At 66.4% G+C, this 56,151-nt stretch carries 55 protein-coding genes and 3 pseudogenes; 27 read left to right on the top strand and 31 right to left on the bottom strand.

Features of this window, described 5'->3' with window-relative positions:
• Positions 1-11 precede the first annotated feature (11 nt).
• From J3367_RS10515 to J3367_RS10500, 4 genes are read right to left on the bottom strand one after another with little or no spacing between them, the layout of a single operon-like run.
• Complete coding sequence (locus tag J3367_RS10515) at positions 12-2,093, bottom strand: hypothetical protein (RefSeq protein WP_187390491.1); 2,082 nt, start codon at positions 2,091-2,093, stop codon at positions 12-14.
• On the bottom strand, positions 2,090-4,957 hold the full coding sequence (locus J3367_RS10510; RefSeq protein WP_421460887.1) for a DUF4159 domain-containing protein: 2,868 nt from the start codon (positions 4,955-4,957) through the stop codon (positions 2,090-2,092). Before J3367_RS10510 ends, J3367_RS10515 begins: the two co-directional genes overlap by 4 nt.
• Positions 4,954-5,880, bottom strand: coding sequence for a DUF58 domain-containing protein (locus J3367_RS10505; protein WP_024350405.1), 927 nt, complete (start codon positions 5,878-5,880; stop codon positions 4,954-4,956). Before J3367_RS10505 ends, J3367_RS10510 begins: the two co-directional genes overlap by 4 nt.
• Positions 5,881-5,894: 14 nt before the next feature.
• Complete coding sequence (locus tag J3367_RS10500) at positions 5,895-6,905, bottom strand: AAA family ATPase (RefSeq protein WP_024350406.1); 1,011 nt, start codon at positions 6,903-6,905, stop codon at positions 5,895-5,897.
• A gap of 184 nt (positions 6,906-7,089) precedes the next feature.
• Here J3367_RS10500 and J3367_RS10495 point away from each other — a divergent pair, with 184 nt between their 5' ends.
• Genes J3367_RS10495 through J3367_RS10485 form a run of 3 tightly spaced genes read left to right on the top strand, consistent with a single transcriptional unit; the run spans position 7,090 to position 9,625 of the window.
• On the top strand, positions 7,090-7,701 hold the full coding sequence (locus J3367_RS10495; protein WP_024350407.1) for a DUF1285 domain-containing protein: 612 nt from the start codon (positions 7,090-7,092) through the stop codon (positions 7,699-7,701).
• Positions 7,702-7,703: 2 nt separating this feature from the next.
• On the top strand, positions 7,704-8,387 hold the full coding sequence (locus J3367_RS10490; RefSeq protein ID WP_024350408.1) for a CoA pyrophosphatase: 684 nt from the start codon (positions 7,704-7,706) through the stop codon (positions 8,385-8,387).
• Positions 8,384-9,625, top strand: a complete 1,242-nt coding sequence (locus J3367_RS10485; protein WP_024350409.1) for a CCA tRNA nucleotidyltransferase — start codon at positions 8,384-8,386, stop codon at positions 9,623-9,625. The genes J3367_RS10490 and J3367_RS10485 overlap by 4 nt, the downstream gene beginning before the upstream one ends.
• 54 nt (positions 9,626-9,679) lie before the next feature.
• Here the strand turns inward: J3367_RS10485 and J3367_RS10480 are convergent, their stop codons facing one another.
• Together J3367_RS10480 and hemF are read right to left on the bottom strand one after the other, a co-directional pair.
• Positions 9,680-9,880 (bottom strand): DUF1059 domain-containing protein, encoded by a 201-nt coding sequence (locus J3367_RS10480; RefSeq protein ID WP_024350410.1) that lies wholly within the window; start codon positions 9,878-9,880, stop codon positions 9,680-9,682.
• 88 nt (positions 9,881-9,968) lie between these two features.
• Positions 9,969-10,877 (bottom strand): oxygen-dependent coproporphyrinogen oxidase, encoded by a 909-nt coding sequence (gene hemF, locus J3367_RS10475; protein ID WP_421460884.1) that lies wholly within the window; start codon positions 10,875-10,877, stop codon positions 9,969-9,971.
• 241 nt (positions 10,878-11,118) lie between these two features.
• On the opposite strand from hemF, the gene J3367_RS10470 reads away from it, so the two are divergent.
• The gene (locus tag J3367_RS10470) at positions 11,119-11,403 is read left to right on the top strand and encodes a hypothetical protein (RefSeq protein ID WP_024350412.1); all 285 of its coding nucleotides are present in this window, start codon (positions 11,119-11,121) and stop codon (positions 11,401-11,403) included.
• A gap of 45 nt (positions 11,404-11,448) precedes the next feature.
• Here the strand turns inward: J3367_RS10470 and J3367_RS10465 are convergent, their stop codons facing one another.
• The 3 genes from J3367_RS10465 to J3367_RS10455 all read right to left on the bottom strand — a co-directional run bounded on the left by J3367_RS10465 (position 11,449) and on the right by J3367_RS10455 (position 13,540).
• Positions 11,449-12,414: a calcium/sodium antiporter gene (locus tag J3367_RS10465; protein ID WP_421460881.1), complete on the bottom strand. Its 966-nt coding sequence runs from the start codon at positions 12,412-12,414 to the stop codon at positions 11,449-11,451.
• 315 nt (positions 12,415-12,729) lie between these two features.
• On the bottom strand, positions 12,730-12,909 hold the full coding sequence (locus J3367_RS10460; protein ID WP_024350414.1) for a hypothetical protein: 180 nt from the start codon (positions 12,907-12,909) through the stop codon (positions 12,730-12,732).
• Positions 12,910-13,039: 130 nt separating this feature from the next.
• Positions 13,040-13,540 (bottom strand): tRNA (cytidine(34)-2'-O)-methyltransferase, encoded by a 501-nt coding sequence (locus tag J3367_RS10455; protein ID WP_421460879.1) that lies wholly within the window; start codon positions 13,538-13,540, stop codon positions 13,040-13,042.
• Positions 13,541-13,781: 241 nt separating this feature from the next.
• On the opposite strand from J3367_RS10455, the gene J3367_RS10450 reads away from it, so the two are divergent.
• From J3367_RS10450 to J3367_RS10420, 7 genes are all read left to right on the top strand, one after another.
• Entirely contained in the window at positions 13,782-15,653 is a 1,872-nt protein-coding gene (locus J3367_RS10450) for an ABC transporter ATP-binding protein (RefSeq protein ID WP_421460877.1), read from the top strand.
• Positions 15,650-17,581, top strand: a complete 1,932-nt coding sequence (locus tag J3367_RS10445) for an ABC transporter ATP-binding protein (protein WP_421460875.1) — start codon at positions 15,650-15,652, stop codon at positions 17,579-17,581. The genes J3367_RS10450 and J3367_RS10445 overlap by 4 nt, the downstream gene beginning before the upstream one ends.
• A 242-nt stretch (positions 17,582-17,823) precedes the next feature.
• On the top strand, positions 17,824-18,384 hold the full coding sequence (gene petA, locus J3367_RS10440; RefSeq protein WP_024350418.1) for a ubiquinol-cytochrome c reductase iron-sulfur subunit: 561 nt from the start codon (positions 17,824-17,826) through the stop codon (positions 18,382-18,384).
• A gap of 18 nt (positions 18,385-18,402) precedes the next feature.
• Positions 18,403-19,701 carry a cytochrome b gene (locus tag J3367_RS10435; RefSeq protein ID WP_155898452.1) on the top strand — a complete coding sequence of 433 codons (1,299 nt, stop codon included), beginning with the start codon at positions 18,403-18,405 and terminating at the stop codon, positions 19,699-19,701.
• A 91-nt stretch (positions 19,702-19,792) separates the two neighbouring features.
• Positions 19,793-20,695 (top strand): cytochrome c1, encoded by a 903-nt coding sequence (locus J3367_RS10430; RefSeq protein ID WP_187390664.1) that lies wholly within the window; start codon positions 19,793-19,795, stop codon positions 20,693-20,695.
• Positions 20,696-20,823: 128 nt separating this feature from the next.
• Entirely contained in the window at positions 20,824-21,150 is a 327-nt protein-coding gene (locus tag J3367_RS10425; protein WP_421460872.1) for an antibiotic biosynthesis monooxygenase family protein, read from the top strand.
• A gap of 20 nt (positions 21,151-21,170) precedes the next feature.
• Entirely contained in the window at positions 21,171-21,710 is a 540-nt protein-coding gene (locus tag J3367_RS10420) for an adenine phosphoribosyltransferase (protein ID WP_024350422.1), read from the top strand.
• A 34-nt stretch (positions 21,711-21,744) separates the two neighbouring features.
• Here the strand turns inward: J3367_RS10420 and J3367_RS10415 are convergent, their stop codons facing one another.
• The 13 genes from J3367_RS10415 to lgt form a co-directional block, all read right to left on the bottom strand.
• A complete protein-coding gene (locus J3367_RS10415; protein ID WP_421460870.1) occupies positions 21,745-24,084 on the bottom strand; it encodes a putative bifunctional diguanylate cyclase/phosphodiesterase in 2,340 nt (779 codons plus the stop codon).
• A gap of 226 nt (positions 24,085-24,310) precedes the next feature.
• Positions 24,311-24,781 (bottom strand): MaoC family dehydratase, encoded by a 471-nt coding sequence (locus J3367_RS10410; RefSeq protein ID WP_024350424.1) that lies wholly within the window; start codon positions 24,779-24,781, stop codon positions 24,311-24,313.
• The gene (locus J3367_RS10405; RefSeq protein ID WP_421460867.1) at positions 24,778-25,230 is read right to left on the bottom strand and encodes a MaoC family dehydratase; all 453 of its coding nucleotides are present in this window, start codon (positions 25,228-25,230) and stop codon (positions 24,778-24,780) included. The genes J3367_RS10410 and J3367_RS10405 overlap by 4 nt, the downstream gene beginning before the upstream one ends.
• 86 nt (positions 25,231-25,316) lie before the next feature.
• Positions 25,317-26,420, bottom strand: coding sequence for a redox-regulated ATPase YchF (ychF, locus tag J3367_RS10400; RefSeq protein WP_024350426.1), 1,104 nt, complete (start codon positions 26,418-26,420; stop codon positions 25,317-25,319).
• Between the two features lie 115 nt (positions 26,421-26,535).
• Positions 26,536-27,270, bottom strand: a complete 735-nt coding sequence (gene pth / locus J3367_RS10395) for an aminoacyl-tRNA hydrolase (RefSeq protein WP_024350427.1) — start codon at positions 27,268-27,270, stop codon at positions 26,536-26,538.
• Between the two features lie 47 nt (positions 27,271-27,317).
• Complete coding sequence (locus J3367_RS10390) at positions 27,318-27,977, bottom strand: 50S ribosomal protein L25/general stress protein Ctc (protein ID WP_009210245.1); 660 nt, start codon at positions 27,975-27,977, stop codon at positions 27,318-27,320.
• A 173-nt stretch (positions 27,978-28,150) separates the two neighbouring features.
• Positions 28,151-28,699 carry a hypothetical protein gene (locus tag J3367_RS10385; RefSeq protein WP_024350428.1) on the bottom strand — a complete coding sequence of 183 codons (549 nt, stop codon included), beginning with the start codon at positions 28,697-28,699 and terminating at the stop codon, positions 28,151-28,153.
• 119 nt (positions 28,700-28,818) lie between these two features.
• On the bottom strand, positions 28,819-29,751 hold the full coding sequence (locus J3367_RS10380) for a ribose-phosphate pyrophosphokinase (RefSeq protein ID WP_024350429.1): 933 nt from the start codon (positions 29,749-29,751) through the stop codon (positions 28,819-28,821).
• A gap of 165 nt (positions 29,752-29,916) precedes the next feature.
• Entirely contained in the window at positions 29,917-30,699 is a 783-nt protein-coding gene (locus J3367_RS10375; RefSeq protein ID WP_421460864.1) for a hypothetical protein, read from the bottom strand.
• 178 nt (positions 30,700-30,877) lie between these two features.
• The gene (locus tag J3367_RS10370) at positions 30,878-32,026 is read right to left on the bottom strand and encodes a M24 family metallopeptidase (RefSeq protein WP_421460861.1); all 1,149 of its coding nucleotides are present in this window, start codon (positions 32,024-32,026) and stop codon (positions 30,878-30,880) included.
• A 6-nt stretch (positions 32,027-32,032) separates the two neighbouring features.
• The gene (gene pgeF, locus J3367_RS10365; protein WP_421460859.1) at positions 32,033-32,833 is read right to left on the bottom strand and encodes a peptidoglycan editing factor PgeF; all 801 of its coding nucleotides are present in this window, start codon (positions 32,831-32,833) and stop codon (positions 32,033-32,035) included.
• Positions 32,834-32,866: 33 nt separating this feature from the next.
• Positions 32,867-34,009 (bottom strand): class I SAM-dependent methyltransferase, encoded by a 1,143-nt coding sequence (locus J3367_RS10360; RefSeq protein WP_421460857.1) that lies wholly within the window; start codon positions 34,007-34,009, stop codon positions 32,867-32,869.
• The gene (gene lgt / locus J3367_RS10355) at positions 34,006-34,884 is read right to left on the bottom strand and encodes a prolipoprotein diacylglyceryl transferase (protein WP_024350434.1); all 879 of its coding nucleotides are present in this window, start codon (positions 34,882-34,884) and stop codon (positions 34,006-34,008) included. Before lgt ends, J3367_RS10360 begins: the two co-directional genes overlap by 4 nt.
• Positions 34,885-35,170: 286 nt before the next feature.
• Here lgt and J3367_RS10350 point away from each other — a divergent pair, with 286 nt between their 5' ends.
• The 4 genes from J3367_RS10350 (at position 35,171) to J3367_RS10335 (ending at position 37,421) form a co-directional block, all read left to right on the top strand.
• Positions 35,171-35,455 carry an accessory factor UbiK family protein gene (locus J3367_RS10350; RefSeq protein WP_035694822.1) on the top strand — a complete coding sequence of 95 codons (285 nt, stop codon included), beginning with the start codon at positions 35,171-35,173 and terminating at the stop codon, positions 35,453-35,455.
• Positions 35,456-35,734: 279 nt separating this feature from the next.
• Positions 35,735-36,235: a YbjN domain-containing protein gene (locus tag J3367_RS10345; RefSeq protein WP_009210236.1), complete on the top strand. Its 501-nt coding sequence runs from the start codon at positions 35,735-35,737 to the stop codon at positions 36,233-36,235.
• Between the two features lies 1 nt (position 36,236).
• The gene (gene proC / locus J3367_RS10340) at positions 36,237-37,052 is read left to right on the top strand and encodes a pyrroline-5-carboxylate reductase (RefSeq protein ID WP_421460855.1); all 816 of its coding nucleotides are present in this window, start codon (positions 36,237-36,239) and stop codon (positions 37,050-37,052) included.
• A gap of 3 nt (positions 37,053-37,055) precedes the next feature.
• The gene (locus J3367_RS10335) at positions 37,056-37,421 is read left to right on the top strand and encodes a tRNA-binding protein (RefSeq protein WP_187390504.1); all 366 of its coding nucleotides are present in this window, start codon (positions 37,056-37,058) and stop codon (positions 37,419-37,421) included.
• A gap of 9 nt (positions 37,422-37,430) precedes the next feature.
• Here J3367_RS10335 and J3367_RS10330 read toward each other — a convergent pair whose 3' ends face one another.
• From J3367_RS10330 to J3367_RS10320, 3 genes are all read right to left on the bottom strand, one after another.
• Positions 37,431-38,726 (bottom strand): ATP-binding protein, encoded by a 1,296-nt coding sequence (locus J3367_RS10330; RefSeq protein ID WP_187390666.1) that lies wholly within the window; start codon positions 38,724-38,726, stop codon positions 37,431-37,433.
• Positions 38,727-38,903: 177 nt separating this feature from the next.
• Complete coding sequence (locus tag J3367_RS10325; RefSeq protein WP_187390667.1) at positions 38,904-39,629, bottom strand: response regulator; 726 nt, start codon at positions 39,627-39,629, stop codon at positions 38,904-38,906.
• Positions 39,630-39,634: 5 nt separating this feature from the next.
• Complete coding sequence (locus J3367_RS10320) at positions 39,635-40,183, bottom strand: MarR family winged helix-turn-helix transcriptional regulator (protein WP_024350440.1); 549 nt, start codon at positions 40,181-40,183, stop codon at positions 39,635-39,637.
• 224 nt (positions 40,184-40,407) lie between these two features.
• Here J3367_RS10320 and J3367_RS10315 point away from each other — a divergent pair, with 224 nt between their 5' ends.
• Both J3367_RS10315 and J3367_RS10310 read left to right on the top strand, forming a co-directional pair.
• Positions 40,408-41,298 carry a branched-chain amino acid aminotransferase gene (locus J3367_RS10315; RefSeq protein ID WP_421460851.1) on the top strand — a complete coding sequence of 297 codons (891 nt, stop codon included), beginning with the start codon at positions 40,408-40,410 and terminating at the stop codon, positions 41,296-41,298.
• 127 nt (positions 41,299-41,425) lie between these two features.
• Positions 41,426-42,067 carry an MBL fold metallo-hydrolase gene (locus tag J3367_RS10310; RefSeq protein WP_187390506.1) on the top strand — a complete coding sequence of 214 codons (642 nt, stop codon included), beginning with the start codon at positions 41,426-41,428 and terminating at the stop codon, positions 42,065-42,067.
• A 22-nt stretch (positions 42,068-42,089) separates the two neighbouring features.
• Here J3367_RS10310 and J3367_RS10305 read toward each other — a convergent pair whose 3' ends face one another.
• Positions 42,090-42,986, bottom strand: coding sequence for a hypothetical protein (locus J3367_RS10305; protein ID WP_421460849.1), 897 nt, complete (start codon positions 42,984-42,986; stop codon positions 42,090-42,092).
• A 200-nt stretch (positions 42,987-43,186) separates the two neighbouring features.
• Positions 43,187-43,399, bottom strand: coding sequence for a cold-shock protein (locus J3367_RS10300; RefSeq protein ID WP_040325802.1), 213 nt, complete (start codon positions 43,397-43,399; stop codon positions 43,187-43,189).
• Between the two features lie 335 nt (positions 43,400-43,734).
• Here J3367_RS10300 and J3367_RS10295 point away from each other — a divergent pair, with 335 nt between their 5' ends.
• From J3367_RS10295 to J3367_RS10265, 7 genes are all read left to right on the top strand, one after another.
• Entirely contained in the window at positions 43,735-44,370 is a 636-nt protein-coding gene (locus J3367_RS10295; RefSeq protein WP_187390508.1) for a hypothetical protein, read from the top strand.
• 78 nt (positions 44,371-44,448) lie between these two features.
• The gene (locus J3367_RS10290) at positions 44,449-45,270 is read left to right on the top strand and encodes a class I SAM-dependent DNA methyltransferase (protein WP_024352084.1); all 822 of its coding nucleotides are present in this window, start codon (positions 44,449-44,451) and stop codon (positions 45,268-45,270) included.
• Positions 45,271-45,361: 91 nt separating this feature from the next.
• Positions 45,362-45,499, top strand: a complete 138-nt coding sequence (locus J3367_RS10285) for a hypothetical protein (RefSeq protein ID WP_155898565.1) — start codon at positions 45,362-45,364, stop codon at positions 45,497-45,499.
• 74 nt (positions 45,500-45,573) lie between these two features.
• Positions 45,574-45,864 (top strand): hypothetical protein, encoded by a 291-nt coding sequence (locus J3367_RS10280; protein WP_155898564.1) that lies wholly within the window; start codon positions 45,574-45,576, stop codon positions 45,862-45,864.
• An 82-nt stretch (positions 45,865-45,946) separates the two neighbouring features.
• The gene (locus J3367_RS10275) at positions 45,947-46,399 is read left to right on the top strand and encodes a hypothetical protein (protein WP_024352082.1); all 453 of its coding nucleotides are present in this window, start codon (positions 45,947-45,949) and stop codon (positions 46,397-46,399) included.
• Positions 46,400-46,421: 22 nt separating this feature from the next.
• Positions 46,422-46,544 carry a hypothetical protein gene (locus J3367_RS10270; RefSeq protein WP_266102081.1) on the top strand — a complete coding sequence of 41 codons (123 nt, stop codon included), beginning with the start codon at positions 46,422-46,424 and terminating at the stop codon, positions 46,542-46,544.
• A gap of 207 nt (positions 46,545-46,751) precedes the next feature.
• Complete coding sequence (locus J3367_RS10265) at positions 46,752-47,210, top strand: GNAT family N-acetyltransferase (protein WP_024352081.1); 459 nt, start codon at positions 46,752-46,754, stop codon at positions 47,208-47,210.
• Positions 47,211-47,362: 152 nt separating this feature from the next.
• Here the strand turns inward: J3367_RS10265 and uvrB are convergent, their stop codons facing one another.
• Both uvrB and J3367_RS10255 read right to left on the bottom strand, forming a co-directional pair.
• Positions 47,363-50,659 carry an excinuclease ABC subunit UvrB gene (gene uvrB, locus J3367_RS10260; protein WP_024352080.1) on the bottom strand — a complete coding sequence of 1,099 codons (3,297 nt, stop codon included), beginning with the start codon at positions 50,657-50,659 and terminating at the stop codon, positions 47,363-47,365.
• 75 nt (positions 50,660-50,734) lie between these two features.
• Entirely contained in the window at positions 50,735-51,622 is an 888-nt protein-coding gene (locus tag J3367_RS10255; RefSeq protein ID WP_421460843.1) for a LysR substrate-binding domain-containing protein, read from the bottom strand.
• Between the two features lie 120 nt (positions 51,623-51,742).
• On the opposite strand from J3367_RS10255, the gene J3367_RS10250 reads away from it, so the two are divergent.
• On the top strand, positions 51,743-52,444 hold the full coding sequence (locus tag J3367_RS10250) for an SDR family oxidoreductase (protein ID WP_024352078.1): 702 nt from the start codon (positions 51,743-51,745) through the stop codon (positions 52,442-52,444).
• Between the two features lie 288 nt (positions 52,445-52,732).
• Positions 52,733-53,764, top strand: coding sequence for a flagellin (locus J3367_RS10245; protein ID WP_024352077.1), 1,032 nt, complete (start codon positions 52,733-52,735; stop codon positions 53,762-53,764).
• Between the two features lie 464 nt (positions 53,765-54,228).
• On the opposite strand, the pseudogene J3367_RS10240 reads toward J3367_RS10245, so the two are convergent.
• A pseudogene (locus J3367_RS10240) lies at positions 54,229-54,528 on the bottom strand (transposase); the annotation flags it as partial.
• Positions 54,529-54,930: 402 nt separating this feature from the next.
• Here J3367_RS10240 and hemA point away from each other — a divergent pair.
• A pseudogene (gene hemA, locus J3367_RS10235) lies at positions 54,931-56,025 on the top strand (5-aminolevulinate synthase); the annotation flags it as partial.
• A gap of 16 nt (positions 56,026-56,041) precedes the next feature.
• Here the strand turns inward: hemA and J3367_RS10230 are convergent.
• Positions 56,042-56,151, bottom strand: a pseudogene (locus J3367_RS10230) (IS630 family transposase); the annotation flags it as partial.

Raw genomic sequence — 56,151 nt, 5'->3', positions numbered from 1 at the left:
AGGCGCCAGTCTTACCGCCCTTCGCGATACCAGGTCGCCGACAGCGCCATGAGCAGCACGGCAAGGCCAAGGAAGCCGGCGAAGAGAGGCGTGCGGTCGACGCCGCGCAGCACCGTCTCGTCGGTGGTCTTCAGGCCGATCCAGTCGCGACCGTCGGCATTGGCGCGGCCGCTGACCGGCACGACCCGCGGGAATGATAATTCGCCGTCACCGTCGGCCACCCGGCGCACGCTGCCGCGGGTGGCATCCGAAAGCGGCTGCAGCTTGTCGCCGGTGGAGATGGCTTCGCGATATTCGCGCGGATTGACCGGACCGACATTGGCCAGCGCCCGCAGATCGTCGTTGGCCGCCTGGAACAGTCCGAGTTCTTCGGTCTCCAGCACGCCTTCGTAGCGGCCGGCACCCACCTCGTTCAGCGGCAGCGTCACCGCTCCGCCCGATGGCGTCAGGACGGTGGCAGGGCCGGGGGCATCGCCAATGGTCTGGCGCGTGACGACGAGGTCGGAACCGCGGGCCTCGGCGTCCAGCGCTTCTTCCTCCAGTTCCGGCTCCTTCATCAGCCAATGGGCGAGACGGCGGAACAGGGCGACATGCGGACCGCCGCCTTCGAAGCCGCGCGACCACAGCCATTCCTGATCGGACAGGAGAAGCGCGATGCGGCCTTCGCCGACCCGGTCCAGCACCAGGAGCGGCTTGCCGTCCGGCCCGTCCATCACGGTTTCGCCCTCCGGCTCGCTGACGTCGATCGAGCGGAACCAGCGGCTCCAGTCCGGCGGCTCGCTGGCCGAGCCGGGCAGGTTGCGCGTCACCGGATGCTTGCGGCCGATCTCCGAGATCTGCGGCCGGAAGGCACTCTGTTCGATGTCGCCCGTGGGCAGGGCCGGCAGGATCGATTGCAGCGGCGTGCGGGCGACGCTCTCCTGGCTGGCATATTCCGGGCCGGAGGCGATCAGCATCGCGCCGCCATTCTGCACATACTGGGCGATGTAGTCGAAATAGAGCGACGGCAGCACGCCGCGCTCCTGATAGCGGTCGAAGATGATCAGGTCGAAATCGTCGATCTTCTCGACGAAGAGCTCGCGCGTCGGGAAGGCGATGAGCGACAGCTGGTCGATCGGCGTGCCGTCCTGCTTTTCCGGCGGCCGCAGGATGGTGAAATGCACCAGATCGACGGCGGCGTCGGATTTCAGGAGATTGCGCCAGGTCCGTTCGCCGGCATGGGGTTCGCCCGAGACCAGCAGCACGCGCAGGTTCTCCCGGATACCGTCGACTACCGCGATCGCGCGGTTATTGACGGGGGTGATCTCGTTCGGGTCACGGGCGGCAACGAGTTCGAGGATGTTCTTGCCGGCGCGCGGCAGCTGGAAGACGAACTCCCCATCGCCGCCGGGGCGCACGCTCTCGCGGGAGATCAGGTCGCCATTCAGGAAGACCTGCACCTCGACCGGCCGGTCGGAAGCGGCCGGGCCGTCTTCCAGGACGCGGTAGCGCAGCCTCTGGTCCTCGTCGACCAGGCCGAAGCGCGGGCTGGTGGTAATCTCGATGCGCCGGTCGAATTCGTCCGGCTGACCGGTGATCAGACCATGCACCGGCGCGTCGAAGCCGAGTGCCTGGGCTTCGGCCGGAATGTCGTGGATCTGGCCGTCCGTCACCATGATGGCGCCGGCAACGCGGGCCGGCGCGACATCCTTGAGCGCGCCGGAGAGAGCGCCGAACAGGGCCGTGGTGGCGCCGTCGGTGGGTGAGGCGCCGGAGCGGGCCTCGACGGTGCGCACTTCGAATTCGGGATAGCGGGCAAGGCCCTCCTTCAGCGCTGCTTCCGTAGCGTCGGCCTGGGCGTTGCGCTCGCCTATGGTCTGGCTCTGGCTGCGGTCGACCACGAGGGCGACGACGCTCTTCAGCGGATCACGCTCTTCCTGCAGCACCACCGGATTCATGATCGCGAGCAGCAGCGCCGCAATGGCGAGGATGCGCACCAGCGCGCCGCGGATGCGCGCAACCACCAGCGCCAGCGCGAGCAGCACCGCCGGGACCGCGAGCAGGGCGATCACCGTCCAGGAAAAGAACGGCGCGAAATCGACCGACCAGTTCATTGGCCCAGCCTTTCCAGGAGCGCCGGCACATGCACCTGATCGGCCTTGTAGTTGCCGGTCAGCACGTACATCACGATGTTCACGCCCGCCCTATAGGCATATTCGCGCTGCGCGGGATCGGCGGAATCCGTCGGGAACAGGAACAGGCCCTGGCTGTCGACCGCCCAGGCGCTGGCGAAATCGTTCGATGTGATCATGATCGAGGAGACGCCGTCACCGCCGCGCGCCGGCCGCGCGCCGCCTTCGCCGTCGCGCACCAGCGATTCCACCCAGAGCTGGGAGCCGGTGTGGCGGCCGGGAAAGTCGTCCAGCATGTAGAACGCCTTGGTCAGGACGTGGTCGGTCGGCACCGGGTCCAGCGGCGGCACGTCGAGATCGGCGAGGATCTCGCGCAGCCGGCGCTGTCCTGCCGAGACGTTGCCGCCGGACAGGCCGGAGATCGGATCGTCGGCCACGTCGAACAGCACCGTGCCTCCCTGCTTCATGTAGGCATCCATGCGCCCGATTGCGGTTTCGCTCGGCATCGGTGCACTGGCGTCGATCGGCCAGTAGATGATCGGGAAGAAGGCGAGTTCGTCGGTGGCGATGTCGACGCCCATCGGCTCGCCTGGCTCCAGCGCCGTCTTGGCGGTGATGAATTGCGACAGGCCGGACAGGCCCTGGCGCGAGATCTCGTCGGTCGCTTCGTCGCCGGTCAGCACATAGGCCAGATGCGTCGTCTCCGTCGCCCGGATCGCCCGTTCGACATCGACGTCGTCGTCCGCTGCCGGCTGACCGGATTGCGTCGGTGCCGGCTCCTGTGCGCGGGCATCCGGGACCGTGGCGACCAGTCCGATCACCGCAATCGCGAGGATCGAAGGGAGCGCGCCGGCACGGCCGCGCGAAAAGCGGTTGCCGATGCGGGTCGCCGCACCGTTCAGCCAGAGCAGAGCCAGCGCGTCGAGCGCGAAGAGGACAAGGGCGGCGGCAAACAGCCAGGGCGCCAGATCGACGGCATTCTCGCCGCCATAGCCGCGCGCCTCGACCGGCGCACCGAGATCCAGCGCAGGCAGCGGCTGCAATTCGGCGTCGGCCGGCAGGAGGTTGTGGGCGAGATAGCCTTCCTCGCTGCCATAGAGGCCCGGCGGGTTTTCGCGTGTCACCGGCTGGTCGCCATTGGCGACGGGCTGCAGCGGCTGGACGTCGGCTCCGGGGCTGGTAAGGCGGCCCTGACCGTCGAGCACGCGATAGGGCGGCAGGCTGTCGGCGGCGGTGCGGCCTTCGCTGGGGCCGGCACCCGCCCGCGACAGCGTCACGATCCGCCGCAGCATTTCCACGAAGGCACCGGAGATCGGCAGGTTCGACCAGGTCGCCTCGGCGGTGACGTGGAAGAGGACGATGGTGCCGGCCCCCACCGTCTCGGCGGTCACAAGCGGGGTACCGTCGGCAAGGCTCGCCCATGTCCGCTCGGACAAATCCGCCGCCGGCTCGGCGAGGATCTGGCGGGTCACGGTGACGTCTTCCGGCACGGCGATCCCGGCAAAGGGTTCGTCGTCGGGCATCGGCGCGATCTTCTGGGGCTCGGACCAAGACATGGCGCCGCCGAGCTGGCGTTCGCCCGTACGCAGGCGCACCGGCACCAGCGTGTCGTCGCCCGGCGCGGCGGCGAGGCGCGGGCCGGCAAAGCGCAGGAGATAGCCGCCATCCTCGACGAAGCCCTGCAGCGCCTCGCGGGCATTGTCGGGCAGAATGCCGATATCGGCAAGGACGATGACCGAGGGCCGCCGCGCGATCAGCGCCGGGATGGCCTCGGAGAGATTGGCGCTCTGCGGTCGCACGAGATCGGCAAAGGGCTCCAGCGCCCGGGTGATGTAGTAGAGCGGCGACAGCAGCGGCTGGGCGAGGTCAGAGGATTCGCCCGAGACCAGCGCGACCCGGCGGCGCCGGAAGCTGTCGTCGACCAGCCGAACCGCGCCGGCGGTCTCGGCGCCCTCGACCTCCAGCCGCGCGATGTCGTTGCGCAGTTCCACGGGGATCGCGAAGCGGGCTTCGGCACTGGCCGACCCGGCTGCGAAATCGAGGGACGTGCGACCGATCTCGCGCTCCTGCGCGTCGATCGCGCGAACGGCAAAGCTACGCGGTTCGGCCACCCCGGGGCGGACAGCCTGCACGACCAGCGCTTCCGTCGAATTGTCGGCGCCCGTGAGGCCGACGAGACCGCCAACCTCCGGCGCATAGACGATGGCCTGCGACGGGGCGAGGGCGGCAAGGCTGCGGCTGGCAGCGTCGGTTCCCTCGGCATCGAGACCGTCGGCGACGAAGGCCAGCGAGCCGACGCGGTTGCCCGCAAGCGCGGTCGCGATACGCTCGGCTGCGGCTGCCCGGTCGGCGGGGATGGGGCGCGGTGAAGCCGCGGCGAGGCGCTCCAGCGCGGCGTTGGCTTCGACGGGGGTCGCGTCGTCGGACTGGCCCTCGGCCGTGAAGGCGAGGGAGACAGGGCGCCCAGCTTCGCCGGCTTCGCGGATCAGCCCTTCGGCAGCCGTCCGCCGCACATCGAAATCGCCGCCGCTGGCCCAGCCATTGTCGACCAGCAGCGCCAACGGCCCGGTGCCGGTCAACTGGCCCTCGCGCGGATTGAGGGTCGGGGCGGCCAAGGCGAAGATGATCAGCGCGGCGAGCAGCAGGCGCAGCAACGTCAGCCACCATGGGCTCTTCGACGGCGTCTCCTCGCGCTTGAGCACCCGTTCGAGGATGCGCAGCGGCGGAAAGGTCTCCATCTGCGGCCGCGGCGGCGTCAGCTTCAAGAGCCACCAGATCGCCGGCAGTGCCAGAAGCCCGAACAGCACCAGTGGCGCACCGAACGAAAGGGCGAGCCCGCCGATCAAGCCGAGGCTCCCGCTACGCGCGGCGCGACGGCCTGCGGTGCGCCGCTCAGCCGCCCGTGGACGGCCACCAGGGCTTCGGAGGCCAGATGGTCGGTGCGGTGGGGTATGAAGCTCCAGCCAAGGCGGCGGCAATGCTCGGCGATGTGCTCGCGGCGCGCCCGGTAGACGGTGGCGTATTCCTCGCGCAGGGTCTCGGCACGTCCTGCCGTCAGCGTCGCGCCGGTCTCGGGATCGCGGAATTCGGTCCGGCCGGCATAGGGAAACATCTCCTCCGCCGGATCGGAGATCATCACGATGTGGCCGCGAATGCCGCGCCGGCCGAGCTGGTCGATGCGCGCCACCACCTCGTCGACCGGATCGAGAAGATCGCTGACGATGACCAGTTCGGTGAAACGCTTGAGCCGGTCGTCCGGCGGGAAGGGATCGTCGGGTCGCCGGGAGAGCAGCGCACCTGCGATCCGCTCGGCGGCATTGCGCGCGGAGATCGGATCGACGACGCCGGGATAGCCGATGCGCTCGCCCGAGCGCGACAGGATCTCGGCAAGGGCCAGGACGATGACCAATGCGCGCGATTCCTTGGAGACCTGGGCGGCACTCGACATGAAGCGCATGGACGGCGACGGGTCGGCCCACAGCCACACGGTCTGGGCAGCTTCCCACTCGCGGTCGCGCAGATAGACATGGTCGTCGCGGGCCGAGCGGCGCCAGTCGATGCGCGAGACCGGCTCGCCTTGCACGAAGGGCCGGAACTGCCAGAAATTCTCGCCGACGCCGCGCCGCCGACGGCCGTGCCAGCCGGCGATGACCGTCGACACCACGCGCCGTGCCTCGACCAGAAGGTCGGGCATCAAAGCGGCACGCTGACGCGAACGGGCCAGCGCGTCCGGTGCGGCGGTGAGGTCGACGGTGGAGCCGATCGGCATGCTGGACCCTGACCCTACGCTGCGTCGCGCTTCAGCGCGCCGATGACGTCGCGGACATTCATGCCCTCGGCGCGGGCCGAGAAGTTCAGCGCCATGCGATGTTGCAGGATCGGCTCGGCCAGCGCCATCACGTCGTCCACCGACGGTGCGAAGCGCCCGTCGTAGAGAGCGCGGGCGCGCACGCAGGTCATCAGCGCCTGGCTGGCGCGCGGGCCGGGACCCCAGGCGATGTGGGCGTCGGCCTCCTTGTGGCCGTTGCCCGGCCGGGCTGATCGCACCAGCCGGAGGATCGCGTCGACGACGTTCTCGGCGACCGGCATGCGGCGCACCAGCGTCTGGATCTCGCGCAGGCGGTCCGACGTCATCACCGGCTCGGCGACCTGATCGGCGCCGCCCGTGGTCTCCAGCAGGATGCGGCGTTCCGATTCCAGATCGGGATAGAACACATCGACCTGCATCAGGAAGCGGTCGAGCTGGGCTTCGGGCAGCGGATAGGTGCCTTCCTGCTCCAGCGGGTTCTGGGTCGCCAGCACATGGAAGGGCTTGGGCAGATCGTGCCGCTCGCCGGCGACGGTCACATGGTATTCCTGCATCGACTGGAGCAGCGCGGACTGGGTGCGCGGCGAGGCGCGGTTGATCTCGTCGGCCATCAGGAGCTGGGCGAAGACCGGGCCCTTCACATAGCGGAACGACCGGCGGCCGGTCTCGTCCTGGTCCATCACCTCGGTGCCGACGATGTCGGACGGCATCAGATCGGGCGTGAACTGGATGCGGCGGGCATCCAGGCCCAGCGACAGCCCGAGCGTGTCGACCAGCTTGGTCTTGGCAAGGCCCGGAACACCGACCAGCAGAGCATGCCCGCCGGAGAGGATCGCGATGAGGCTCTGCTCGACGACGCTTTCCTGGCCGAAGATGACCCGCCCGACGGATTCGCGAACCCGTGCGATGTCGGTCAGTGCCGTCTCCGCCAGCCCCACGATGGCGTCCTCGCTGAGGGTCTCCTCCTCGGGCTTCATCATCGTCATCGGGACGGTCTCCGTCAGGTATCGAAGGGAAATGGCCAGATCAGCGTCGATGTGCGATGGCCGTCGCACGGCCGCTTCCACTCATCAAATCGGCCACCGGGACTCCTGGCAAGCTGGCGAGGAGCAACTATTTCGTGACTGCGAAGGCCGGCCAAAATAAGACGAATCCCGATCGGAGGACCCATTGCCGCACCAGCCCAGCGACACGCAGGACGACGCAACAGGAACCGTGCCGACCGATGCCGGCGCCAGCCTCGCGGCTCTTGTCGCCCGTGCCGAGCGTGCAGGCAAGGGCGCCCCGCCGGTGGAACGCTGGGAACCGGAGTTCTGCGGCGACATCGACATGGTGATCCACGCCGATGGCCACTGGAGCTACAATTGCTCGCCGATCGGTCGCCCGGCCCTGGTGCGGCTGTTCTCCACCGTTCTGCGCAAGGATGCCGACGGGCGCACCTATCTCGTTACCCCTGTGGAAAAGCTCGGCATCACCGTCGAAGACGCGCATTTCCAGGCCGTGGAGATGAATCGCGAGATCCATGACGGTGAACCGCTCCTGACGTTCCGCACCGATGTCGGCGACGTCTGCGCCGCAGGGCCGGAGAATCCCCTGCGCCTTAGCATCGGTCCGAATGGCGAGTTTCGCCCCTATGTCACGGTGCGCGGCCGGCTGGAGGCGCGGCTGACCCGGGCGCTGGCCTTCGATCTCGCCGACCATGTGGAGACCGACGGCGAACGCCAGTTCGTGCGCTCCGGCGGCGCGACCTTCGACATAGCCGCATCGCAGGCCGGGTCCTGACCGTGCTGGCCGCAGACCCGACCGGACGGGGCGCCGCCGATGACGCGCCTGCCGGGCGCTACAACGACTTCACCGCGACCGATCTGCGGGCGCGGATCGCCGCGCGCGGCTGGGCCGGCGATGCCGCGCCGACGCGTGAATATGGCGACCATCTGCTGAACCCCGATCTCGTCCAGCTGATGGAGCGCGACCGGGCGCGGGACGCCGCCGTGCTGGTGCCGATCGTCGACCGGGGCGAGGGTGCGACGGTGATCCTGACCACCCGCACCGCGCATCTGCGCAAGCATTCCGGCCAGATTGCCTTTCCGGGAGGCTCCGTCGATCCGGAGGATGCGTCGCCGGAAGCCGCCGCCATCCGGGAAAGCGTCGAGGAGATCGCGCTCGATCCGCACCACGTGGAACCGGTCGGCCGGTTGCCGCGCTACCTGACCACGACAGGCTTCCGCATCACCCCCGTCGTCGCGATCGTGCGGCCGGGTTTCAGCCTCGTCGCCAATCCCGACGAGGTGCAGGACGTTTTCGAGGTGCCGCTCGGCTTCCTGATGAGCGAAGCGAACCACCGCGAGGAAAGCCGCATCTGGCAGGGCATCGAGCGGCGTTACTATGTGATGCCCTTCGGCGAGCGCTTCATATGGGGCGTCACCGCGGGCATCATCCGCACATTGTACGAAGGACTTTACGCATGACCGCCACGACGATCGAGGCAGACTGGCTGACGACGCCGGCTCTGCAGACGCTGCTGGCAACCCTGTCGGCCGATGGCGAGGAGGCGCGGATCGTCGGTGGCGCCGTCCGCAACTCCGTGCTCGGCCATCCGGTAAGCGACATCGACATCGCCACGACGACGGTGCCGGGCGAGACGGTGCGCCGCGTCGAGGCGGCCGGCTTCCGCGCGGTGCCGACCGGGATCGAGCATGGCACCGTAACCGTCGTGACGCCCGAGCATGCCTACGAGGTCACGACCCTTCGTCGCGATATCGAGACCGATGGCCGCCACGCGGTCGTGCATTTCGGCCGCGACTGGAAAGCCGATGCCGAGCGCCGGGACTTTACGATCAACGCGCTCTATGCCCGTGCCGACGGCAGCATCGTCGACCTCGTCGGCGGCATCGAGGATCTCGGCAGCCAGACGCTGCGCTTCATCGGCGATTCGGAGACCCGGATCCGCGAGGATTATCTGCGCATCCTGCGCTTCTTCCGCTTCTTCGCCTGGTACGGGAAGGGCCGGCCGGACGCCGCCGGCATACGGGCTGCGACGCGCCTGAAGGAGGGGCTCGACGGACTGTCGGTCGAACGGGTCTGGACCGAGCTGAAGAAGCTCCTCGCGGCACCGGACCCGTCGCGTGCGCTGCTGTGGATGCGCCAGACCGGCGTCCTGACCCGCATACTGCCGGAGAGTGAGCGCTGGGGGATCGACGCGATCCATTCGCTGGTGGAGAGCGAGGGAGCCTTCGGCTGGGCACCCGATCCGATGCTGCGGCTCGCAGCCATTGTGCCGCCGGATCCGGCGCGCCTGACCCAGATGGCGGAACGGTTGAAGCTGTCCAACGCCGATCGCGATCGCATCGTCGGCTTCGCCATCGCCGAACCGGCAAAACCGGAAGAGAGCGACTCCGCCTTTCGCTCCCGGCTGTATTTCGGAGATCGGGCCGCCATCGCCGACCGGCTGCGGCTGGCCGTCGCATCGGCGCGCGGCAAGGCGGAATTCTCGCGCGAGACGCTCGACGCCATCGCCAGGCTAACCAGCCAGCTGGAAATCGTCGCCACTTTCGCGCCACCTGCCTTCCCGGTCAGCGGCGAGGATCTGAAATCGGCCGGTATCGCGCCGGGGCCGGAGATGGGCAAGACCCTCGACAGGCTGCGCAAGCTGTGGGCGAGCAGCGGCTTCGTTCTCGGGCGCGAGAGCCTGCTCGAACGGGTCTGACTCGGTCCGCAGCATCGCACCGATACAAAAAAGCGGGCCTCGCGCCCGCTTTTTCTACGCCGCGATCGTCGATCGACGGATATTCGCCTCTTCGCGGGTGCGGGTCCGCATCGCATCCAGCATTGCCGGCGAGATGTGCTCGAGGCCGAACTGGCGGGCCTGAACGATGGCCCTGCGGATGACTTCCGCCTCGGACTCGGCGCGAATGACTCTCCGGCAACCGGGAATTACGCCTGAACAATCCAGCTCATACATGAGATCCTCCCTGATCCGTCACGACTAGAGCAGGAAAAACGTCCGATCTTTTAAATGGTTCAAGGTCGACGGAAAGTTTCGCTGCCTGTCAGGGCCATTTCACCACGGGCGGCATCGACGACAGGATCGAGTTGACGTTGCCGCCGGTCTTCAGGCCGAACAGCGTGCCCCGGTCGTAGAGCAGATTGTACTCCACATAGCGACCCCGGCGAATGAGCTGCTCTTCACGATCGGCCTCGGTGAACGGCTGGACGACGTTCTGCCGGACGATGTGCGGATAGACGACGAGAAACGCCTTGCCGACATCGCGGGTGAAGGCGAAATCGGCGTCCCAGCCACCGGCATCGTCGGACGAGTGCAGCCAGTCATAGAAGATGCCGCCGACGCCGCGCGCCTCGTTGCGATGCGGCAGATAGAAATAGGTGTCGCACCATTCCTTGAACTTGGCGTAGTCGGCGACGCCCGAATGGCGGTCGCACACGAACTGCAGGGCCTTGTGGAAGGCGAGCGTGTCGCGGTCGTCGTCGGTCCTGCGCCGGTCGAGCGTCGGAGTGAGGTCGGCGCCGCCACCGAACCACTGCCTGGTCGTCACCACCATGCGGGTGTTCATGTGGACGGCGGGCACGTTGGGATTGCGCATATGGGCAATCAGCGAAATGCCGGAGGCCCAGAAGGTCGGGTCCTCTTCGGCGCCGGGGATCTGCTTGCGGAACTCGGGCGAGAACTCGCCATGCACCGTCGAGGTATGGACGCCGACCTTCTCGAAGACGCGGCCATGCATCATCGACATCAGGCCGCCACCGCCTTCGTTCTCGCGCGACCATTCGGTCTGTTCGAACCGGCCCGGCTCCAGTCCGGTCTCCTCGCCGAAACCGTCCTCGATCTCCTCGAATACCTTGCAGATGCGGTCGCGCAGGGCCTCGAACCAGGCCTGGGCGGTCGCCTTCTTGGTTTCGATGTCTTCGGGAAGCCCCTCGGGCAAATTCGGCCGTTCCATGCGACGCACTCTTTTCGATGCTGGCGGGACATCCCGCACTGACTGTCTGGCACTTGCGCCGGTCTCTCCGACCGATGCGCCGCCGGTCTTACAGGCACGACATCTGGAGCCGAACCGCAAAATGCCAACCTCGTGACGAGGCGGATGGTCTCCGTTGTGCCGGTATCGCGCGATTCGCAAAAGCGTTCGCTGCCCGCTATCTTGTGGGTCCTGACGATCGGAAGTTCGAGAGACGACCAGCATGTCCCGGTTGACACCGCCGCCGCTTGGCGGTCTTTCCCGCCAGCTCAAACGGACGCGCGGCTCACGCGGCGTCGGCCGCGATGCCAGCAGAATGGCGGGATCGGCAGGCGACAGCTTCGTGCGCGAGACCTTCATCCTGCCGCGCGACGCCGCGCGCACCAAGGCGCGCGAATGGCTCGATCGCTACCCCAAGGCGGCCTACTGGACGTCGGTGGAAAGCTGGCGTGCCCTGCCGGAGGGCGACATCGAGTTCACCATGCGCCGGCTGCCCAGCGCCGACTGACGGCGAAAGCACGGCCGATCGCGGCGCATCTCCGGCCGCGGCGTTTCAGAGCCCCGCCTGAACCACGATGTAGCCGGCATAGGCGACGAGCATGACCGCCGCCATCGGGCGCCCGATGGTGCGAAACGCGAAGAGATAGACCAGCATGGCCACCGCGATCGCGGCCATGATCGGCCCGTCCCAGATGGCGAAGCGGCCGGACACCGCGATCGGAGCGATCACCGCGGTCGCGCCGAGAATGCTCAGGATGTTGAAGATGTTCGAGCCAACGACGTTGGCGAGAACCACCTGCGACTGCCGCTTCCATCCGGCGATGAGCGCCGTTGCCAGTTCGGGAAGGGACGTTCCGATCGCGACAACGGTCACGCCGATCACGGCTTCCGATACGCCGAAGTCACGCGCGATGCCGACCGCGCCCGTGACCATCAGCCGGGCCCCGACCACCAGCATCACGATGCCGGCGACCACCCGGAGCAGCGCCGGCAGGAGCGCCAGACCCTCTTCGTCGTCATCCCTGTCTGCGTCGTCGCGGTCCGACCCTTTCGCAAGCCGCCGCCGCTTTTGCTCCAGCGCATAGGTGGTGAAGAGGTAGACGGCAAGAGCGGCGAGGAGGCCGGCGCCGGCCAGCCGGCCGATACTGCCGGTCAGGAAAAGCGCCACGGCGATGAGCGAGGCCGCAACCATCATGATCAGGTCGCGCCGGATTGCCGGATCGCTGTTGACGACCGGCGCGATGAGACCGGCGGCGCCGACGATCAGCAGGACATTGGCGATGTTGGAGCCGACGACGTTGCCGACCGAGATGTCCGGCGAGCCGGAGAGCGCTGCCTGCACGGAAACCAGCAGTTCCGGCGCCGACGTGCCGAAGCCCACGATGACCAGGCCGACGACCAGTTTCGAGATTCCGTAGCGGGTGGCGATGGCGACGCTGCCGCGAACCAGGAACTCGCCGCCACCGAACAGGAGGACGGCACCGGCAACGAGGTAGGCAATATCCCAGACGATCGGCAATGCGGTCTCAACCCGAAATTCGAGGGCAGCAAGCCCGGTGATGGTTCAGGCGTACTGCCTGTCCGACATCGGCGATGTGGGAAGCCATCTTCGTTCCGCCAAGCGTTGTGGGAAGGAGATCCGGCAGAAACCGCATCCTGCAAGCCGGCGACACGACGCTGCGGACGAATGGGGGCATCGGAAAAAGGGGGGGAGGAAAGAAATCGCGCGAGTTGAGCGATGAAAGGCCGCGGAACATCGTCGACGCAGGCCGGTTTGTCTTCGCCGATCAGGAATCAGCGACAGTGCCGCGCCTGGAACGGCGCGGCTTCGCGATCAGCGCGGATTGCTGCCCGGCTGCGGCATCTTGGCTTCGGCAACCTGCAGACGCTCGAGTTGTTCGCGGATCGACTGTGGCAGCCCTGTCGGCGCCGAGAAGCTCGGCGTGTTCTGAAGAAAACGCGCGATCTCCGACTGGCGCCGTCTGTTCGAAAGCGTTCTGGCCAGTTCACTCATTTCATTGGCCTTTCAGGTAGAAGAGAGCAAATTTCCAACGTTGGACAGGCAACGTGCCTTTCGCAGGTCGGTTCCTCATATTGCTTGGATTTGCTTAATCGGACGCTAACGATGACGATTCCGACTTGAGTTATTGTTGCCAGCGTAACTGTCGGAGAACTTCACCGGCCGCCATTCCGGCGGCGACGGCCAGATTGAGCGACCGTCCACCGCCATCCATCGGGATCGTCACCCTTGCGTCCGCCATCGCATGGATGGCGTCGGGGACGCCGGCGCTCTCGCGACCGAACATCACGACGTCTCCCGGTGCGAAGGCGAAATCCGTATAGACTTCGGAGCTGCGGGTGGTGAACAGCACGATCCGCCGTCCGGCCGTGCGGCGCGCCGCGTCGAACGCGGCGAAATCGACGTGCCGGACCAGCCGCGACATGGCAAGGTAATCCATCCCCGCACGCTTCAGCGCCCGGTCCGACAAGTCGAAGCCGGCCGGTTCGATGATCTCGACCGGCAGTCCCAGACAGGCGCCCAGCCGCAGGATCGTGCCGGTGTTTCCGGCGATGTCGGGCTGGTACAGCGCCAACGAGATCTGCGGCCCGCTCTCGGATGGCGTGTCGGTGCTGTCTGGTTTCACGATGCTGTCACTCGCCTGCGCTGTCCGGCCCCGTGATTCCGCAGCCAGGCTTCCTATATCCCGAATATGTCGGCGATGCTCCTGACAGGGGGCGAGCGCGCCATCCTTCGCAACGACGACACAGTCTGCAGTCAATGTCCCGCGGCATGGTCGCCGGGATCCGGGAGCGCCGCTCCGCCGCCGTTCGGGTGTTTCCGGAGCGGCGGAGCCGCCCCGACACACCGATTGGAAAGCCTTTTTGATGTTCTCGTTGTTCGAGAGGATGGTGGAGCCGTTCCCGCCGCGGGATCTGACCACGCCGCCGCAGGGCGGCCTGTTCCGTTTCGTCTGGTTCTACGCCAAGCCCGTCTGGCCGCTGCTCGTTGCGACCGCGATCCTGACCTCGCTGATCTCGATCGTCGAGGTCTCGCTGTTCGGTTTCCTCGGCCAGATCGTCGACTGGTTCTCGGGCGTCTCGCGCGAGACCTTCATGGCCGAGAACGGCCTGACGCTGGCGCTGATGGCGGCCGTGGTGCTGGTGCTGCTTCCGGGCCTCGTCTTTCTCGAAGGGCTCGTTACCTTCCAGGGCCTCGCCGCCAATTTTCCCATGCGTTTCCGCTGGATGGTGCATCGCTGGATGCTCGGCCATTCGATGGGCTTCTATCAGGACGAATTCGCCGGACGGATCTCCACCAAGCTGATGCAGACCGCGCTCGCCGTGCGCGAGACGGTGATGAAGTCGATCGACGTCTTCCTCTATGTGGTCGTCTATTTCACCGGCATCGTCGTCCTCGTGGCGGCGGCCGACTGGAAGCTGGTTCTGCCCTTCGCCGCCTGGGTCGCGATCTACGCGCTGATCCTGTGGTACTTCATCCCGCGCCTCGACCGGGTCTCGCAGAGTCAGGCCGATGCCCGTGCCGAGATGACCGGCCGCGTGGTCGACGCCTATGCCAATGTCGCGACCGTCAAGCTCTTCGCCCACACCCGGCGCGAGGCCGACTACGCGCAGCGCTCCATGCGCGGCTTTCTCGGCACGGTCTACGGTCAGATGCGGCTGGTGAACCTCTTCTATGTCTCGCTCTACGCGCTGAACTCGCTGCTGCTCTTCGCCGTCGGCGCCCTGTCGATCTGGCTGTGGCTCGGCGAACTGGTCAGCGTCGGCGCCATCGCCGCGGCGATCGGCCTCGTTCTGCGGATCAACGGCATGTCGCAATGGATCATGTGGGAGGTTTCGGCGCTGTTCGAGAACATCGGCACGATCCGCGACGGCATGTCCACCTTCACGATCCCGCACGCCATTACCGATCGCAAGACCGCGCCCGCGCTGGTCGTCGACCGCGGCGAGATCGCCTTCGAGAACGTCGCCTTCCACTATGGCCGCGGCGACGGCGTCTTGCAGGATTTCGAGCTGACCGTGCGGCCGGGCGAGAAGGTCGGCCTTGTCGGGCGTTCGGGGGCAGGCAAGTCCACCATCCTCAATCTTCTCCTGCGCTTCCACGACGTGGAATCCGGCCGCGTTCTGATCGACGGGCAGGATATCGCGACGGTGAAGCAGGAATCGCTGCGCAGCCAGATCGGCATGGTCACGCAGGACACCTCGCTGCTGCACCGTTCGATCCGCGACAACATCCTCTACGGGCGGCCCGACGCCAGCGAGGCCGATCTTCTGCGCGCCATCGAACGCGCCGAGGCGGCCGACTTCATCGCCGAGCTTCGGGACATCGAGGGACGCAGCGGGCTCGACGCGGAGGTCGGCGAGCGGGGCGTCAAGCTCTCGGGCGGCCAGCGCCAGCGCATCGCCATTGCCCGCGTCATGCTGAAGGACGCGCCGATCCTGCTGCTCGACGAAGCCACCTCGGCGCTGGACTCCGAGGTCGAGGCGGCGATCGCCGGCAATCTCTACCGTCTGATGGAAGGCAAAACCGTCATCGCGGTCGCCCATCGCCTCTCGACTATCGCGGCCCTCGACCGGCTGATCGTCCTTGACCAGGGCCGCATCGTCGACGAGGGGACCCATTCCGAACTGCTCGACCGGGGCGGCCTCTATGCGCAATTGTGGACCCGCCAGACGGGCGGCTTCCTGCTCGGTGACCCCGACGCGGATGCGGCCTCGACCATAAGGGCCGCCGAATGATGGACCGCTTTCTCCGGCGCTTCGAGACGCTGCTCGATCCCTTCGAGGATCAGGGGGAGAACCGCGAGGATGCGCGGCTCAATCGCACCGGCCATCTGGCCCCGCTGCCGTCGGAGACCAACCGCTTCATCTGGCACTTCGCTCGTCAGGCGAAATGGCCGCTAGGAGCCCTGCTGATCACGGGCGGGCTGACCGGGGGCATCGAAGCAGCGCTCTATACCGGCGTCGGCTGGTTGATCGACGCCATGGAGCGGTCCACGCCGGCGACGTTCCTGTCGGAGAATTTCTGGCTGGTGGCGATCCTCGCCTTCCTGACGCTGATCGGCCGCGCGCTGGTGCTGTTTGCCTCCTCGGTGCTGGAAGAGCAGGTGATCTCGCCGAGCTTCTACAATCGCGTCCGATGGCAGAGCTATCGCCGGCTGATGGAGCAGACCTACACCTTCTTCCAGAACGACTTCGCCGGACGGCTGTCGCAGAAGGTCCAGCAGGTCGGGCAGGCCACGGGCGACTTCATCACGACGATCCTCCAGACCTTCTGGTCCTTCGTCACCTTCATCATCCTGACCGTCAGCATCCTCGGCGCCATCGACTGGCGAATGGCGATGGTGCTGGGCCTGTGGACGCTCGGCTATGTCTGGATCATCCGCAATCTCCTGCCGAAGATCCGCGAGAACGGCCGGGCGGCCGCCGAGGCCCGGTCGGTCGTTTCCGGCCGCGTCGTCGACAGCTTCACCAATATCCTCTCGGTGAAGCTGTTCGACTCGTCCCGGCGCGAGGATGCCTTCGTGAAGGACGGCTTTGGTTATCTCGTCGACGCGGTACGACGCATGACCCGGGCGCTCACCGGCGTGCGCACCGCGGTCGCCGTCCTCAACGGCCTGATGATGACCGGTGTCGGAGCGGTCGCGATCCTCGGCTGGCAGGCGGGCAGCGTCACCACCGGCGGCGTTGCGATCGCGCTGGGCCTGGTTCTGCGCCTCAACCAGATGTCGGGCTGGATGATGTTCAACATCAACGGTCTGGTGCGCAATTACGGTACCATCCAGGACGCCGTCGCCACCGTGACCGCGCAGCCTGCGCTGGTCGACCGTGCGGACGCACAGCCGCTGACCGCGACGCGCGGCGAGATCCGCTACGAGAACGTGACGTTCCACTATGGCAAGGGTGGCGGGGTCATCGAGGATCTGTCGCTCACGATCCGGGCGGGCGAGAAGGTCGGGCTCGTCGGCCGCTCCGGCGCCGGCAAGACGACGCTCGTCAACCTGCTGCTGCGGCTCTACGACCTCGAGGGCGGCCGCATCCTGGTCGACGGGCAGGACATTGCCGCGGTGACCCAGGCCTCGCTGCGCGGCGCCGTCGGCGTGGTGACGCAGGACACGTCGCTGCTGCACCGCTCAATCCGCGACAACATCGCCTATGGCCGGCCCGGCGCCGACGATGGCGACATCCTCTCGGCGGCCGAGCGCGCCAGCGCCGAGGAGTTCATTCCCGGCCTGCGTGACCCGAAGGGCCGCAGCGGCTACGATGCCCATGTGGGTGAGCGGGGCATCAAGCTCTCGGGTGGCCAGCGCCAGCGGATCGCCATTGCCCGCGTCCTCCTCAAGGACGCCCCGATCCTCGTTCTCGACGAGGCGACCTCGGCGCTCGATTCGGAGGTGGAGGCTGCCATCCAGGACAATCTGTCCGCCATGATGCAGGGCAAGACCGTGATCGCCATCGCCCACCGCCTGTCGACGCTGGCCGCCATGGACCGGTTGATCGTGCTCGACGAAGGGCGGATCGTGGAGGAGGGGACCCATGCGGAGCTGATCGCCGGCGGGGGACTGTATGCAAGCCTTTGGGCACGCCAGTCCGGCGGCTTCCTCTATGCGGGCGACGCCACGAGGACCGAACCAGTTCCTCAGGAGCCCGATCGCGCCCCCGCATGAGGGCCATGACTGGTCAGCCGGCACCCACCCGGCTGCCCTGAGGCTTGTGATCGCACAGCGACACTTGGACCTTGGAGCCCTCCAGTCTGGACAAGCGCCAAGGTTCGCGCATAGAAACGCCCGAAATCGTAATCCTGTCAGGAGCGTGGCGATATTGCGTCATGTCTCCTCTTGCCGCACGGGGTCGAATCCGCAACAAGCGGGGCGATCCGCGCACGATCAGTCAAGGAGTGGCAGCCGCCGTGAGCCTCAACGAAACCACCGAACCCAGCCGTCGGGATTTCCTCTACATCGCCACTGGTGCGGTCGGCGCAGTCGGCGCGGCGGCGTTGGCCTGGCCGTTCATCGACCAGATGAACCCCGATGCCGCGACGCTCGCTCTCGCCGAGATCGACGTCGATGTCAGCCAGGTCGAGGTGGGCCAGTCGATCACCGCCAAGTGGCGCGGCAAGCCGATCTTCATCCGTCAGCGTACGGAAGCCGAGATCGAGGAGGCCCGTGCGGTTCCGCTCGAAGAGCTGAAGGATCCGATCGCCCGGAACGCGAACCTTTCGGGTGACGCGCCGGCGACCGACGAAAACCGTGCGACGGAGGGCAAGGAAGCCTGGCTGGTGATGGTCGGTGTCTGTACGCATCTGGGCTGTATCCCGCTCGGCAATTCCGGCCCGTTCGACGGCTGGTTCTGCCCGTGCCACGGATCGTCCTATGACACCGCCGGCCGCATCCGGCAGGGGCCGGCGCCGACGAACATGGACATCCCGCCCTATACGTTCACGTCCGACACCACCGTCCGCATCGGCTGATCCGGGAGAAGGTTACCCATAATGAGCAGTCATTCTTCCTACGTGCCGTCGAGCGGTGTCATGCAGTGGCTGGACGCCCGTCTGCCGCTACCGCGCCTCGTCTACGATTCCTTCGTGGCATATCCGACGCCGCGCAACCTGAACTACGCCTACACCTTCGGCGGAATCCTCGCGATCTTCCTGGTCTCGCAGATCCTCACCGGCGTCGTCCTGGCCATGCACTATGCGGCCTCCTCGGGCATCGCCTTCGAGTCGGTCGAGAAGATCATGCGTGACGTCAACTGGGGCTGGCTGCTGCGCTACATGCACGCCACCGGCGCGTCGTTCTTCTTCATTGCGGTGTATCTGCACATCTTCCGCGGCCTCTATTACGGCTCGTACAAGCAGCCGCGCGAGGTGCTCTGGATCCTCGGCGTGATCATCTTCCTCCTGATGATGGCGACCGCTTTCATGGGCTACGTTCTGCCCTGGGGCCAGATGTCCTTCTGGGGCGCCACGGTGATCACCGGCTTCTTCACCGCCTTCCCGCTGATCGGCGAGCCGATCCAGCAGCTGCTGCTTGGCGGCTTCTCAGTGGACAACGCCACGCTGAACCGCTTCTTCTCGCTGCATTACCTGCTGCCCTTCATGATCGCCGGCGTCGTTATCCTGCACGTCTGGGCGCTGCATGTGACCGGCCAGACCAATCCGACCGGCGTCGAGGTCAAGTCGTCGAAGGACACGGTTCCGTTCACGCCGCACGCCACGGTCAAGGACGGCTTCGCGATGGTCGTGTTCCTTGCGATCTTCGCCTATTTTGTCTTCTACCTGCCGAACTTCCTCGGCCATCCCGACAACTACATCGAGGCAAACCCGCTTCAGACGCCGGCTCACATCGTTCCGGAATGGTACTTCCTGCCGTTCTACGCGATGCTGCGCGCCATCACCTTCAACATCGGCCCGATCGATTCCAAGCTCGGCGGCGTGCTGGTGATGTTCGGATCGATCATCGTCCTGTTCTTCCTGCCGTGGCTCGATACCTCGCGGGTGCGCTCGGCGGCCTATCGTCCCATCTACCGGGTGCTGTTCTGGGTCTTCGCCTTCGACTGCGTGTTCCTGGGCTGGCTCGGTGCGAAGCCGGCGGAGGGCATCTACCCGACGCTCGCCCTCATCGGCACGATCTACTACTTCGCGCACTTCCTGATCATCCTGCCGATCCTCGGTCTCGTGGAGAAGCCGAAGAAGCTGCCGAACTCGATCACGGAGGCCGTGCTGGCCAAGCATGGCGGCAGCGGTCGGCCGGCCGGCGCGACTGCTTCACCAGAGACCAAAGGCTGAGCTCGGACGGCTTCGGAGAGAACATTCCATGATTAGACTATTGTCAGCCCTGCTCGCGGCCGGCGTCTTCACCGCTCCGATGTCGGTGGCGATGGCTCAGGACGCACAGCCGGAAGCGGTCGAGGCTCAGGCCGAGGCCGAAGGCACGGCAGCCGAGGGTGCGGCGGCCGAAGGTGCAGCCGAGACCGAGGCGGAACACGAGGCCGCAGCCGAAGAGGGACACGGCGAAACGCCGCATTACCCGCTTCGCAAGCCGGAAGAGATGAGCTGGAGCTTTGCCGGCCCGTTCGGTCATTACGACCTCGGCCAGCTGCAGCGCGGTCTAAAGGTGTACAAGGAAGTCTGCGCCTCCTGTCACGGGATGAACCTCGTGGCGATGCGCACGCTGACCGATCTCGGCTACAGCGAAGCGCAGGTGAAGGCCTTCGCCGCCGAATACACCGTCCAGGACGGCCCGGATGATTCCGGCGAGATGTTCGAGCGGCCCGGTATTCCGTCGGATTACTTCCCGGCGCCGTTTCCGAACCCGGCAGCCGCCGCTGCGGCCAATGGCGGTGCTCATCCGCCAGACTTCTCGCTGCTCGCCAAGGCGCGCGCCGTCGAACGGGGTTTCCCGACCTTCGTGTTCGACATCTTCACCCAGTATGCCGAAGGCGGTCCGGATTACATCCATGCCCTCTTGACCGGATACGGCGAAGAGGCACCGGCCGATATCACGATCCAGCCGGGGACCTACTACAACCCGTACTTCATCTCGGGCCCCGCCCTGGCGATGCCGCCGCCGCTGTCGGACGACCTGATCGAGTATCCGGATGGGGCGCCCCAGACCGTCGATCAGTATTCGCGCGACGTGACCGCCTTCATGATGTGGGCCGCCGAGCCGCACATGGTCGAGCGCAAGGCAACCGGCCTCATCGTGATGGTCTTCCTGATCATCTTCGCCGCGATGCTGTTCCTGGTGAAGCGCCGGGTATGGGCGGGTACGCCGCACTGATCGTCGACGACGTGAACGATGATGGAATCGAGGGGGCTACGGCCCCCTTTTTCCTGCGCCGGTGCAAGGGCAGCATGTGGCCTGCCGACCCGTTCGCATGATCCACTTCAGCCGAGGAGACGCGTTGCATGTATATCGCGATGAACCGCTTCAAGGTGCTGCCGGGCGCCGAACAGGAGTTCGAAGCGCTCTGGCTCAACCGGGAATCCCGGCTGCAGGACGTGCCGGGCTTCGTCGAGTTCCATATGCTGAAGGGCCCGGCCAGCGAAGAGCACACGCTCTATGCCTCGCACACCGTCTGGCGCGATCATGGTGCGTTCGAAGCCTGGACGCGATCCGAGGCGTTCCGCGCCGCCCACGGCAAGGCCGGCGGTACGCGCCCGCTCTATGACGGGCATCCGCAGTTTGAAGGATTCGACGTGATCCAGACCATTGGACGAGAGGACGGCGCGTGAGCACGAGCAAGGCAGCTTCGATGGCCAAGGGCTTCGACTTCACCGCGGCGATCCGGACCATCCCGGACTACCCCAAGCCCGGCATCCAGTTCCGCGACATCACGACGCTTCTAGCCGACGCGGATGCCTTCCGCGGCGCCGTCGATGCGCTGGTCGATGGCCATCGGGACGAAAAGGTCGATCTCGTGGCCGGCATTGAAGCGCGGGGCTTCATCCTCGGCGGTGCGCTCGCCCACCAGCTTTCCGCGGGCTTCGTACCGATCCGGAAGAAGGGCAAGCTGCCGCACGACACGATCCGCGTGGCCTACAGCCTGGAATACGGCGTCGACGAGATGGAGATGCACCGGGATGCCGTCCGTCCGGGCCAGCGCGTGCTGCTCACCGACGATCTGATTGCTACGGGCGGCACGGCGGAAGGCGCGGTCAAGCTGCTGCGGGAACTGGGCGCCGAGATCGTCGCGGCCTGCTTCGTCATCGATCTGCCCGATCTGGGCGGACGCAAGCGGCTCGAAGCGCTCGGCGTGGAAGTGCGCACGCTGATCGCATTCGAAGGCGACTGACGGCGCGGACGGCAATGGCAGGCAGATTTGCCGGTCAGGCGGTCGCCAGAGCCGCGCTGGACGCCCGGCTGGCCTCGGCCGTGGCGCAGAAATCGCGCAGGAGGTAGGCGCCGAGATCGGCGGCCTCCATCGGACGGCTGAAATAATAGCCCTGGAACTGGTTGCAGGTCATCCGGGTGAGGATGTCGATCTGTTCGGCATTTTCGACACCTTCTGCCGTCACGCTGAGATTGAGCACGCGGCCGAGCGCCAGGATCGTTTCCAGGATTCCGTGGGCAATCCGATCGTCCTTGATCGCGTTGACGAAGGACCGGTCGATCTTCAGCTTGTCGAACGGGAATTTGCGCAGATAGGAGAGGCTGGAATAGCCGGTTCCGAAGTCGTCGAGCGCGATCCGCACGCCGAGCGCTCGCAGCCCATGCAGCACGGCTACGACCGTCTCGGGATCGTCGATGAAGAGGCTCTCTGTGATCTCCAGTTCGAGCCGGTGCGCCGCAAGGCCGGAACTGGCGAGCGCGTCTTCCACATCCGCCTTGATCGTGCCGTGCCGGAACTGGTCGACCGAGACGTTGACCGCCACGGTCAGACGATCGCCCCATGCGACCGCGTTGCGGCATGCTTCGCGCAGGACCCAGGCCCCGATCCCGCAGATCGCGCCGGTCTGTTCGGCAAGCGGGATGAAATGGTCGGGCTGGACGCGCCCGTGCAAGGGATGCTCCCACCGGACAAGGGCCTCGAAGCCGAGCGTCTGGCGGGTGCGGCTGTCGACGATCGGCTGATAGTTGAGAACCAGTTCGTTGCGTTCGACGGCGCATCGCAGATCGTATTCGAGACGGTGCCGATCCCGCAGGCGCTGTGCCATTTCGCTTTCGAAGAAGCAGAACGTGTTCTTGCCGGCTGCCTTGGCCTCGTAGAGCGCCAGGTCGGCGTTACGCAGGAGATCGTCGGGATTGGCGCCATCGAGCCCCGGAAAGGCGATGCCGACCGAGCAGCCCACATTGGCCAATTCGGCACCCAGGCTGAAGGGCGTGGCAAAGCACGCCAGAATGGCTGCCGCCAGACGGTCGGCCGAGGCCGTATCGGGCGCCGAGTGGGCGACGATGGCGAACTCGTCGCCGCCGATCCGCGCCACCATGTCGCCCGGCTCCACGATGCGCAGCAAACGGGCCGCGACCTGCCGCAGGAGCTGGTCGCCGGTGAGGTGACCGTTGCGATCGTTGATCAGCTTGAAATTGTCGAGGTCGAGATAGAGCAGGCTGGAGGTTGGGCCGTGTGGCGGCGGGGACGCGCAGATGCGGTCGATCTCTTCGGCAAACCGGCTGCGGTTGGCCAGGCCGGTCAGGCTGTCGTGATGGGCGAGATAGGCGATCCGGCGCTCGGCATGCGTGGTCGCGGTGATATCCGACGCCACCCCGCGATAGCCGGTGAAGGCGCCATCATGGCCGAAGATCGGCTTGCCCGTCATGGCGATCCATGCCGACCCCTGCTGACCGGGCACCTCGATGATCGCCTCGCGGAACGGGGTGCGTTCGAGCATCGGCTGGGCGACGGGCGACAGGTCGAGGCCTTGTCCCGCGAAGGTCTGGTCGCTGTTCGATATCAGACTGTCGGTCCCGCGACCGAAGATCTGCGAGAATCGGTCGCCGCCGCGCACCAGTTGTCCGTCGTGATCCGTCTGCCAGATCCAGTCGCTCGTGCCTTCCTCGAATTCGCGCAGGAGGAGCTCGATGATCGAGGATTGTTCGGCGAGCTTCTGATGGCCTTCGAAATTCTCCTGCAACAGTTCGCCACGTGCGCAACTCGCGCGATAGACGATGAAGGTGAAACCCAAAAGCAGAGCCAGGAGGAAATAGTCGTTCGTCCCCTGCGAGATGCCGAGTGCGGCCGCCGATCCGACGAACAGCGGGATGATGAAGGCCTGCAGGGCTCGCTTCAGCGCGGACAGCGCAAAGCCGCCGCCGCAGATCATTCCCATGGCGATCACGGCGATGACGCTCTTCGCATCACCATCGGAGGAGGGATAGAAGGTCAGGATCGCCAGACCCCACCAGGCGCCGAGGATGAAAGCGTTCCGCACGGCATGCGCGGTGGCGCGGCTCGATGCCGACACCAGCGGTGCACGCCGCTGGAAGCGCGACCAGGCGCGGATCGAGACCAGAACGATATAGGACAGGCCCAGGAGCCAGATCAGCGCCCAGGGAGAAAACGCCTCGCCGGATGACATGCCCAGAATGATGATCGCGTTCATCACGTTGCCGAACATCATGACCGGGGTGGTCTTGAGGATGCTCGTCAGCTGGACGCCGCGCAGACGATCGGCGGCGTGGCCTTGAGGCTCTTCCCGGGCAGGCTTGGCGGATGATGCGTCGAACATGATGGATGGGTGCCGCTGACGAACTGATCCACTCATCAATGTCCGTTGCCATCTAACATAACGTAAAGCGGCGCGCGTAATCGCAGATTTTTGATTGGTTTAGGTCAAAAGTACGAGCGCAGCGGCCCCGCTCCGGCATCCGGAACGAAGCGGCTGGGTTGCTGTCCGCAGCCCCGGTCTGGCGTGATGACCGAGGCTACGCGCGGGTCGCGACGGGCGACGATGCTCAGTCGGTTCCGCAGAAGGCAGCGCCGTCGAACGAGAACACGGTGTCGCCGTGCTGATTGACGCCTTGCGTCGTGAACTCGAGGACGCCCCAGCCCTTGCGGCTGGCAGACGCCCGCTTGCCGGTCAGCGTCTGGGTGAAGGTCACCGTATCGCCGGCGTAGACCGGCTTCGGCCAGGCAAGGTTCTTCACGCCGGGGGAGGGGCCCATGCGTGGCGGCTGGTTGCCGGCGGCGACCCATGCCCGGCCGAGCGCAACCTGGCTTTCGACATTCAGCCGCATGCAGACGCCGGCGGTGTGCCAGCCGGACGCGCACAGGCCGCCGAGAACGGACGCCTTCGCTGCGTTTGCGTCGAGATGGAAGGCCTGCGGGTCGTATTTGGCCGCAAAGCGCTTGATGTCCTCGGCGAGGAAGGTGTGCGAGCCCATCTCACGGGCTTCGCCGACGATCAGACTGTCCCAGAAGGTCATGCGGCAAGGCCTTCCCGCGTCAGAACGAGCAGGGTGTAGGCGCTTTCCAGAACCGTTTCGCCGGTCTGGTTGCGCAGATCCGTGGTGATCTTGAGGATGCCGAGGGTCGGACGCTTGGAGGACAGGCGGCGCGACACGACGCGGGCAGTGCCGCGAAGAACGTCGCCCGGCCGGACCGGCCGCTTCCACCGGACGTACTCGACGCCGGGCGAGCCCTGCGACGAGGAATCGAGAATGTAGGCGTCGGCCATCATGCGCATCATCATGGCGCAGCTGTGCCAGCCCGAGGCCGACAGACCGCCGAGAAGCGTATCCTTCGCCGCCGCCTCATCGAGATGGAAGGGCTGCGGGTCGAATTCGCGGGCGAACTCGATCACCTCGTCCCGGGTCACGGGGTAGGGGCCGAGATCGATCTCAAGCCCTTCCGTGAAGTCCTCGTATGTGCGCATTGGGCCTCCCCAGTGGCGAAAAGGCTCTCCCTCCTTTCGCCGAATTCCGTGGGGGCCGCCGCAGCTCTGCGCCAGCCCCCGCAAGCTCAGTTGTTGAACTTGAACATCAGGATGTCGCCGTCCTGGACGACGTATTCCTTGCCTTCGTCGCGGGCCTTGCCCGCTTCCTTGGCTGCGACCTCGCCGCCGAGCGAGACGAAGTCGTCGAAGGCGATGGTCTGGGCCCGGATGAAACCCTTCTCGAAATCGGTATGGATCACGCCAGCAGCCTGCGGAGCCTTGGCGCCGCGCCGGACCGTCCAGGCGCGGGTCTCCTTCGGGCCTGCCGTGAAGTAGGTGATCAGGTCGAGCAGCGAGTAGCCCGCCTGGATCAGCCGGTCGAGGCCGGGCTCGGTCAGGCCCATCGCCTCCAGATAGTCGCCGACTTCCTCGGCGGGAAGCTGCGCGATCTCCGCCTCGATGGCGGCCGAGATGACGACGCTCTTGGCGCCCTGCTTCTGGGCCATCGCCGCGACGGCTTCCGAATGGGCGTTGCCGCTCGCCGCATCGTCCTCGGCGACGTTGCAGACATAGAGGACCGGCTTGGAAGTCAGGAGGTTCAACGTCTTCAGTTCGCTGCGCTCCTCGGCATCCATCCCGGCCAGAAGCACGCGGACCGGCTCGCCGTTCTGCAGCTTCGCCAGCGCCGCTTCCATAACGGGGAGGGCCTGGATCGCTTCTTTGTCTTTGCCGGTCGCCTTCTTGCGGGTCGCCACGATGCGGCGCTCCAGGCTCTCGAGGTCGGAGAGCATCAGCTCGGTCTCGACCGTCTCGGCGTCAGCGACGGGATCGACACGACCCTCGACATGAACGACGTCGTCATCCTCGAAGCAGCGCAGCACGTGAACGATAGCGTCCACTTCGCGGATGTTGGCGAGGAACTGGTTGCCGAGGCCTTCGCCCTTGGAGGCGCCGCGCACCAGTCCGGCGATGTCGACGAAGGTAATCCGCGTCGGCAGGATGTTCGCCGACTTGGCGATGCCGGCGATGTCCTTCAGCCGCGGATCGGGAACCGGCACGTCGCCGGTGTTCGGCTCGATCGTGCAGAACGGATAATTGGCTGCGGCCGCGGCGGCAGTCTTGGTGAGAGCGTTGAACAGCGTCGACTTGCCGACATTCGGCAGGCCGACGATCCCGCATCTGAAACCCATGGGGTGGTCCTTCGAAGATGGTCGTGTCTGACGCGTATCGCGCCGATCTTGGGGGCTGTTTGCAGCCTTCGCGGCGAGGGGTCAACTCTGGCGCCATCCGGGAAGGCGGCGACGGTCAGTCCTTGCCGAAGAGCCGCTTCAGCATGTCGGCCATCGGGCCCTTGTCGGGCACCTTCACTGGCGGCGGCGCTCCGCGCGCCTGACGAATGTGGCTGCGCCCCTTGGGCGGGCCCGCGGGCTTGCTTGCGCTGGCCGCACCCTTGGCGCCCGATGGCTCGTTCGAGCTCGTCGAAAGGCTGACCTTGTTCATGAACACCGCGTCCTCGCCCTTGGCGAGACTGTCGACATGCCGGGCGACGGCTTCGATGAACGGCTCCAGCCATTCGCGGTCGACCTTGGCGAAATCGCCGAGGACATAAGGGGAGACGGCATCCTTGTTGCCCGGATGGCCGATGCCCATGCGCACGCGGCGGTAGTCCTTGGTGCCGAGATGAGCGTCGATGGAACGCAGGCCATTGTGGCCGCCATTACCGCCGCCCGTCTTCACCCGCAGCTTGCCGGGCGGCAGATCGAGCTCGTCGTGGATGACGACGATCTGCGACGGCTCCAGCTTGAAAAAGCGCGCGGCGTCGCCGACCGAGCGGCCGGACTCGTTCATGAAGGTCTGGGGTTTGATGAGGACGACCTTCTCGCCGCCGATCTGGCCCTCGGAGATTTCCGCCGAGAACTTCTTCGACCAGGGGGAAAAGGCAGGGTCGCGGGCGATCTCGTCGAGCGCCATGAACCCGATATTGTGCCGATTGCCGGCATAACGGGAGCCGGGATTGCCCAATCCTGCGATCAGCAACATCGCCCGGCTCCTTTCTGTTTCGTTCGGCGTTGAGCCGAGGCTGGGACTTACTTGTCCTCGCCGGACCCGTCTTCGCTGACCTCGGTAGCCTCGACCGCATCGGCCTCGACCTCGGTGGCCTCGTCATCCTCGGACCGCAGGGCGGCCGGGGCGGCGATCGTCGCGATGGTGAAGTCGCGGTCGGTGATCGTCACTTCGACGTTCTTCGGCAGGGTGAGTGCCGAGGCGTGGATCGAGTCGCCGATTTCCAGACCGGTCAGGTCGAGCGTGAAGTACTCCGGAATCGCGCTGGCCGGGGCATGGACCTCGACCTCGTGGCGGACGACGTTGATGACACCGCCGCGCTTGAGACCCGGGGATGCTTCCTCGTTCTCGAAATGCACGGGAATGTTGACCGTCACGCGGGTCTTCTCGGAGACGCGCAGGAAGTCGACATGCATCAGGAAGTCGCGGACCGGCTCCAGCTGATAGTCCTTCGGCAGGACCGAAATCTTCTGGCCGTTGACCTCGATGGTCGCGACGTGGGTCATGAAACCGCCGGCGTGGAGCGCCAGGAAGGTTTCCTTGTAGGGGATGGCGATCGGCAGCGGGTCCTGCTTGTCGCCGTAGATGACTGCGGGGATCATACCGTTGCGGCGAAGATGTCTGGCGGCCCCCTTGCCGACCTTCTCGCGCGCCTCGGCCTTGACCGTAAAGGTCTCGCTCATGGCTTTGTCCTTCGTGCTGTGAGGTGGTCGATCAGACGGTTTGCCTGAAACGACGAAGAGCGGACCTGCGAGGGACCGCTCAACTCCGCGCTGCCTCCAAGGGTGTCTGCGCGGACGCCGTGCCTATACCCCAAGGCGCGCGGATGGACAAGACAGCGCCGTGAATGGCGGGCCTAACGGCGGGCCCGGTCAGTCTTGTCGGCCTGCGAAGCCTTCCAGCCATCCGGCAGATCAGGATTGCGCGTATAGCCCGGCCCGACGGTGAGTGGTGCGGGCGGCATCACCGCGTCGGACATCTGCGAGGTGACCGTGAAGCTATCCTCGAACAGCACGGCCCCGTCGCCGTTCTGCACCAGGCGCACGACGACGCGGTAGGGACGACCCTTGACGATCCCACGCAGTGGCGGCGTGCGCAGGCCGTAGCGCGTCGTGCGGGCCGTCAGTTTCGCGCTGACCGGGATCGGCGGGCCACCGCCAGGTTCCTCGAACACCGCCTCGATGCGCGAATAGCTCTTCACCGGTCGCTGCACGACCGCGGTGAAGCCATAGAAGGCCTCGGCTTCGCGATAATTGAAGATGAAACTCGAGCCGGCGATCGTCAGGTAGGGACGGTCCGCATCGGTTTCGCGGGTGACCCAGCCGATCGCAAGCAGGATGGCGACGAGACCGACGGCGGCCGTCACAACTCCCTGCGTGCCCAACTTGCCCAGTCGCGCGAACATCGCTTCTGTCCGATGGCCCGTGTGGCCAGACGCACAGTCTAGCGCGGCGGGAGGCCGGTCACCAGCGTTTCAGCAAGGTCAGCCGTGAAGCGGCGCCGACCGGGCCGCCCCGGATCGGCTCAGTCGAACAGGCTCGAGACCGATTCCTCGGACGCCGTGCGCGCGATCGCCTCACCGAGAAGATTGGCGGTGGTGACGACGCGGATGTTCGCCGCCTCGTTGATCGCCTTGGTCGGCTGGATCGAGTCGGTGATCACCAGCTCCTTGAGGCTGGACGCGGTGATGCGCGAGACCGCGCCGCCCGACAGGACGCCATGGGTGATGTAGGCCGAAGCGCTGTTGGCGCCGGCCTGTACCAGCGCGTCGGCCGCGTTGCAGAGCGTGCCGCCGGAATCGATGATGTCGTCGATCAGGATGCAGTTGCGGCCGGTGACGTCACCGATGATGTTCATGACTTCCGACTCGCCCGGGCGGTCGCGGCGCTTGTCGACGATGGCCAGCGGCGCATCGAGACGCTTGGCGAGCGCGCGGGCGCGGACCACGCCGCCGACGTCGGGCGAGATGACCATCAGGTTCGACAGATCCTGATGCTCCTTCACGTCGCGCGCGATCAGCGGAACGGCGAAGAGGTTGTCGGTCGGGATATCGAAGAAGCCCTGGATCTGACCGGCATGCAAGTCGAGGGTCATGACGCGGTCGGCGCCGGCCTCGGTGATCAGATTGGCGACCAGCTTGGCCGAGATCGGGGTGCGCCCGCCGGCCTTGCGGTCCTGCCGGGCATAGCCGAAATAGGGAAGCACTGCGGTGATGCGGCGGGCCGAGGCGCGGCGCATGGCGTCGATCATGATGAGCAGTTCCATCAGATGATCATTGGCCGGATAGGACGTCGACTGGACGATGAAGACGTCCTCGCCGCGGACGTTTTCCTTGATCTCTACGAAGACTTCCTGGTCGGCGAAGCGCCGGACCATGGCCTCCCCGAGTGGCAATTCCAGATAGCGTCCGATGGATTGAGCGAGGACGCGGTTGGAGTTGCCGCTGAAGAGTTTCATCGCGTTCTTTCCGATAGCGGGTACCGGTCGGGACGGCTTGGCTATGCCGCTTCGGTGGGCCATCCCGTCGCCTCCGGTTCGATGCAGGGGCTCATAGCAACATCGCGCGAAACTTCAACCCGCCGCCTTTCGCAATGCGGGATAAGTTCGGGGCATCGATGAGGCTCAGCCGGTGCCGGTTGCGACCTGCGCGGCTTCCTGCAGCGTGCGGTCGGCAACGGCCGCGAGCGTCGACAGGTCGATGGCGGCCCAAGGGTCCGCGGCGGCGCCGGGCACGCTTTCCTGTCCCTGAATGCGCCGGACACGGCGGTCGCTCTCATCGAGCACGTCCCAGACATAGACGAGGGTGGTGGAGGACCCGTCGTTGAACGCCGAGAAATAGCCCTTGAGGCGCACGCTCGACGGTGCTTCGGCGGCCGGGCGGATGGTGACGCCCTTGGCTGCAGCGCTTTCCGACAAGGCGCGCGCCAGAAGCACCGCCTTTTCCTCGGGCGCGCCAACAAGCGGCAGGAACTGCACTTCGCCAACGCTCTGGTTGGCGCTGACGGATGCGGGGGCGGGACCTGCCGGCGCGGGCGCTGCCGCCAACGTCGTCGGGGCAGCCGCGACAGGCTGGGCGGATTGCGGGGCCGGCGCTGCCTGCTGCTGAATGGGCGCGATCGGAGCGGAGGACACCGGCTGCTGCTGAACCGGCGGATAGGCCTGCTGGTTCATTGGCTGCTGCTGCTGCGACATGGCCGGCTGCGGATAACCCATGGTGCTCGAGGCAGCCGGTGGGGGCGCGGCGGCGAATTGCCGGGACGGGACGGAGGCGCTCATCGACCCGCTGCCGAGGGATCCGATACCGACGCTCGGCACCGGACCGTCGGGCCCGAAATCCATCGATGCCTCGGTACATCCGGAAAGGCTGGTGCCGAGACCGAAGATCCCGAGCGTCAGGGCGATCATCGGCACGCGGCGGCGGGGATTGGATTCCACGGAGCTCGTTCCTTGCGACTGACGGCCAGCGTTCGACCGGGATCGTGGACCGTGAGTCGCAAGATAACGTTAAAAGGCGGTCGATTTTCTTCGAAAGCCCTGCGCCACAAGGCGCAGGCCCTAAATCTGGCGACGGCGGCCGCCTGAATCAGACCGAAATCAGGTCGAGAGAAAGCCGCGACAATGGCTCGGGCGCGCTCGTCGTCGTCAGGTAGGTCCGGCCGAGCGTCATCGCGGTATCGGTGTCGGAATCCATGATGATCATGTGCGCGAAGAGGGTCATATCCGGCACGATCGGCTGCGGACTGCCGGAATAGAACATCGGCGTGTCCATCCACGACGGCGCGTAGCGCGCCCCAAGCGAATAGCCGCAAGCGCTGAGGCGGTGGCGGACGAGTTCATGGGCTTCCATCACCGCCGCATGGGCATCGAAGACGTCGCCGAAGCTGCTGCCCGGAACCATCGCCGCCTCGACGGCATCCAGCGCCTCGCGCGCGGCCGTGTGCAGTTCGACATGGCGCTCGCTCGGGCGGCCGACGATCACCGTCTTCATCAAGGCGGCGTGGTACTGCGATTTGACGCCGGCCCATTCCAGCGTGAGCTGATCCTGGTCGTCGAGGATGCGGCGGCCCGACTTGTATCGGCACAGCAGGGCATCGCGGCCGGAGCCGACGATGAACGGGTTGGCCGGATAGTCGCCGCCTTGGCGCAGCACCTCTCCCTGAAGCGCCGCCAGGATGTCGGCCTCGTTGGCGCCCGCCCTGATCAACGGCAGGGCGGCATCGAACGCCTCGTCACCGAGCCGTGCAGCCTCGCGCACGGTCTCGATCTCGGCAGGGGTTTTGACCGCGCGCAGCAACGGCACGAGGTTGGAGGCCTCCTTCAGCGTGGCGAAGGAGCCGAGCCGCTCCTGTACCATCTGGCCGTTGGCTGCGGTCAGGCCATGGGTCGCCCACTCGACGCCGATGCGGGCACCGAGAAGGCCCATGTCGTCGAGCATATCGCGCAGTTCGATGACCGGATCGGCGCTGCCCCGGTCGCGCCAGATGCTGATCGATTCCAGCGTCGAGGTGTGACGCGCCTGCCGCAGGTCGGCCGAGCGGGTCAGAAGCTGCATCTCGCCATCGGCCTTCACCACCAGGCACTGGAAGTGACAGAAGCCGAAGGTGTCGTAGCCGGTCAGCCAGTACATCGATTCCTGGGCGAACAGCATCAGGGCGTCGAGCTTCTGCTCGCCCATTTCCAGCATGAGCCGGTCGCGGCGGGCGTCGAACTCGTCGCGTGAGAAATGCAGCATCCGAGGTTACTCCGCGAGGGCGATGGCAGAAAGCTGGCGGCCGTAATCGGGCTCGCCGCGATGCGTGGTGCGCCGGAAGGAAAAGAAGCGGTCCGGCTCGCCATAGGTGCAACGGTCGACGAAGCTGCCCTCGACGCCGCTGGCTTGCAGTCGAGCAACGATGAAGCCCGGCAGGTCGAACTGACGCTTGTCGGCGCTGCGCCCGGGCTGGAAGAACCGCTCGCGTGCAGGCTCCGCGTCGAGGAACTCCGCCACCATCTCGAGGCCGACTTCGTAATTGGGCTGCGTGATCGTCGGCCCGAGCACGGCACGGATGGAATTGCGCTTTGCACCGAGCCCTTCCATGGCGGCGACCGTCGCTTCCAGGACGCCGTTCAGCGCGCCACGCCAGCCGGCATGCGCCGCGCCGATCACGCCGTTCTCGGTATCCGCGAAAAGGACGGGCCCGCAGTCGGCGGTGACGACGCCGATGGCGAGGCCCTTGCGGCGCGTCGCGATCCCATCGGCGCGCGGGCGGTCGCCGGAGAAGGGAGCATCCAACGCCACGGCGTCCGCCGAATGCACCTGCCAGGGTGTCGCGAGATCTGCGCTGCCCAGAGTGGCGAGCGCGCGGGCTCGGTTTTCCAGAACGTCCTCGGGACGGTCGTTCGAGCCGATCCCGACATTGAGCCCGGCATAGAGCCCTTCCGAGACCCCGCCGCTGCGGGTGAAAAAGGCATGGGCGATGTCTGGTCCTGCCAGACGGTCCGACCGGACGACGGCGGAATCAGGCAGCGGCGACGCGGATCGGCTTCGAATGTCGGACATGGCGCGGGATCGTGGTCGAGGGGCAGGGCGAAGTCAATCCGCGGCGGTTCCGTCGGTTGTGTCCGGCAATCCGGCCTCGATCAGGCCGAAGGGTGGCAGTCTCATTGGGCGCGAGGCAGCGCACAGAACCTTGAAGATCTGGCCCATATCGCCGGGGCCCGTTCCCGCCAGACGCTGCACGGCGCCGGTGATTTCCGTTCGCGTCTTCTCGTCACGCGCAGCGCCGAGCGCGCCAGCCCGTTCCAGAAGGCCGAGGGCTAGAAGGAAGTCGCTTTGCGTGACCGTCGGCGATACGTAAAGCCCGCTCGCGCGGAACGGGGCGGCAATCCTGTCGAAGTCGACATGGCTGGTGATGTCGTTCTCGCCGGGGCGGTCCAGCGGGTCGGCGAAGGCATGGCCGTGCATCGCCTGCAATGTGTCCCCGTAACCGCTGCGGGAATGACCGTAATCGATGAAGAGGCCCGCGCCGCCGTCCGTGGCCAGCCGCTCGGCCAGGGCCGCGGCAATCCGTTCGCGTGCTGGCGAGACTTCCAGCACCGCGCCGGCCTTGGGCTCCACCAACCCCATCGCCCGGACGGCATCGGAAATCTGCGGGCGCGCTTCGCACAGCACGAACTCGAAGCGTCCGCTGTCGGTCGTCGATACGCAGCGTTCGCGCCAGTCGCTGCCGTCGAAGACATATTGGCGGACCGCAACCGCATCGAACAGCTCGTTGGCGACGACGACCATCGGTCGTCGCTCCAGATCCTCGATGCGCCGCACCCGGCGGATCGGCAGGTCGAAGCGTCCCAGCGTCTGCATCTGCTCGTCGGCGAGCCGGTCGCTGGTTTCCACCAGCCGCACAGCGGCCGCCCGCATGCAGTCCGGGGCGACGGAACGCAGCGCGCGCAGCATGTCGGCCATCATCGTGCCGCGGCCGGGCCCGCATTCGACCAGCAGAAAGGCGTCTGGACGACCGAGACCGGTCCAGGCCGAGGCGACCCAGGCACCGAGAAGTTCGCCGAACATCTGGCTCACCTCGGGCGCGGTGACGAAATCGCCGGCCCGGCCGAACGGATCGCGACGCGCATAATAGCCGTGCTCGCGATCGTAGAGTGCGAAGTTCCAGTAGCGGTCGACGCCGAGTGGACCTTCGACCCTGACATGTTCGGCAATCTTGCGGGCAAGCGCGTTCACGGCCGGGCGGCGCCCGCTTGATCGTCCTCCACCGGCTGGGGCTCGTAGGCGCGGGGCCTGGCCGTCGCCATGGCCCAGATGCCGATGATCAGCATCGGAACCGACAACAGCATGCCCATGGTGAACCAGCCGCCATAGAGGTAGCCGAGTTGCACATCCGGCATGCGGAAGAACTCGACGAAGATGCGCGAGCAGCCATAGCCGAAGAGGAACAGGCCGCCGACGAAGCGCGGACGACCGAGCATCTTGAAGTGGTGCGTCGCGATCCGCAGCACGATGAACAGCAGAATACCTTCCAGCAGCGCTTCGTAGAGCTGGCTGGGGTGTCGCGGCATCGGGCCGGCATCGGGAAAGACCATCGCCCAGGGTACCATGGTGGGCGCGCCCCACAATTCGCCGTTGATGAAGTTGGCGATGCGCCCGAAGAACAGGCCGAAGGGCACCGAGGCGGCGACGATGTCGATCAGGCTGAACAGCGGCACCTTGTAGACGCGACAGAACACCGCGATCGCCACCACCACGCCGATCAGGCCGCCATGGAACGCCATGCCGCCTTCCCAGACCCGGAACACCGCCAGGGGATCGGCGACGTAGCGTTCGAATTCGTAGAAGAATACCGAGCCGAGGCGGCCTCCCACCACGATGCCGATCGTGATGTAGAGGATGAAATCGTCGATCTGCAGCTTGGTGACCGGCGAGACGCCATTCGGCCAGAGCCGCGTGTTGCCCGCCAGATGGCGACCGTAGAGCCATCCGCAGAGAATGCCCGCGACATAGGACAGGCCGTACCAGCGCAACTGGATCAGTCCGAGATCCAGGAAGATCGGATCGATCTGCGGATAGGTCAGGACACCGAGATAGGGGAGGGTGAGCATCGGTCCGCCATTGGGAGAAAGCGGGCGCTTGGCGCCCTTGCAGGAGCGGCGCGACCTTGGCCCGCGACCTTCACAGGGTCAAGCGTGGCCGGCCCCGGAGATCGACGCTGTCCCACCTGTGTGGCCCTCGAGCCTTCACCTTCGCGTGCGCTGCCATCCGAAAGGCTGACCGTTCGGGCAGCCTTCCACTGCCGCAAGCCCGCCCGGTCGCCATTGCCATCGTCCCCGGCGCTCTCTACCTCAACCCCGAAGAGAACGCGCAATGGCGCAAAACGGAGACCCATTCATGTCCAGGACAGGCCCCGGCCGCCAAGGCCCCAACCGGATGCTCGACGAGTTCGCCCGCGTCATGACCGATGCTGCAGGTGCCGCGCAGGGCGTGCGCCGCGAGATGGAGACCGTCTTCCGCGCGCAGGGCGAGCGGCTTCTGAACCAGATGGACCTCGTGCAGCGCGAAGAGTTCGAAGCGGTCCGCGACATGGCGGTGAAGGCGCGCACGGAAAACGAGGCTCTGAAGAAGCGGCTTGCCGATCTGGAAGCCCGCATGGCCGGAACCGGCGACGCCAACTGAGCGTCCAGCCGAGTTCTCCACAGCCTATCAACAGGTTTCGGGCGTTGCTCAATGCGCCCGAAAAGCCTTTGCCGAGAGTCGCTTAAGACTCGCCGCCGGCGGCCGGCGATCCCGCATGAATCCACCGAGTGGTGAATAATTCCTTAATCCCCTTAAGCCGGCGACTCCCCGTCTATATGCTGATTCATAAGGGTGATTCGACACGGAGCGGTGTCTCACTCCCGGTGGGAGCCGTTGCGGCAAATGGTGATCCCGCCGATGCGAATACGGGGACTCACCATGCAATTGACTGAACTTGCCACACTGCGCCAATCCAATCCGGTCGACATGATCGAATGGGTTGCGTCTGCGCGGGAATGGGCATTCGAACGTTCCTGCGACGACGAGCTTGCGGTCGCTGTCGCAGGCGTCTGGACCGACTATTCGGTTTCCTTCTCCTGGGTCGAGGATATCGAGGCGCTGCATCTGGGATGCGCGTTCGATCTTCGCATTCCGGCGCACCGCCGCGCCGAGGTCCTGCAACTCCTCGCTTCGATCAACGAGAAGCTCCTGGTCGGCCATTTCGACCTTTGGCAGAACGAGAATGCGGTGATGTTCCGCCATGCACTGCTTTTGTCCGGAGGTGCGGAGCCGACCAGCCAGCAGGCCGAGCGCATGCTGACCAGTGCTCTGGAAAGCTGCGAGCGGTTCTATCAGGCGTTCCAGTTCGTCATCTGGGCCGACAAGACGGCGCAGGAGGCGCTGGCTTGCGCGCTCTTCGAGACCCAGGGCGAGGCCTGATATGGCAATGGCGGCCCAGCGCATCCTGCTCCTTGGCGGCGGCAACATGGGGGCGGCTCTCCTCGGGGGCTGGCTGGACAAGGGTCTCGATCCGGCCCGGGTGCTGGTGGTCGATCCGAAGGTCGGCGATACGCTGCGGCCGCTGATCGAACGCTACGGCGTGCGTCACGCCACGTCCGTGCCGCAGGAGACCTTCGACGTCGCCCTGCTGGCTGTGAAGCCGCAGATGATGGGCGCAGCGCTGCCGGACCTGCGCGATGCGCTGACATCGGACAGTCTCGTGGTTTCGATCGCCGCCGGTACGACCATCGCCGCCATCGAGGCGCTGCTCGGCGCGCATCCGGTGGTGCGGGCCATGCCGAATACGCCGGCGCTCATCGGCCGCGGCGTGACCGGTGCTTTCGCCAATGAGCGGGTCGATGCGGCAGGTCGCGAGACAGCCGACGATCTGTTGTCGGCCAACGGGCCGGTAGAGTGGGTCGAGGCGGAAACGCTGATCGACGCCGTGACCGGGGTCTCCGGCAGCGGTCCGGCCTACGTCTTTCATCTGGCCGAATGCCTGGCGCAGGCGGGCAAGGCGGCCGGACTGCCGGCCGATCTCGCCATGCGGCTGGCCCGCCATACGGTCGCCGGCGCCGGCGAACTGATGATCCGCTCGGACCAGACGCCGGCGACGCTCCGCCAGAACGTGACGTCGCCGAATGGCACCACACAGGCGGCTCTCGACGTTCTGATGGCCGAGGACGGGCTGGCCCCGCTGATGGAGCGGGCTGTACGAGCGGCGCGCGACCGCGCCGAAGCTCTGTCGAAGGAGTAGCGTGTGAGCGCCCAGAAAGACGACACGCCATCCGCGCAGATCGGCTTCGACGACTTCATGAAGGTCGACATTCGTGTCGGCACCATCGTCGAGGCGGCGCCGTTCCCCGAGGCCCGCAAGCCGGCGATCAAGCTGACGATCGATTTCGGGGCGCCGCTCGGGCGCAAGAAATCCTCGGCCCAGATCACCCGGCACTACGAGCCCGCAGAACTGGTCGGCCGGCAGGTGCTGGCGGTCGTCAACTTCCCGCCGCGCCAGATTGGCCCGATGATGTCAGAGGTGCTCACCCTCGGCGTGCCGGACGCCGATGGCGAGGTCGTGCTGATCGGCCCGAGCCAACAGGTCCCCGAGGGCGGCCGCGTCTACTGAGGCGATCGGTCAGGCCGGGACGCGGATCAGTGCCCGCAGCCCGCCGAGCCTGGAATCTGACAAGAGGATGTCGCCGCCGAAACTGCGGGCGATGTCACGGGCAATGGCAAGCCCCAGTCCGGTGCCGCCGCTGTCGATGTTGCGCGCGGTGTCGAGACGTACGAAGGGCTTGAACACCTCCTCGCGCTGTTCGGCGGCAATGCCCGGCCCGTCGTCCTCCACCGTGATGGTCAGCCAGCGATCCTCGTGGGTCGCCGCGACCTTGACGTGATCGCCGTGACGCATGGCGTTGGTGACAATGTTGGTCACCATGCGTGTGAAGGAATCCGGTCGCACCGCGATGCGCGGGTCACCGTCGATCACCAGTTCCAGATGCTTGCCCTTGAGCTTGGCTTCGTTGCGGAATTTGGTCAGCATCGGGGCCAGATCGAGTTCGCCGATCTCCTCGGCCGCCTCGTTCCGGGCGAAGGCCAGATAGCCTTCCAGCATGCGCTGCATCTCGTCGACGTCCGCGTTGAGTTCGTCCTGGTCCTCGCCTTCGCCGAGCAGCGCCAGCTGCAGCCGGAAGCGGGTGAGAATCGTCCGCAGGTCGTGGCTGACGCCGGTCAGCATGGCGGTTCGCTGTTCCATCTGCCGTTCGATCCGGTCGCGCATCTGGATGAAGGCGAGCGATGCGCGCCGGACTTCCGACGCACCGCGGGGCCGGAAATCCGGCGGCATCGGCTGGCCGCGACCGAAGCCCTCCGCCGCCGCAGCCAGTGTCTGGATCGGCCGGATCTGGTTGCGCAGGAACAGCACCGCGATGATCATCAGCACCAGCGATGTGCCGACCATCCAGACGAGGAAGATGTGCGTGTTGGACGCATAGGCGGAGTTGCGGGTGGCGAAGATCCGCATCACCCGGTCGTCCAGCCGGATGCGGATCTCGACGATCTTGGAATTGCCGACGGTGTCGATCCAGAACGGGCGGCCGATCTGCCGGGTCAGTTCCTCGCTGAGGATGCCGTCGAGGATATTGAAAAACGGCTTCGGGGCAGGCGGCGGCAGCGGCTCGGCCGGCAGCACCGAAACGTTGAGGTCGAGATTGTTGCGGGCGATGCGGATGATGTCGCTGTAGTCCGAGCCGGGCGGCCGCGTCTGAACGAGCGCCGTGATCGCGGCGATATCCTGCACCACCGCTTCCGACAGGCGCTGGGTGACGAGCTGCCAGTGACGCTCCATGAACACGACGGTGACGACGCACTGCAGAAGGACGACCGGCGCCATGATGATGATCAGCGAGCGCGCATAGAGCCCCTTCGGCATGTAGCGCTGGATGATCCGCGGGATCGGCCGCAGGGGGCCCCGCCAGATGTCGAGGGACGGGAGCCGGCCGATGCGCCAGCTCCGGCCGGTCTCCTGCGCAGTCGTCGCATCGCGGCGGAACGGGTTCCACCGGGGCCGTTGCTGCATGAGCCGTCCGAGAACCGACATGATGCCTGCTCAGTCCGTGTTCAGGCGATAGCCGATGCCGCGCACGGTCTGAAGCCAGAGCGGGTTGGCCGGATCGCCCTCGATCTTGCGTCGCAGGCGGTTGATCTGGACGTCCACCGTACGCTCGCCGACCTCGGTTTCGTCACCGAGGAGATCCTGCCGAGGGATCGTCTCGCCTGGATTGCCGGCGAATTGCGACATCATCGCCTTTTCGCGGTCGGTCAGCCGGATGATTTCGCCCCCACGCTTCAGTTCGCAGCGGGAAAGCGAGAAGGTGAAGGGACCGAAGCGGATATGCTCGAGCTTCTGGATCGGCGCCTGGCTGCCGCGCCGCAGGATATTGTTGACCCGCAGCAGCAATTCGCGCGGGTCGAAAGGCTTGGCCAGATAATCGTCGGCGCCGGCTTCCAGACCCTCGATGCGATGCTCGGTCTCCGAGCGCGCCGTCAGCATCAGCACCGGTGCCTGCCGATTGTTGCGCAGCGATCGGACCAGCTCGATGCCGCTTTCGCCGGGCATCATCACGTCGACGACCAGAAGGTCGAAGTCGAGCCCTTCCAGGATCCGCCGCGCCTCGGCGGCATCCGCCGCCACGGAGACCCGGAACTGCTGTTCGCTGAGGAACCGCAGCAGCAGCGAGCGGATCCGGCGATCGTCGTCGATGACGAGGATATGGGGTGCGTCGTCGCCGAGCGGCGAGGGGGCCTGCCGTTGCACCGCCTTCGTCTCCGTCATCTCGCTCATAGTGGCTCCTTTCGGTCGATGCCCTTTTTCCTGAACCACTCGCGCGTCGTCGGCCGATCGTCGGCCATCTCCATCAGGAAGGCGCCGATCGGTCCGGCATCGCCCGGCGAGGTATTGCCCAGCGCCGCCTCGATGCGCCGCGCCTGCGCCCGCGACAGTTCCAGCGTCAGTTCGCGCCCGCGTTCGGTCGGGAACAGACAGCGTTGGCGCCGATCCTCGACGCCGGGCATCTGCCGCACGAAGCCGCCATCGATCAACTGGCGCAACACCCGCGACAGCGACTGCTTGGTTATCTGGAGCAGATCGAGGAGCTCGGCGATGGTCATCCCCGGATCGCGGTTGACGAAATGCAGCACCCGGTGATGGGCCCGGCCGAAACCATAGCGCATCAGGATCGAGTCCGCGTCCGTCGTGAATTCCCGATAGGCGAAGAAAAGCAGCTCGATCATGCGAAAATCGAGCTCGCCCCGTGTTGGCAGCGGCTCTCGCACGATCGCGTCCTCGGCGTCCGGCACGCGATCATCGGAGGTCAGGGCGGCATCCATAATTTAGGTCAGCAGTGTTGACGTAATTTGGTTCCATTGTTACACCTTGCCTGCGAGAGTGGAAACCGTCGCTTGCGACCATTCCCCTCCCGGCCCATTGTCGGCTTCGGGCTGTCCGCTTCAGGGAAGACCGGACGCAGTCGGCAGACAAGCCACGAATCGGTCAGAAGCCGATCGCCGTTACACCACGGATAGGGAGGACGCCGGGACAGGCGTCGACAACCATGAGCAGTGTTCCATTCGACCAGCTTGACGGCGAAATCTGGTACAACGGCGAGTTCCTGCCGTGGAAAGACGCTAAGATCCACGTTCTGACCCATGGTCTGCACTACGCAAGCGCCGTGTTCGAAGGCGAGCGTGCCTATGGTGGCACGGTCTTCAAGCTGCGCGAGCACACCGAGCGGCTGATCGCCTCGGGCCGCATGATCGGGTTCGAGATTCCCTACAGCGCCGACGAGATCGACGCGGCGACGAACGAACTCCTGGTGCGCCAGGGCTTCACCGATGCCTATGTCCGCCCGATCGCCTTCCGCGGGTCCGAGATGATGGGCGTCTCAGCGCAGAAGAACCGGATCAACGTCGCGATCGCCATCTGGCAGTGGCCGAGCTATTTCGATCCGGAGCAGCGGATGAAAGGCATCCGCCTGGACCTGGCCGAGTATCGCCGTCCCGATCCGCGCACCGCGCCGTCGAAGGCCAAGGCGACCGGCCTCTACATGATCTGCACCATCTCCAAGCACGCGGCCGAGGCCAAGGGCTATGCCGACGCGCTGATGCTGGACTGGCGCGGCCAAGTGGCCGAGGCGACCGGTGCCAACGTCTTCTTCGTCAAGGACGGCATCATCCACACGCCAACGCCGGACTGCTTCCTCAACGGCATCACCCGCCGCACGGTGATCGAACTGGCCAAGCGCCGCGGCATCGAGGTGCGCGAGCGGGCGATCATGCCCGAGGAACTGGCTGATTTCGACGAGTGCTTCCTCTGTGGCACGGCCGCCGAGGTCACGCCGGTGTCCGAGATCGCCGAATGGCGCTTCACGCCGGGCGAGACGACGCGCCGGCTGGTTGAGGATTATACCGCCGTGGTGCAGCCCCAGCGTGCCGCCGCCGAATAGGCGGAATACCCGCTGCTGACACCATCAGCTTTCCGGCCGCGGCACTCGCTGCGGCCGGCCGCATGCTTGCCTCCGCCGTCTGCCCCGCGTTAACAGCCGGCCACAGCAACCGACGCCCGAGGCCCACGTGACCACACTCAACGCCCAGATCGTTCCCGTCACGCCATTCCAACAGAATTGCTGCATCCTCTTCGATGCCGAGGACAAGGTCGGCGTCGTGGTCGATCCCGGCGGTGACGTCGACCGGATCGTGGAGGCCATCGAGAAGGCCGGGATCGCCATCGAGGCGATCTGGCTGACCCACGGCCATATCGACCACGCCGGCGGGGCAATGGAGCTGAAGGAACGCCTCGGCATCGACATCCTCGGCCCGCACAAGGCCGATGCCTTCCTCCTGGCCGGACTGTCGGAACAGGCGCGGATGTTCGGAATTCCGGGCGCGGTGCGCGATTGCACGCCGGACCGCTGGCTGGAGGAGGGCGAGACTCTCGCCTTTGCCGGCCATCGCTTCGAGGTGCTGCACACGCCGGGACATGCGCCGGGCCATGTCGTCTTCTACAACCGGGCCGCCAAGTTCCTGCACGCCGGCGACGTCCTGTTCTCCGGCTCGATCGGCCGTACCGATCTGCCCGGCGGCGACCACGCGACGCTGATCGCCTCGATCAAGGACAAGGTCCTTCCGCTCGGCGACGATGTCGGCTTCATCTGCGGCCACGGGCCCGGCGGACGCCTTGGCGACGAGCGCCGCGGCAATCCGTTCCTGACCTGAGGAGCCTGGCTCCTCGTCTCCGTCAGTCGCAGAACTGCGACTGACCCTGTGCGTCGACATAGGTCCCGTAGTCGGGGTCGAAGCTCTCATGCTCGCTCGTGCAGCGGTCGAGCCATCCGCGGGTCCAGGGGGCGGCGCGCCCGACCTGTTCCGGTTCGAGGCGCGCAGTTGGCCGAGGCACGTCGGCGCTGCCCGTTGCGAGCGCCGCGACGCGCTGACCATATCCGGGGGCGATCCGGATGATCTGCGGCCCGCCGATCTTATACATCACCTCCACGCCGGAGGCCGGCATCGGCCGGCGGTCGAGCCGCGCACTCTCCACATCGATGATCTTCGCTTTCGTTCGCATCCGGTTCGCGCTCTTTCCCGACATCTGGGTGGTCGAGCCGTAGCCGCGGTCGCCGAGATCGCTGGTGATGACGGTGAGCGAGCCGGACGAGCGCTGGACGGTCCTTGGAGCCGCGACCTCCCGCCAGCCGCGACCGCGACGCAGGCGCCGGTCGTCGATCACGATGTCCGGTTCGACGACGACCGAACCACCGTCCTCGAGAAACTCTTCCCGCTCGTAGGAATAGACGATATCGGCCGGCGTGCGGATCGATCCGCCGTCCCTCAGAAATTCGCGATCACCGCCTGACCTGAAGACGATGTCGGGTCGTCTGCCGATCCCCCCGCCATCGTCGAGAAATCCGTCGCGGCGCTGGCCGTTCCGGACTCCGCGCCGGGGCTGCAGGGGACCGCCGCCGTCGAGGAAGCCACCTGTCGGGTCGCTGGACTGCGGTCGCGAACTGCTGCCGCCGCCGCCATCGAGATAGGTCTGGGCGCTGGCGGGTGCTGTTGCGAGGAACATGGCGGTGAGGCTGGCGATCACAGCGATATGGCTGGATCTGGCGCGGGCCTCTCGGTGGCGTTGAGACATGGATTGCACTCCCGTTTTCGCCTTTTGCTGGCGTTCGGGTGTGGCCTTGCACGTGGCGTGCCAGACGTTTCCGTATCGAACTGGTACAGGATTGGTGCCTGGAAAGGAAAGCCCGGCGCAAACGCGTAACGGGCTTTCCCAGTCTAGGTCTCACGATGAGGCGGCAGGGGGAAGCCTACCGCGACTACCGTGAGACGAGTTCAGTCTGCGGCGAGATTAACGGCCTTCGGACCCTTGCCGCGCTTGTCCGGCTCGGTGTCGTAGGAGACCTTCTGGTTCTCCTCGAGCCCCGGCAGGCCGGAGGCCTGAACGGCGGAGATATGGACGAAGATGTCCGCGCCGCCATCGTCGGGCTTAATGAAGCCGAAGCCCTTTTCGGTATTGAAGAACTTGACCGTACCGGTCTGTGCCATCGTCGGTATCCCTTATCCTGGCATTACGAGTCGCCGTTTGGCGGTGGCAGGCAAGTCTTGACTAGGAAAGGAACCGATACATCGTGGCCTGAAATTGTACCGCAGACCACCCGGAGGATGCGCCTCCGATACGCAGTTCGTCCATGACCCTTGTTCGCGAGATTGCCCGAAGCCTCCTTCATTGCTATCCCGTTTCCGGCCCGACGAGCGACGTATTCAGGGCGCGTGTCGCGTGCCATTTCGGGACAGGCAATACAGCTTCCACCATCCAAAACCCGCTGTAAAGACGGATCGACGCCGCGATCGGCGGGCTCTTCCCAAGGCATTCATCTCAAATGAAAATACTCGTTTGCGGATTTTCCTCCTTCCCCGGTGCGCCCCACAATCCGACGGAAGCGATGGTGCGAACCCTCGAATCCGACCCGCGCCACGGTGAAGCGTTTCGCGCCGCCGTCCTGCCGGTGGAGTGGGAAACGAGCTGGCCGCGCCTGCGAACCCTGATCGAGACCCTGGCACCGACCAGCGTCGTCCTGTTCGGTCTGCACAAGCGGGCCGAGCGGCTGCGCATCGAACGGGTCGCCCGCAACCGCCGCAAGCTCGGACAGGCCGATGCGACAGGCGCGTTTCCCGCCGGGCCGGCGGTGCTCGACGGACCGGAGGCGCTCGCCTGCCGGATGCCATGGGAGACCGTGACATCGGCACTGCGCGGCGCCAGCGTGTCCTTCGAATGGTCGTCGGATGCGGGCGGCTATCTCTGCAACGACACGCTCTACCGCTTGGCCTTCAACGCCGATGCGCTCGGGGTGCGCAATTTCGGCTTCTTCCATGTGCCGCTGAGCGACGAGGCGGCGGCGCAGGCCGACGAGATCGACGGGATGCCGGAGATCTTCTGCAGCATGCCGGCGGCGCGGATTGCCGCCGCGGCGCTGGCCCTCGTGAACGAACTGGGCAGCGGCACGGCCGCCGTCTGATCCACAGAGCCATGCGGGTCGGCTGTCGCCGGCCTCAACTTTGCCCTAAGAGGCACCGCGACACCCATAGGAGCGGCAATGAGCGACACCCCCATCGACGAGGCGGCCCTGGCCGAAGCCTATGAAGAGGCGCTGGCGCTGGAGAAGGCCGGCGACCGCACTGCTGCGGCCGACGCGTATCGCCGCTGCCTGGCGCTCGATCCGGACGACCATGCCGGCGCCGCCGTGCGGATGGCGGCGATGGGCGAGGGCGAGACGCCGGCCTCGGCGGGCGACGCCTATGTGGCGACGCTGTTCGACCAGCATGCCGACGATTTCGAGGACATCCTGGTGCGCCAGCTCGGCTATGGCGTGCCGGGCCTCATCGCCGAGCGGCTGGCGGCGGTCGCGCCGGGACCCTATGAGCGGGCGCTGGATCTCGGCTGCGGAACGGGCCTGGCCGGCGAGGCGCTGCGGGACCGGATTGCGACGCTGATCGGCGTCGATCTGTCGGAAGGCATGATCGAGACCTGCTTCGACAAGGGTGTCTATGATCATCTCTATATCGGCGAGGCGGTCGGCTTCCTGGCGGAATTCGACGAGCCCGAGCCCTTCGATCTCGTCGTGGCGACCGACGTGCTGCCCTATCTTGGCGGGCTCGATCCGCTGTTTGCCGCGACCTCGGCGCGAATGAGCGGCGGCGGCATCTTCGGCTTCTCGACCGAGACCATGCCGGACGCGACTTTTGGCGCACGGGACTTCATGGTCGGGCCGCACCAGCGCTTTCACCACAAGGAGAGCTACGTGCGCGACCGGCTGGCGGCACATGGCTTCGAGACGCTGGAGGCGACGTCGATCGTCGTGCGTCGGCAGGAGGGCGAACCGGCGCCCGGACATCTGGTGCTCGCCCGCAAGCGCTGAGGGCGCCGTTCACGCAGGCGTGCGTCACATCGCGGCAACTCCGGCGGGGCCGGACCGTTCTGCGAGCAGATCCAACCTGCCGGAGACCGTCATGCGAAGAATTCTTACCATCACCACCGCCTGCGTGCTTCTGGTCGCGGCCGGCTGTCAGGGCACGCGCTCGGCCAACAGCTCCGCCGATCGCGGGACGCCGTCGGGCGGGATCGTGCCGGGGCAGATCTCCGACTGATGGCCTGCAACGCGGATGGCCGCTTGCGCGTTGTGGCCGGTATCGAAACAGGAAGGACTCCCACTATGCGCCGCATGCTTGCCGCTCTCCTTGCCACCGCGCTCATGACACCGGTGCTGCCGGCCGCCGCCCAGGAGCCGGTGGGCGTGCGCCTGTCGGAGCGCGAGAAGCAGCAGTCGCGCCGTGTCGTGCTGCCGGACGGGCGCGTCGTGCTGCGGCCCTACAGCCCCGGCTTGCCGTGGCTCTACGGCGTGGGCAGCGTTTACGGCAAGGCATCGGCTCAGCCGCTGGTGAACGGCGTGACGCCCTCGGTGATGGCTGACACGCCGGCCGGCGGCATCGTGCCGGGACAGAACCCGCACTGACCGGGGCGCCGCCGCCGATGCTGCTGGACAGGGGCAGGGCGCCGGGCGAGATTGCGCGACATTCCTCCTTCGGACCGCCCCGATGACCGCATCCGCCTGCTTCCTCCGCCTCCTCTCGGCGCTCACAATCCTCGCCCCGGCCTTGCCCGCCGCCGCCGATCCCGGCGCCGAGGCGGCGGGGCGCGCCTTCTATACGCCGCCCTTCGACGCCGAGCGCGAGTCGGACCGTTTCACCGGCGCCGCGCGGGAGACCCTGGAGCGGCACGAAGCCGAGGCGGCCGGTGGCGACATCGGATGCCTCGACTTCTCCTTCGTCATCGACGGGCAGGATTTCGTCGACACCGAAGTGACCGAGACGCTGACGCTCGCAAGTACTCCGACCGGCGATGACGCGGTGGAGGTGACGGCGCGGTTCAGCAATTTCGGACAGGCGCAGGCGATTGTCTGGACCGTGACCGAGACACCGGCCGGCTGGAAGATCGCCGACGTGGCGAGTCCGGCCGGCGGCTGGCATCTCGCCGAACTCTGCCGATAGTTTTCCTTCAGGAGCCGACCCGATGAAATTCCTTCCCCTTCTTGCCCTGTTGATGCTGGGCGCCTGCGCGACGCCGTCCGACGAGGTGCGCAGCGCCCGCTGGGAGAACAATGCCGCGATGATGGACGGCGCCGTTCCGCGCTGACGGCCGGTGGTGCCGTCGTCAGCGTTGGCGGCGGTGGTGAGGGTTTGGCATGGGTCCCCGGGTCAGGCCCCGGGGATGACGCCGGAGGGGGACTGCTTCCGGGACGCTTCGAGCGGCCGGTTTCGGGCGTTCAGGCGGTTGAAACGGCGGCTGGTCCGTGCGAGGGGCGCGCCCAACTTCCCTGACGACACCGCCATGGAGCCGCCCGTGTCCGACCTTGCCCTTCGCGCCAATGCGCCCTTCGACCTGGCACCGCTCGCCCGGCTGCTGGTCGAGGCCGACGACCTCGCCCTGGTCAATCCCAACGCCAAGCATCCGTTCGACCCGCTGGAATGGCGGGAGAAATGGCTGAACGAGGCCGACGACGCCTCCTTCTACCTGGTCGACGCGACCGGCCGCGAGGTCGGCTTCTTCGCCCTGCGGGTCGGCATCGGGCCGGAGGTGCGCCACCTCGTCTATGTCTTCGTCGAGGAGGCGGCCCGCGGCGGCGCCGGGGCGCAGCTGGCGGCGCTGGCCGAACAGGCCGCCCGCGATCTCGGCGCCATCTCGGTGACGCTGAAGGTCGAGCTCGACAACGAGCCGGCCTTGCGGGTCTACGAGGCCGCCGGCTACGAGGAACTCGGCCGCCGCAACGGCATGGCCACCATGCGCCGCGACTGGGGCTAGGGGGGGCGCTCCCATTCCTTTGCAGTAGCCCCTCATCCTGAGCCTGTCGAAGGGCGAGGGGCGCTTGGCGCTGTGTTCGGCTGGAGGTGTGATCCCCGATCCTTCGACAGGCTCAGGATGAGGGATCAGGGGGCCGTGGGCCCGTCGCCGTCCTACCGCCCCGGGCGGCCGGTCTTGCCGGGCCGGCGCTTGCGCTTCTGGTCGGCGGGGTCCTCGTAGGAGCCGCGGCCGATGCGTTCGCGGCGGATGGGGGCGGCGTCACCTGAGGTGGTGCGTGGTTCGACAGGCTCACCATGAGGGGCGTTGGGGCCCGTGCCCCTGCCCATGCCCGGACCCGTGCCGGAGCCGGTGTCCGCCGCGGGTGAGGCTGTGTCCGTAGGCTTGCGGGTCGCCGGCTTTTTCGGGGCGGGCTTGCCGACCGGCTTTTCGGTGCGACCGACGGTCATTTCGTCCAGCGAGTTCTTGCGGAACAGGCCCGGCCGGTCGGGACGCGCCGTGTCGGTGCCCGGGCCCATGTCGTCGAGGGACGGCTTCTGGAAATACGAGCCGGCAGTCGTGTCGCCGCCCGGCTGGCCCGACGGGCCGTCGGTCGGCGCGCTGGCGTCATGGCCGGCGGGGGAGGCGGCGGCGTCGCCGGGCCTGGGCGGGCGGGCCAGCGGCGCCGGGCGGCGGTCGGAGCCTTCGCCGCGGGGTTTCAGCGGTTCGCCGCGCGGGCCGAAGCGTTCGCCGCCGGCAGGCTGGCGGTCGCGCTTGGTCTTGCGGCCGTATTTGGAGCGGCCGGTGACCGGGGAGATCGCCTCCTCCTCCAGTTCGGCGGCCATCGCCATGGGGTCGGCGGCGTCGATGACATTGCCGCCGCCCTTGGCCTTCTTGCCGCCGGAGCCGGAATCGCCGCCGGGCAGGCCGCCGAATTCCAGCTCCTTGGCCTGCAGCCGCTTGATCTCGTCGCGCAGCCGGGCGGCGGTCTCGAAGTCGAGATCGGCGGCGGCGTCGCGCATCTGCTTTTCCAGATGCTCGAGATGGCTCTTGAGATTGTTGCCGACCATGGCGCCTTCCTTGGCGCCCGGGCCGACATCGACCCGCACATGGTCCTTTTCGTAATAGCTGTCGAGAATGTCGGCGATCTGCGCCTTCACCGAGGCCGGGGTGATGCCGTGATCGGCATTGTAGGCCTCCTGCTTCTCGCGGCGCCGGTTGGTCTCGGCGATGGCCCGCTCCATCGAGCCGGTGGTGCGGTCGGCATAGAGCACGACCTTGCCGTCGACATTGCGCGCGGCGCGGCCGATGGTCTGGATCAGCGAGGTCTCGGAGCGCAGGAACCCCTCCTTGTCGGCGTCGAGAATGGCGACGAGACCGCATTCGGGAATGTCGAGGCCCTCGCGCAAAAGGTTGATGCCGACCAGCACGTCGAAGGCGCCGAGGCGGAGATCGCGGATGATCTCGATGCGCTCCAGCGTGTCGATGTCCGAATGCATGTAGCGGACGCGGATGCCCTGCTCGTGGAGATATTCGGTGAGGTCCTCGGCCATGCGCTTGGTCAGCACCGTGGCGAGGACGCGGTAGCCCTTGTCGACGGTGTCGCGGATCTCGCCGACGAGGTCGTCGACCTGGCTGCGGGCCGGGCGGATCTCCACCGGCGGGTCGATCAGGCCGGTGGGGCGGATGACCTGTTCGGCGAAGACGCCGCCGGCCTCCTCCATTTCCCACGAGCCGGGGGTGGCCGAGACCGCGACGGTCTGCGGCCGCATGGCGTTCCACTCCTCGAAGCGCAGCGGCCGGTTGTCCATGCAGGAGGGCAGGCGGAAGCCGTATTCGGCCAGCGTCGCCTTGCGGCGGAAGTCGCCGCGATACATGGCGCCGATCTGCGGCACGGTGACGTGGCTCTCGTCGATGAAGACCAGGGCGTTGTCGGGCAGGTATTCGAACAGGGTCGGCGGCGGGTGGCCGGGCTGGCGGCCGGTGAGGTAGCGCGAATAGTTCTCGATGCCGGGGCACGAGCCGGTGGCCTCGATCATCTCGATGTCGAAGCGGGTACGCTGCTCGAGCCGCTGGGCTTCCAGCAGGCGGCCGGCCTTTTCCAGCTCGACGAGGCGGTGGCGCAGCTCCTCCTTGATGAGGCGCACGGCCTGGTTCAGCGTCGGCCGCGGCGTGACATAGTGGGAGTTGGCGTAGATCTTCACCGACTTGAGGTCGTCGGTCTTCTGGCCGGTCAGCGGGTCGAACTCCTGGATCGACTCGATCTCGTCGCCGAACAGCGAGATGCGCCAGGCCCGGTCTTCCAGATGGGCCGGGAAGATCTCGATCGTGTCGCCGCGCACCCGGAAGGAGCCGCGCTGGAAATCCATGTCGCGGCGCTTGTACTGCTGGGCGACCAGGTCGGCGAGGAGCTGGCGCTGGTCGAGCCGGTCGCCGATCGACATCTGGAACGTCATCGCCGTGTAGGTCTCGACCGAGCCGATACCGTAGATGCAGGAGACCGAGGCGACGATGATGACGTCGTCGCGCTCCAGGAGGGCGCGGGTGGCGGCGTGGCGCATCCGGTCGATCTGCTCGTTGATCGAGGATTCCTTCTCGATGAAGGTGTCGGAGCGCGGCACGTAGGCTTCCGGCTGGTAATAATCGTAATAGGAGACGAAATACTCGACGGCATTGTCCGGGAAGAACGCCTTGAACTCGCCGTAGAGCTGCGCCGCCAGGGTCTTGTTGGGGGCAAGGATCAGCGCCGGGCGCTGGGTCTTCTCGATGACATTGGCGACGCTGAAGGTCTTGCCCGAGCCGGTGACGCCGAGCAGCACCTGGGTCTGGTCCTGGTCTGTGATGCCGGAGACGAGGTCGGCGATGGCGGTCGGCTGGTCGCCCTGGGGCGTGTAGTCCGAGGCGATGCGGAACGGCACGCCGCCCTCGGACTTGTCGGGCCGGGCCGGGCGGTGGGGCACCCAGATCTCGCCGTTCTTCAGCAGCGGATTGCCCTCGGAGATCAGCTTGGTGAGGGCGTCGACCGTGGCGGTGACGCCGCCCTCGGGCAGGCCCTTGGCGTCCTCGAGGCTGAGATCCATGCCGGCGACCGGATTGAGCCCGGCGGCGGCGCGCTGCTTGGGATCGCTGGTGCCGCCCATCGAGGTGCCGCGCGACGTCTTGCCGGGCCGCGCGCCGGCGTTGGCCGCCGTCTTGCCGGACTTGGCGGCGGGCTTCGCCTTGGCCTTCGCGGGCTCGGGCTCGGCGGGTGCTTCGCCGTCGGCGACATGCTCGGCCGTGGTCTCCAGCCCCTGAGCGATCTCGTCGGCCCAGCCGGAGACCGGCCCGGCAAATTCCTGCGCCGCCGCGAAATCGGCCTGCGGGGCTTCCGCGAAGCCGCCGCGCCGCGCCGGCGCGCCCGGATCGAAGGGCGCCTCGTCCTCGGCGGTGTCGGAGGCGGGACGCGAGCGGGTGGTGCGGGATCTGGAAGCCATGGCGGAACATATAGGGACCGGCCCCCGGGGTTGGAAGCCGGGCGAACGGGGCAAATTGCGGCGGCGTGCCGGCGTCTACGCGGCGCGCTGCCGCAGCAGCCAGGCGCGGACCTCTTCGACCGCCGCCGGCTGGCGGGCGCGCGGCGTGACGACGTGGAAATCGCTGTCGCCGCGCAGCGATTGCGGCACGGCGAGGACAAGGCGCCCGGCGGCCAGATCCTGCGCGACCAGGAAGCGGCTGGCGAGGGCGACGCCCTGTCCGGCGATGGCGGCGTCGATAGCCAGGGCGGTCTGGTTGAAGCGTACGTGCCGGGCAGTGTCGGGCAGGCGGGTTCGCAGGATCGTGTCGGCGAATTGCGGCCACAGATCATGGGCGTCGTCGAGCAGCACCATTCCGTCGAGCGGTGCGGTGCCGGAAGACGCGGCCAGCGCCGTCGCCAAGGCCAGGGCACAGACCGCGACGATCTCCTGGGCGAACAGCGGATCGGCGCGCAGGCCCGGCCCGAAGGGCGGGCGCCCCTGCCGCACGGCGAGATCGACGCCGTCGGACTGGAAGTTCGCGAGGCGGTCCGAGGCGGAAATCCGCAACTCGATGTCGGGATGGGCGACCGCGAAATCCGGCAGGCGCGGGATCAGCCATTTCGCCGCGAAGGTCGGCGTGACGCTGATGGTCAGATGGCGCGGCGCCGATTTGAGGGCGGCCGTCGCGTCGGCCATCAACTCGAAGGCCCGTCCGAGCTGGGCGGCATAGGCCCGGCCCTGGTCGGTCAGCGCCAGGCCGCGCGGCAGGCGGTCGAACAGCGACAGGCCGAGTTCGGCTTCGAGCCCGCGCACCTGCTGGGCGACGGCGCCCTGCGAGACGCGGAGCTCCTCGGCCGCCAGCCGGAAATTGCCATGGCGGGCGGCGACCGCGAAGGCGCGCAGGCCGTTCAGCGGCGGCAGGCGGAGAGAGCGTCCGTGCATCCAGTAGATTTCCTGCAGTGTGGCGGTCGAACTTCTGCATAGTCCCGATCGGAGGGCGGTGCCAGAATTGCCCGATCGAAGCCCCGCCGCCCGGCGCGGGCCGAACGGAAAGGCATCCAGATGACCCAGAAGGTAGCGATCGTCACGGCCGGTGGCAGCGGCATGGGTGCGGCGACGGCGCGACGCCTGGCGGCGGATGGTTTTCGCGTCGCGATCCTGTCGTCCTCCGGCAAGGGCGCGGCGCTGGCCGAGGAACTGGGCGGCTTCGGCGTGACCGGGTCGAACCGCTCGCCGGACGATTTGCAGCGGCTGGTCGACGGGACGATGGATCGCTGGGGCCGCATCGACGCGCTGGTCAACAGCGCCGGCCACGGCCCGCGCGGGCCGGTGCTGGATCTCACCGACGACGACTGGCACGAGGGCATGGAGGTGTATTTCCTCGGCGCGGTCCGGCCGATCCGGCTGGTGACGCCGATCATGGTCGCCCAGAAGGCCGGCGCCATCGTCAACATCTCGACCTTCGCGGCCTTCGAGCCGGATCCGGTGTTCCCGACCTCCGGCGTCTTCCGGGCCGGGCTGGCCGGCTTCGCCAAGCTCTTCGCCGACCGCTACGCCGCCGACAATGTGCGCATGAACAACGTCCTGCCGGGCTTCATCGACAGCCTGCCGGAGACCGACGCGCGCCGCCAGCGCGTGCCGATGGGCCGCTACGGCACCAGCGCCGAGATTGCCGCGACGGTGGCGTTCCTCGTCTCGGAGGGCGGCGGCTACATCACCGGCCAGAATTTGCGCGTCGACGGCGGCATCACGCGGTCCGTCTGAGGGGCTGTTCGCGGAATTCGATCGGAAGAACCGGGGGCCGTAACCGCCGCCGCGCCGCGCGCGAGGCGGCCTCGCGGGCGGCGGGTTGCAATGCGCGATCGGTGCACGGCTAAGTTATATAAGGTCTTGGTAACCATGAAAATTAGCACGTCGGATATAATCTAAGGCGCACTTATAGTTCAAGACAGGGCGGGAGAGAAAGTCATCTCGCAGACATGATGTCGTCCTGTCTTTCCGGGGAGCCGGAATGTCCCTTCAAACCTGTTATGCGTATGGGACTTCGAACAGATGACCTCGATCAATACCAATACATCGGCCATGACGGCGCTGCAGAGCCTGTCGATGATCAACAGCAACCTCGACCAGACCCAGAACCGGATCTCGACCGGTTACCGGGTGGGCGCAGCCTCCGACAATGCCGCCTACTGGTCGATCGCGACCACGATGCGGTCCGACAACAAGGCGCTGGGCGCCGTCGAGGACGCCCTCGGCCTCGGCCAGGCCAAGGTCGACACCGCCTATACCGGCATGAACGCCGCCATCGACGTGGTCGACGAGATCAAGGTCAAGCTGGTCGCGGCCAAGGAGCCCGGCGTCGACCGCAACAAGATCCAGTCGGAGATCGGCGAGCTGCAGAAGCAGCTGGCCTCGATCGCCACCTCGGCCTCCTTCTCCGGCGAGAACTGGCTGAGCTTCAACGACGTCGAAGGCACCTCGAAGAGCGTCGTCGCCTCCTTCAACCGCTCGTCGGCCGGGGCCGTCAGCGTCGGCACCATCGACATCGACACGTCAGGGCTCAAGCTCTTCGGTGACAATTCGAGTGCTGTCCCGGCGACCCTCTACAAGAACGGCATCCTCGACGTCCGCACCCTGGGCACGACGATCCTGGACAATGACGGCAATGAAGCGACGTTGGGAGATCAGTTGATCCTCAACGTCTCCGGCCTGGATATCTCGACCACGGCGCTGAACCAGGCGAAGGTGAACGCCGCCACGGGCGAGGCTGTCGCTGGCCAGCCCAACTACCTCTCGGTCGATGACGTGCTCAGCAAGATGATCACCAATGTCGAGACTGCGCTCGGCAAGATGACCACCGCCGCTTCCAACCTCGGCGCCGCCAAGAGCCGCATGGATATCCAGTCGGAGTTCGTCTCGAACCTGCGCGATTCCATCGAGAAGGGCGTCGGTACGCTGGTGGATGCGGACATGACCGAAGAGTCGACCCGCCTGAAGGCGCTGCAGACCCAGCAGCAGCTGGGCGTCCAAGCCCTGTCCATCGCCAACAATTCCTCGCAGTCGCTGCTGTCGCTCTTCCGATAGGACCAGACGCTTCGACACTGAGACAGACGGGTCCGGCCGCAAGGCCGGGCCCGTTCTCGTGGGGCTTCCGGTATGCGCGGGCAACGGCCATCAACGGGGGCAGCTTCGGGCCGAAAGCCGACCGGCAGCTTTCTGGACGGTATGGCAGATAGCTGTCGTACCGCTCGAGTGAAGGGCTTCGAGCCCAGCAGGGGTACGAAAGTCCCAGAGGAAGGAACCCGCGCGCCACAACCGAAGGCTATGGGATTTCGATCTGAGGCTGGTATCGGCCATGGCGCAATCGCCGCAGGGGAGCGGCGCGATCCATGCGGACAGGCCGCTTCGTTGCGCCTCCACGTGGCTTTGTCGATCCGATGCGTGGCTTGTCGCGGACCTGTCAGCCTGGCCGATCGCGATGGACACGCGCAGATCCGTAGCCGACGACTGAGCGCCCGCGGCTGTAGGCTCAACCCTGCCATGCCGGGTCATGGAATGTTCTCCCGGTTCGTCGCCGACATCTCCGGCGGCCCGCGCGGCTGCCTGCATCGTTCGAACGTCTCAATGACAATCATACGTCACTGCAGCAGCGGCATGGCGGCCGGAAGTGGTCCGGCTCACCTGGTGTGTCGTCATTGGGGGGGGGCGGCGACGTCCTGGAGTTCACGGGCAAGTGCGAGGCTGAACCTGCGGATGGAGCCGGCAAGCAGGCCGTAGTGCCGGATACGATGGAAGCCGCGCGGCAGGACGTGGGGCAGGGATCAACGGATGAACTCGTCGGCCCCGAGCACCGTCCGAAACTAGTGAAGGAATCTTCCTCGATGATCGTGATATCGTATGCAATTACCGTCAGGAGCTGATGAGCGAACCGGGGGCTCAGCGTCGCGCCGGTCGGATCGTGGATCGCCGGGTTCGTCACGTAGAGGCGCAGCTGGTAGCGCTTGGCTACTTCACGGTACGATTTGGTATCCAGCCCCGCCGGGGTTATCCGCCTAGCGACATTCCGTTCAAACGCTTCCCCCATCAGGCACTCTGCAGTCCGTAGGTAGTATTCTCTGAAATGTTGCGCCAGACCTACGTCCGATGTTTCGGTCGGACCAAGGTCTACAGATCCCTCTTCTTGTATTTGTTATCGTTCTGAAATGCATTGAAGGCATGCAATGCGACATTGCTTGCGAGAGGGGCTCAAGATGATTCATGGATCAACGGATTGCACTGTCTCTGGCTCCGATTTTTTTTGCGTACAACGTTCGAAAGCGCCGGCGACAAATTATGAAGAGTTTTTCGATCATGCAGTCTCCGTCTTGGAGAAGGAGCAGCGTTACCGCATTTTTACGAATGTTGAGCGACACGCCGGTCGCTTTCCTTTAGCCACTTGGCGTCATGATGGAGCGGCGCGGGAGGTCGCCGTCTGGTGCTCTAACGATTATCTCGGCATGGGACAGCACCCGAAGGTTATTGCCGCAATGCAGGCGACACTCGAGCGTTCAGGTGCAGGCGCCGGCGGTACAAGGAACATATCCGGGAATAGCCACTATTTAGTAGAGCTGGAAGCTGAGATAGCCGACCTTCATCGAAAGGAGGCTGCGCTTGTTTTTACCTCTGGCTACATCTCAAACCAGGCAGGAATTGCCACGATCGCTAGGTTGATTCCCGACTGCCTGATCTTTTCCGATGCAGGCAACCACAACTCTATGATCGAGGGGGTGCGCCATTCCGGCCAGGAAAAAATTATCTTTCGTCACAATGATCTTGGTCATCTCGAACAACTGCTCAGGGCTGCGGGGAAGCGTGCCAAGCTGATTGTTTTCGAGAGCGTCTACTCGATGGATGGCGATATTGCGCCGATTGAGGCGATCTGCGACCTCGCCGAACGTTACGACGCGATGACCTATATCGATGAAGTTCACGCGGTTGGGATGTACGGGGCACGCGGCGGCGGAATAGCCGAGCGTGACGGACAGATGGAACGGCTTGATGTCATCGAAGGCACTCTAGCGAAAGGCTTTGGTGTCATGGGCGGCTACATCGCGGGATCTCGCAAGCTTGTTGATGCGGTGCGATCCTATGCACCGGGGTTCATATTTACGACGGCGCTGCCTCCGGTCATTGCGGCCGGGGCAACGGCCTCTATCCGCCATCTCAAAAGTTCCTCCCAAGAGCGTCAAGCCCATCAACGTCAAGTACAGTCCTTGAAAGCTCGACTCCTCCGGCGGGGATTGCCGCTCATGGCGACGCAGGCGCATATCCTGCCACTTTGGGTCGGCCGCTCTCAAGACTGCAAGCTAGAGCAGATCCGGCCTATTCCGGTTCATAGCCGGCAGCGGCGAAATAGTTGGCGCATTCGTCTGGCTTGAAGAGCGGGATGACGGCGCCGACTGCATCCCATAGCCCGTCGACTGTCCTTTCGG

This window comes from Aurantimonas sp. NFXS3 (genome assembly GCF_049132005.1).
In the GTDB taxonomy this organism is placed as follows: Bacteria; Pseudomonadota; Alphaproteobacteria; order Rhizobiales; family Rhizobiaceae; genus Aurantimonas; species Aurantimonas coralicida.
The sequence above is the reverse complement of the archived record's forward strand: the minus strand, read 5'-3'. Positions and strand labels throughout refer to the sequence as shown.

Bases quoted from the DNA above. Each gene is read 5' to 3' on its own strand.
- J3367_RS10480 (WP_024350410.1), bottom strand. From the start codon at position 9,880: ATGTATGAGCTGGATTGTTCAGGCGTAATTCCCGGTTGCCGGAGAGTC.
- J3367_RS10500 (WP_024350406.1), bottom strand. From the start codon at position 6,905: ATGACGATGATGAAGCCCGAGGAGGAGACCCTCAGCGAGGACGCCATC.
- J3367_RS10245 (WP_024352077.1), top strand. From the start codon at position 52,733: ATGACCTCGATCAATACCAATACATCGGCCATGACGGCGCTGCAGAGC.
- J3367_RS10445 (WP_421460875.1), top strand. From the start codon at position 15,650: ATGATGGACCGCTTTCTCCGGCGCTTCGAGACGCTGCTCGATCCCTTC.
- lgt (WP_024350434.1), bottom strand. From the start codon at position 34,884: ATGCTCACCCTCCCCTATCTCGGTGTCCTGACCTATCCGCAGATCGAT.
- J3367_RS10300 (WP_040325802.1), bottom strand. From the start codon at position 43,399: ATGGCACAGACCGGTACGGTCAAGTTCTTCAATACCGAAAAGGGCTTC.
- J3367_RS10315 (WP_421460851.1), top strand. From the start codon at position 40,408: ATGAGCAGTGTTCCATTCGACCAGCTTGACGGCGAAATCTGGTACAAC.
- J3367_RS10515 (WP_187390491.1), bottom strand. From the start codon at position 2,093: ATGAACTGGTCGGTCGATTTCGCGCCGTTCTTTTCCTGGACGGTGATC.
- proC (WP_421460855.1), top strand. From the start codon at position 36,237: ATGGCAATGGCGGCCCAGCGCATCCTGCTCCTTGGCGGCGGCAACATG.
- J3367_RS10505 (WP_024350405.1), bottom strand. From the start codon at position 5,880: ATGCCGATCGGCTCCACCGTCGACCTCACCGCCGCACCGGACGCGCTG.
- J3367_RS10325 (WP_187390667.1), bottom strand. From the start codon at position 39,629: ATGACGGAGACGAAGGCGGTGCAACGGCAGGCCCCCTCGCCGCTCGGC.
- J3367_RS10485 (WP_024350409.1), top strand. From the start codon at position 8,384: ATGACCGCCACGACGATCGAGGCAGACTGGCTGACGACGCCGGCTCTG.
- J3367_RS10420 (WP_024350422.1), top strand. From the start codon at position 21,171: ATGGCCAAGGGCTTCGACTTCACCGCGGCGATCCGGACCATCCCGGAC.
- J3367_RS10270 (WP_266102081.1), top strand. From the start codon at position 46,422: ATGAAATTCCTTCCCCTTCTTGCCCTGTTGATGCTGGGCGCCTGCGCG.
- J3367_RS10255 (WP_421460843.1), bottom strand. From the start codon at position 51,622: ATGCACGGACGCTCTCTCCGCCTGCCGCCGCTGAACGGCCTGCGCGCC.
- J3367_RS10385 (WP_024350428.1), bottom strand. From the start codon at position 28,699: ATGTTCGCGCGACTGGGCAAGTTGGGCACGCAGGGAGTTGTGACGGCC.
- pth (WP_024350427.1), bottom strand. From the start codon at position 27,270: ATGTTGCTGATCGCAGGATTGGGCAATCCCGGCTCCCGTTATGCCGGC.
- J3367_RS10280 (WP_155898564.1), top strand. From the start codon at position 45,574: ATGCTTGCCGCTCTCCTTGCCACCGCGCTCATGACACCGGTGCTGCCG.
- J3367_RS10320 (WP_024350440.1), bottom strand. From the start codon at position 40,183: ATGGATGCCGCCCTGACCTCCGATGATCGCGTGCCGGACGCCGAGGAC.
- J3367_RS10470 (WP_024350412.1), top strand. From the start codon at position 11,119: ATGTCCCGGTTGACACCGCCGCCGCTTGGCGGTCTTTCCCGCCAGCTC.
- J3367_RS10275 (WP_024352082.1), top strand. From the start codon at position 45,947: ATGACCGCATCCGCCTGCTTCCTCCGCCTCCTCTCGGCGCTCACAATC.
- J3367_RS10410 (WP_024350424.1), bottom strand. From the start codon at position 24,781: ATGACCTTCTGGGACAGTCTGATCGTCGGCGAAGCCCGTGAGATGGGC.
- J3367_RS10390 (WP_009210245.1), bottom strand. From the start codon at position 27,977: ATGAGCGAGACCTTTACGGTCAAGGCCGAGGCGCGCGAGAAGGTCGGC.
- J3367_RS10415 (WP_421460870.1), bottom strand. From the start codon at position 24,084: ATGTTCGACGCATCATCCGCCAAGCCTGCCCGGGAAGAGCCTCAAGGC.
- pgeF (WP_421460859.1), bottom strand. From the start codon at position 32,833: ATGTCCGACATTCGAAGCCGATCCGCGTCGCCGCTGCCTGATTCCGCC.
- J3367_RS10450 (WP_421460877.1), top strand. From the start codon at position 13,782: ATGTTCTCGTTGTTCGAGAGGATGGTGGAGCCGTTCCCGCCGCGGGAT.
- J3367_RS10380 (WP_024350429.1), bottom strand. From the start codon at position 29,751: ATGAAACTCTTCAGCGGCAACTCCAACCGCGTCCTCGCTCAATCCATC.
- J3367_RS10305 (WP_421460849.1), bottom strand. From the start codon at position 42,986: ATGTCTCAACGCCACCGAGAGGCCCGCGCCAGATCCAGCCATATCGCT.
- J3367_RS10290 (WP_024352084.1), top strand. From the start codon at position 44,449: ATGAGCGACACCCCCATCGACGAGGCGGCCCTGGCCGAAGCCTATGAA.
- hemF (WP_421460884.1), bottom strand. From the start codon at position 10,877: ATGGAACGGCCGAATTTGCCCGAGGGGCTTCCCGAAGACATCGAAACC.
- J3367_RS10405 (WP_421460867.1), bottom strand. From the start codon at position 25,230: ATGCGCACATACGAGGACTTCACGGAAGGGCTTGAGATCGATCTCGGC.
- J3367_RS10250 (WP_024352078.1), top strand. From the start codon at position 51,743: ATGACCCAGAAGGTAGCGATCGTCACGGCCGGTGGCAGCGGCATGGGT.
- J3367_RS10295 (WP_187390508.1), top strand. From the start codon at position 43,735: ATGAAAATACTCGTTTGCGGATTTTCCTCCTTCCCCGGTGCGCCCCAC.
- ychF (WP_024350426.1), bottom strand. From the start codon at position 26,420: ATGGGTTTCAGATGCGGGATCGTCGGCCTGCCGAATGTCGGCAAGTCG.
- J3367_RS10370 (WP_421460861.1), bottom strand. From the start codon at position 32,026: ATGCTGCATTTCTCACGCGACGAGTTCGACGCCCGCCGCGACCGGCTC.
- J3367_RS10460 (WP_024350414.1), bottom strand. From the start codon at position 12,909: ATGAGTGAACTGGCCAGAACGCTTTCGAACAGACGGCGCCAGTCGGAG.
- J3367_RS10430 (WP_187390664.1), top strand. From the start codon at position 19,793: ATGGCTCAGGACGCACAGCCGGAAGCGGTCGAGGCTCAGGCCGAGGCC.
- J3367_RS10285 (WP_155898565.1), top strand. From the start codon at position 45,362: ATGCGAAGAATTCTTACCATCACCACCGCCTGCGTGCTTCTGGTCGCG.
- J3367_RS10345 (WP_009210236.1), top strand. From the start codon at position 35,735: ATGCAATTGACTGAACTTGCCACACTGCGCCAATCCAATCCGGTCGAC.
- uvrB (WP_024352080.1), bottom strand. From the start codon at position 50,659: ATGGCTTCCAGATCCCGCACCACCCGCTCGCGTCCCGCCTCCGACACC.
- J3367_RS10425 (WP_421460872.1), top strand. From the start codon at position 20,824: ATGTATATCGCGATGAACCGCTTCAAGGTGCTGCCGGGCGCCGAACAG.
- J3367_RS10330 (WP_187390666.1), bottom strand. From the start codon at position 38,726: ATGCCGAAGGGGCTCTATGCGCGCTCGCTGATCATCATCATGGCGCCG.
- J3367_RS10350 (WP_035694822.1), top strand. From the start codon at position 35,171: ATGTCCAGGACAGGCCCCGGCCGCCAAGGCCCCAACCGGATGCTCGAC.
- J3367_RS10375 (WP_421460864.1), bottom strand. From the start codon at position 30,699: ATGATCGCCCTGACGCTCGGGATCTTCGGTCTCGGCACCAGCCTTTCC.